This is a genomic window from Agrobacterium pusense (genome assembly GCF_900102105.1).
GTDB lineage: Bacteria > Pseudomonadota > Alphaproteobacteria > Rhizobiales > Rhizobiaceae > Agrobacterium > Agrobacterium pusense.
Window position 1 is genome coordinate 1 of sequence record NZ_FNBB01000017.1, and the last position, 56,940, is coordinate 56,940.

Consider the following 56,940-nt stretch of genomic DNA (forward strand, 5'->3'; position numbering starts at 1 on the left):
CTCCGCACCACACCCCGCCGCTACCGCCCCGAATACAGCAACCCAAAACCGCTGGAGCGAACTCAAAACTGGATAAAACTTGGGGGCAAGGTCACGGCCGACAAAAGCAAAAACCGCTAGCTAACGCTGGCGGTTCAGTTCACCCCATATGGTTTCGGTCGAAGTAGGTCTCATTGGGATCAAGATGCGGTCACCGCCTATCGTCAGTTCGTTGGTAAAGAGGCTTGCCATCGACCAAGCTTAGGTCGATTTCTGCCACAATCAGATCTTCGAGTCGCAGCCCGTAAACCATGACGCGTCCTTCCCCCACGTCGGAAGATTGATAAGACACAAGGTAACGTCTAAGGCAGCCCTCTTCGACTTTGAATACATATCCCAGCGGATCTTGCCCGACAGCCGAGCCCGGCAGATCGATAGGGTCTGCCTCTCCAGAAACCCGGATCACTGAGATCGGCTTGATTTCGTCACCGCTCTTGATCCAGAAATCGGGTTTGCCGGGTAGTCGCTCGTCACGAGGCCAGTTGTCCATATCGTTCCACGGCGCTGTTGCCTCACTCGTAGGAGCGATCGCAGGACATATGCAGACAAATCCGTCGCGGGTCGGCATCAAAAGATCAGCGCTCTATTCGTATCAATCTGAACATGGAAGACCCGATGTTAGCACAGGCAAAACGAGTTGAGCAAAATCTCGACGTCATGACGGCGTCGGCTGTAGAGTGGTAGAATTGGGTAACGGGGAAGCGCGGATGAAGGTTGGCAAACCCGAGGGTCGAGAGAAATTTGATCTGCGGCGGCAAAGCGATGATCTGGTTTACACCTTTAAGCGTGAACGTTTTATGGTGGGAAACCTGCATACAAGCGGCGCGACCAGAACTTGTGGATTGTCCATCGCCCGAAATGGGACTGGGTTGTCTGGGATCACGCAAGCGACACATGCGTGGGAAGACCATGGATGCGCTTCCACGTCAGCAAGCTGAATATGCCCCGGAAGGCGATTGGGTAAGCCGGAAAAGAGTTAAAATCCTACGCGTAGATATTGGTCTCCGTCAAATAGATCGCCCGGGCTTCTGTTTTTCGGCCTTAGGGCACTTGATCCATAATGCCGCGGTTTCCCCTTGGCGTAGTGCCAAGCTGCGTCTTCTGACTGGCAGGTAATGTACACGTAATGCCCCACATTGATTCTCATCTGCGTTTTTGAAAACCGCCAAAAGTGCAAGGATATGACCGTGGTTACTGAGATTAGCGCTGCTTTGAGAGATGCTGACCAAGATACAGAGCGCAGCCGCATAATTGCTAATGTGGACTACCAGTTCCGCTACAATATCAGTTTTTCTGATATTGTAATTCGCGTTGTCCTATGGGTCGCATTAAGCATTTTGACGTTAGGACTTTACGGGCTTGTCGTACCATACGCTTTTGCCAATTTCATCATCGACAGAACAGAAATCGTTGATTGTAACCAAGTGGTAATTGGCAAGTTAAATCATGGGCTCAAAACATCAGAAATGATGCTAAATATAATTGTGTGGCTTTTAATAAGTCTGTTTACCCTCGGTTTGGGTTCGCTTGTTGCGCCATTTTACATTATGCGACTTATTCTGAATACCACACGCGTGGAATTTTCTTGAGTGCTTGAGGTATACATCATGAAAATTTCAGTATCGCAGATGATTTTGTTGATCTGCATGTTAGTTCCTTTCACTGTTTCTAAGGTCCACGTTGAGGCCGCCGAAGCGGCCTACTCAACTGCATGGGAGTTAGGTGAGACAACGTCCAATCGGCACGTTGTAGATATCCATGACTACGGTATAGACAGGGTTCTTTTCGTCGGCCGACCCTCCGCTAAGGCGGTGGTCCTAATGTTGCCTGGTGGAGCAGGAACCTTGGGCATCCGTCGAAATGGCACTCTCAAGCACCGCAACAACTTCGTTGTCCGCGATATACCGCTTTGGAACAGGCTCGGTTACACTGTCGTGGTGCCCGATCCAGGTAAGGATGTGAACCTCCGTGGGTTACGCAGTAGTGCGGAATATGTGGCAGCTCTTCGTCGATTGATAAGTTTCACGCATCAGAAATTCGGCAAAAAGGTAGGAGTTATCGGTACAAGCCAAGGGGCAATTGCTGCAGTAGGTGCCGGCGCAAGTGATACGAACAATTATCTTGCTGCTGTCGTCCTAGCTGAACCCGTATCCATTTTGGGTCACAGCGGCGAAACAGTTTTCACCGCCGAGCTTCGGAGTGTCAAAGCACCTGTTCTTGTGATCGCCAATGCGGACGATCGCTGTTGGGTGGCACCCCCGACAATGGCGCCGAGGATTAAAGCATTGCTTACCGGCAGCAGAAGAGTGGAGATTTTGGAAACTTCCGGAGGGCGAAAGGTTTCTAAACATGACTGTGGATCCCTCACACCGCATGGTTACTACGGCGTCGAAGCGTCGATAGTCTTGGAAATTGATCGCTGGTTGAAATCATTGCAGTAGAAATCGGACCGAAACCGACTTTTCGTCCAGCGGCCTTATTTCGCGATTTGCTACGCAAGTCGTGGGTGCGACTGACGCAAACCCCCAAGGGGAGATTTTTGCAGACCGTTTGCGCGGGTTAAGCGAGGCAATGTCGTCTGACTGGTCACGTTTGCGGCCGCCAGCGGATGACTGGAACGAGGTCTTGCAGGAAAGAGTGAAGGAGAATGCAGCCAGGCAAATAGGAGGAAGGCGTGCCGCACCTCGGTCGACCGCGTCAAGGGAGGCTGCGCCCGGCTAAGAGCCGGTCCTTGACCCTGCCGCGCGGGATGCCGGCGGCCTGCAAGATATCGTGACGGATTGAAGATGAAGATGATCGCGACGGTCATCGCTTTGCTCCCGATATCTGAAAGGAAAAATGAAGATCGAAAATACCACCCGAAAGATTTTCGAAGGTGTTGCCACGCGTCCGCAAAGGTTCAGGTTGTTTGACCGGCACGGTCAGCGCCCCGACAAGGAAGGGTTCGACGCCTCACCTCTCTACATGGGCGAATGGCTCGAGATCGATGAGGCCCTTTATGATTACATGCTGGAGCTTCTGCCGCGCTGTGGATGCGCGGTCCGATCTTTGCGATGCGCGAGTTCATGACCGGATGTGTTTCGGCATAGGATATTGGCTCTGACTCACATTGGCTGCTGTTCAGGATCATGGTCTTGCTGATTCACCGGAGGATCAGCCATGCAACGACGATTTCAACGGGCAAGCCTAGCTCCATCCGGATTTGCTGTCGATGATGTAGCGGTTGTCGCGGATTGCTTCGGCTGCGGTCACGCGCTACTTCAGGAACTTGCCCAGCCTGTAGGCGACAGGGCCGACGAGTTCAAAGCCGATATCTACGGTGGCCCGCTGACCTGCCGTTCATCGGACGGCGAGTTGAACTGGCAATCGTGGCGCGACGGTTTTGGTGTGACGCCGTTCTGTGTTGTCGGCGCATCTTCTGCGAACACATCGATAGTGGGGTGTTGGCACGTTACGGTCGGCGTACCCAGCGCCTGGAGACCATCTTACATTATCTTGGCTTGGCCCTTGGCGGCAGACCTGCGGCCGCCTTTGCCAATCGTCTGATGGTACCGGTGAGCAATGACACCCTGTTACGAGTAGTTCGCCGCCGTATCGCCGACCCCAACGATGAACTCACAGTCATCGGCATTGATGATTTTGCATTCAGGCGAGGCCAAACCTACGGTACGATCGTCTGCGATTTGGAGCGGTGAAGGCCCGTCACCCTGTTGCCGGATCGAGCATTGGATACCTCTCGAGCTTGGCTTGCCGGGCATCAGTCGATTCCCATGGTCGCCCGCGATCGGGGCGGCGGCTATCGTGAGGTCATTGCAAAGGCCCTACTTGATGCTGAGCAGGTCGTTGACTGTTGGCATCTTATGGAGAATTCCAGCCGAGCATTCCTCGATGCTGGCGGTAAATCGATGCGCCAGATCAAGCAGGCGGTCGGAAACAATGTCGTTGATCCCAAGTTCCTGACTTACGCTGAGAAGCTGCAGTGCGAGGGGTATCTGCGCCGGCAGGAAACGAACGAAGCGATCCGGGAACTGTCGAAAAAAGGAGCATCAATTCGCCAGATCGTACGGCTAAAGGGCCACAGCCGAAAGCTCGCTCGCAACGTTTTGAGAGCGCAGCGTCTCGACGTCTTCCGAACACGACCCAGCTCATTGCACAGCTGGCTGCCTTGGCTCAATGACCGTTGGGAGGAAGCTACGCGAAACGCGCTGGCACTTTGGCGTGAAATGAAGACCAATGGCTTCGTGGGGCAGAGTGGCGTTGTCTATCAATGGGCTCAACGTCGACGTCTTGCAGAGAAGGCCAACCAGAGCGAGCTTGCCAGAACGACCTCGGCACGAGTCATCGCCCGGCTACTGAGCACTGCCCGCGATGACCTTGCAAAATCCGAAGCGATCCTCGTGGCAGCGATTGAGGTGAATGTCCCTGACTTTGTGATAGCCGGCACCGTAATCGGCAACTTCCAGTCCATGATCCGCTCTGAGACCGCGCGAAAGCTTGATGAGTGGCTAGAAGCTGCCAGGAGCAGGTTGGTTGAATCGTTCGCCGTTGGCGGTGAACAGGACCTCGATGCCGTCAGAAACGCAATTATCTCACCTTGGTCGAACGGACAAACAGAAGTCGACGTTAACGCACGACTGGAAGCCAGCACGATGCCGGGCGCCGGCGTTCCGGCGGAGCAATTAAGCTTTGCCTATTCCGTCTCGGGTAGTGCCGGCTGGCGACCGACGCGTGTCTATTCCGATGGGCAGAAGACATATATCCAGTTTCCGCGGTCAATCTCCGGTCAGGATGCACCGGTTCTCTTCGTCGTCTCCGGCGGCCAGAACCGTATCGTCAATTATCGCATGAAGAGCAACATGATGGTGGTCGATTACAATATCGATCGTGCCGTCCTCGTCTCAGGCGTCGGCTGGAAACAGCAGAAGGTGACCATCAGCAAGGGAGGGCGATGATGCTGAAGCTCCTTCGCCGCAACGCGAACAGCCTCGGCCCCATCCGCTGCCTGGCCATAGCCAGTGGCCTCGCCATCCTCCTTTCCGGCTGCCAGTCAATGGATACTGGCGGTCTCACCACGAGCGCGGCACCTCCAGAGATCTCCGGACCGGCGGCGGGCGCCATCGCGGGCGACATGGTCAGCCGCCTTGCCGAACAGATCGGACAGGGGAAGGCAACCGTTGTGCTCAAACAGGATGGTTCTCCGTTCGGACAGGCGCTTGAAGCAGCATTGAAGGGGTGGGGTTATGCGGTTGTCACCGACCAGAAGACGGATAGCGGCGCTGCCGTCATTCCGCTCGCCTATGTCATCATGCCCCATGACGGCCAGGTGCTCGCAAGGCTCTCGACCAGCAGTGTCGAACTTGGCCGCGCCTATACCGTGACGACAGCGGGCGCGACACCGGCGAGCGCAGTGTCGCTCATGCGGCGCGGGTGAGGGAGTACATCATGGTGCAATCCCTCAAACTCGGTGGTGCGCAAAACAGTCAGGCTTCATCCGGCATCAAGCGGGTGAACCGTCTGCCGGTCATCGTCGTGATTGTGCTGTTGGTCGCCTTTCTCGGCATCATCTTCTACGGGCTTTCGTCACGCGGGCTTTACTTCGGTAAGGATAGCGGTCCGGACACCAGTTCGGGCAATCCGGCTTCGACCTATGCCGACCAGATCAAGCGGGGTGTCACAGACGGAATCATTGGCGAGCCACAGGACCAGCAGACGTTCCAGCCGAGGCCGGTCGAGACCGAAAAGGCCGACGAGAAGGCGGCCAATCCCTTTACGCCGCAGCCCCAGCAGGGACAGCAGCGGCGGGAACCGGAACTGGAGCCGGAAGAGGTGTGGCGGGCACGTCTTGCCCTTGAGCAACAGCGAAAGGTTCTCCGCGAGCAGCAACGCCAGCGGATGGCCCGGTTGCAGGCGCGAGACTCCGCCTATGACGCGCCGCTGGCGATCGACCGCGGGAAGCTGGAAGCGCGGTCGGAAAAAGATGACAGCGCCGGAACTCGGACGGCGACAGCCGCAAGCGCAAACCGTTCCGATCTTTATGCCGCAGCCTTGCGCGCCGGTTTGGGCGGGCAGAACGTCGACCCAAACGGGCAGAGCTCCAAGGAAGACTTCTTCAATGCCGATCTTAAGGATCTCGGCTATCTGCCGAACCGCGTCTTGTCGCAGCAGTCCCTATACGCACTGTAACGAGGCTCGGTTATTCCGGCGACATTGATTACAGGCATCGATCCCGACCTGCCAGGGCGCATCACCGCGCAGGTCAGTCAAAATGTCTACGACAGCGCAACGGGCCACCGCCTTCTAATCCCGCAGGGCACGAAACTGTTCGGTCTTTATGACAGCAAGGTTTCGTTCGGCCAAAGCCGCGTCCTTATCGTTTGGTCCGATATCATCTTTCCAAACGGCACGACTTTGCAGATCGGTGGCATGGCCGGCACCGATGCGGAAGGCTATGGCGGCTTCAATGACAAAAAGAACAACCACTACCTCAAAACCTTCGGCTCGGCGGTCATGATCGCCCTGATCGGGACCGGCATTGACATTACGGTGCCTCAGAGCTCGACGCTAGCCACGCAGGATACGGCATCCGACGCAGCAAGGCGCAATTTCGCCGAGACGTTTGGGCGGGTGGGGGACCGTACGATACAGCGGAATATGGATGTGCTGCCGACGTTGCAGATCCGGCCTGGATACAAATTCAACGTGCTTGTTGATCAGGATATTATTTCACCGGGCCAATATAATCGATGAAGGAAGCCATACCTTCTGTCAATTTGAGAGAGGGGAGGAACTGGCTCTGGACCAGCCGAGGCTTGGCATTGGCCAAACGCGTCGAAATTAGACAACTGGGATGGCACTCGAGAACTGGAAAGGCCTGTCCACGTGGCGGGTATTAGGGTTCTTCTGTTGCGTGGCCTTGAACCGCCTCATCGAAAGCAACCCTGGAGGCCTCTATTTCCTGCCAGGTATCACGGATCCACGCGGTAAACGCGCCTAAGGGCTCCAGCATTGATTTTCCACGGGCGGTAAGTTCGTATTCCACCCGGGGAGGCACTTCCGGATAGTATTTGCGAGCGACGAGACCGTCACGTTCCAGGTTGCGAAGGGTGAGTGTCAGCATGCGCTGAGAGATGTCTGGAATGCCGCGCTTTAGCGACCCAAAGCGCAACGGAGCATGCGGTGAGAGTGCCAGCATCGAAATCACCAGGATCGTCCACTTATCCCCGAGCCGCGCAAGTACGCTTCCCGGCGCACAGGGCGTAAGAACCGGTCCGCGCGCGGTTTCTATGATTGGTCGCCCGTGGATTTCGCGCATGCCTTTGTCTTTCATTCGTTACAGTCCTGTGCCTGACGATCAAGAGTGTGCCGTCTTGTGCTGGTTTCCAATAGGTTCCAGATAGTAACCAACGAAGCTATCAAAAGGTAACTGTCATGGAAATCAATCCTGAATATCTAATCTTCGGCGCGACTGGACAGCAGGGCGGCGCAGTCGCGCGCGGGTTGAACGCGAGAGGCAAGAAAGTTCGCGCTTTTGTGCGCGATCCAGAAAGCGAAAAGGCCAAACGATTAGCTGCGGAAGGGATCTCCCTGATCAAGGGCGATCTATTTGATCCTGTGTCGATCGACCAAGCGATGGCAGGCGTCTCGGGTGTTTTCAGTGTTCAAGCCAGTTCGCCTAGTGGCGAGGTGACAGATGCGCAGGAGATCGAGCAAGGTAAGGCGATTGCGGACAGCGCTGCGCGAGCAGGGGTCCGGCATCTTGTCTACTCATCGAGCGGCGCGTCCGGAAAAGGTCGAACAGGAATGGGTCATTTCGACAGCAAATCTAAGATCGAAACTCACATCAAATCGCTCTCGATCCCCTACACGATAACCCGACCCGCCACGTTCATGGAAATGATGATGCTGCCCGGGCTTGGCCTTTCCCACGATACCTTCACCTTCTTCATGCATCCCGAGCAGAGCATGCAGATCATCGCTTTACAGGATCTCGGCCGAATTAATGCAACGATACTGTTGGCTCCGAACAGTTATATCAATCAAGCCATTGAGCTATCGGGCGCGTCGGTGACGGGTAGTGACATACAACGGGTCTTCTCGAGGGCGGCCGGGCGAACCATCAGATATCAACGCTTCTCGGACGCTTTGCTTGCAGAAAACGGGTTCCTCAGGGATCTGACTCGCCTCGTCGACGATGGGACCGTGGCGGGACGTGCCGACATTCCGGCACTTGAAAAAGAGTTCGGCCCAATGACCTCTATGGAGGAATGGCTGGACGGTCCGGGAAAAACCCTGTTTCGGGCCGCTCTTAGCCAGGTCGCCGAAGAGGTGGCCCTTCGCTGAATGAGATTTCGGTCTTCCGGAACGAGCGGCCGTTTACAGAGGCGTAGCAGAGGGCCGCTCGGCCGATAAATGTCTCCGGTTTGCATTCCGCAAGCGCGACACAACTGATTGCTGTGTTCCGGCGTGCATATTTTGGACGCCGAGGTTTTAGCAACGCAAATGGCTCCCCACGAGCAATAGCTCGCACAGTCGAAGCCTTAGAAGTTCATCTCAAGACATCGGGCGGATCGTTCCGACCTTCGATGGCAGCTTCTTCAGCTAACCAGCCTTCTCGCCGAACGGTGCCCCGCATCTTAGTCGCGATTTTGAGCTTTCTGACGTCGTCCAATTTGGTCGTGATACGACAGCTCGACCTTCAGGCCATCCATTTACATAACGTCTCTTTCCTTCGTCACCAATCGTTGACGGAGGTCGTCCAAAAGCCACTTGCCTGCGCGACCAAGCGGCTGATTACGAACATGAGCAGCGTAGATCGGTAGCGTGTACGCAGCGGGTAAGGCGTCCGATAGGAATAGCTCCTTTAGTCGGCCGGCCTCAAGGTGAGGCTGAACGAGATTTCTTGGCATCTTGCACCAGCCAAAACCGGCAAGCAGAAAATCAAGGCGTCGAGCGAGATCGACAAATCTCCAGACCTTGCTGCTGAGGACTCCATAACTCTGCCCAGCGCTGTCCAAACCGTCTGCGAGAACCAATTGGACGTGAGCATCGAGGTCATCGTCGGTCAACGTCTTTCGCGCGCGGGCGAGTGGATGATCAAGGGAGGCGACCGGCACCAGCTTCTCCTCCATAAGCGGATAGACCATCAGATCTTCAGGCGCTGAGGGTAACAGAAGACAAATTGCAAGCGACGCCGCCCCTGCTCGCAGGCGGCGTTCCGCACCGCCCAGTCCTTCGGTGAAAAACGATACGGGGAGATTGGGGAAGGTGGCTTGGAGCGCCCGCATACTTTCTATCAGGGGCTCGGTTGGGACGAGAGGATCTATTGCCAATGTCAGTGAAGGCTCCAGGCCCTGCCTTGTTCCGGCCGCCACGGCTTCAAAACGTGCGGCGCTAGTCAGCACCGAACGCGCCTGCTCGACAAGTACCTGCCCGACCGGAGTAAGAGAGGGTCGTTGCCGCCCGCGCGAAAACAGCTCGATGCCTTGCGTCTCCTCGAGAGCCCGAACAGTCTGGCTCACCGCTGACTGGACCCGACCGAGCCTCCTCGCCGCGGCAGAAAAACCTCCCTCATCGACGACGGTTACGAGCACTCTAAGCTGGTCGAGTGTCAGTCTCCCGATCACATCCATCTCCCTAACTGATCGTTTCCATCATAATTACATCAGTTTCATAGATCGCTGTCATCCCATAGATTTCCGTCACACACACTTTATGCGGTACCTTTCTGTCTAAACATGGAGATTTCCCTTTGCCAAAACTGCTCGTCATCGAATCCAGCCCCCGTGGTACGCATTCCATTTCGCGAGGCTTGACCGCAGCCTTCGTGGAACAGTGGCTGGAAAACAACCCAGAAGGAACGGTGGTGAACCGCGACCTGATGGAGACAAATCTTCCATTCGTTACGATGCCCTGGCTTGGCGCATATTTTACACCACCCGAGCGGCACACGGTCGAGATGAAGGACATTCTGCGCCTGTCAGACGAACTTGTTGACGAGATTCTCAGCGCAGATCACATCGCCATCGGGACGCCCGTTTACAACTACAATATTCCGGCAGTTTTGAAGGCGTATGTCGATCACATCGTGAGAAAAGGCAAAACGCTAGGCTTTGGTGGTGAGGGATTGGTCAAGGGCAAGGCGTGCACAATCCTTATGGCATCAGGCGGCGTCTACACAGAGGGCTCTCCCATCCGGGATCGCGACCTGGCAACCACCTACCTGAAGCTGATCCTGAAGGTGATCGGCATCGAGGACGTGACGGTAGTGGCCGGCGGCAATGCCAAAGCGATCGACATGGGCGAGGTATCGAGGGGCGATTTCTTAGGTGAATTCACATCTCAAATTGCACAGGCCGCGGCCCGCGCCTGAGGAGCGAAAGGGGCGCTTTAATGGTTCGATAGCAATCATCGAAGATGGGCTTCAGGATCCTTTCGGCAGTGCCAAGCATGGTCCTCAGGACCGCAGGGTCCTCGCGATAACATTGCCGGCAATGTGCACAAATCTCCTATACGTGCACGTACCCCTTGGTCATCCTTGGGGCCGAGATCCCGAGGCGGACGCATGTCCGCAGTGACGACTATGACTCCATCTGAGGAAGCTATACGTGAGCAGCCATTTTTTCATCACCCAGGACGGCACGCAGATTTTCTACAAGGATTGGGGTTCGAAAGAGGCCCAGCCGATCGTTTTCCATCACGGCTGGCCGCTTTCGGCCGACGACTGGGACGCCCAGATGATATTCTTCCTCGGTCAGGGTTACCGCGTCATCGCCCATGATCGGCGTGGCCATGGCCGTTCAAGCCAGACCGATACCGGCAACGACATGGATACCTATGTCGCTGACGTCGCAGAGCTGGTCGCGCATCTCGACCTCAAGAATGCCTTCCATGTCGGCCACTCGACCGGCGGCGGCGAAGTCGCCCGTTACGTTGCAAAGCATGGCGGCAATGGCCGCGTGGCCAAGGCTGCACTGATGGGCGCCGTGCCGCCGATCATGCTGAAGACGGACAACAATCCAGGTGGCTTGCCACTCGAAGTGTTCGACGGTTTCCGCACGGCTCTTGCCGCCAACCGCGCGCAGTTCTTCCGGGATGTTCCGGCCGGACCCTTCTATGGCTTCAACCGCCCAGGCGCGCAGGTTTCTGAAGGCACCATCCAGAACTGGTGGCGCCAGGGTATGATGGGCGGCGCGAAGGCCCATTACGACTGCGTCAAGGCATTCTCCGAAACCGACTTCACCGAAGACCTGAAGGCGATCGATGTGCCAGTTCTCGTGATGCACGGCGACGACGACCAGATTGTACCGATCGCCGACTCGGCGCATCTGTCGGTCAAGATTCTGAAGCATGCAACTCTCAAGGTTTACGAAGGGCTTCCGCACGGCATGGCAACGACCCATTGCGACGTGATCAACGCGGATCTTCTCGCATTCTTCAAGCAATGAAAACTTCATGACGAACTGCTCGGGCAAAGGGTCACGCTGACGTGAGCCGGCCACAACAGAGGCCTTCCTACAATCCCCTTTGGAGACGTCTGCCTGCCCTAAGCGTCAGAGCGTTCCACAATGACCCGGCGCGGCGACACCAGCAAAAATGCTGTTGGCGCTTATGGATCTGGCTCGACACCATTCCCCCGGGGATCAGAGATTGAGGAGTCTACGAGTTGGCCCCCAGACTGAACAAACAATCAACCGCTGAAGACGTTCTCGACGGGGTGTCGCTTGCCGGTCGTCGATTTCTTGTCACTGGAGTATCTTCCGGGGCAGGGGCTGGAGATTGCGCGCACTCTGGTAAGGCACGGCGCTTCTGTAACCGGGACGGCGAGGGATGTTCATAAGGAAGCCGTGCAGCTTGGACAGGTAGGGTCGAGCGCCACATTTCCGGGTGGCCGCCTTGAACTCGTCGAGCTCGATCTTGCATCACTGGAGAGCGTTCGCACCGCTGCGGACGCGCTCGTTGCCGAACAAGCTGCATTTGACGGCATCATTGCCAATGCCGGAGTCATGGCGACGCCCTTCCAACGCACCGAAGACGGCTTTGAAATGCAGTTCGGCACGAACCATCTCGGGCACTTTGTCCTGATCAACCGGATCGCGCCGCTTATAGAAGACGGCGGCCGTGTGGTAGTTGTATCCTCCAACGGCCATCGCGGAGCAGACGTCGATCTCGAGGACCCCAACTTTGACCATAACGACTATGACCGATGGCAAGCCTACAACCGGTCCAAGACTGCCAATTCCCTTTTCGCGATCGCCTTCGACAAAAGGCACCGCGGACGACGGACCAGGGCGTGCGCCGTTATGCCGGGGACCGGCATGACGCCTATCATGCGTCACCTGTCACCGCAGGAGATTAATGATGTCTTCGGCCTGATTGCGGCTGATCGCTCGAAGGCAGGCATTGAAGCTCTGGAATTGAAGTCACCCGAACAACTTGCCGCAACGTCAGTCTGGGCGGTAGCGGTTGCAGATCCCGCCGAGATTGGCGGCAAGTATTTGGAAGACTGTCACGTCGCTGAGGTCGATGATGTTCCAGGCATTCGTGACGGCGTGATGTCCTATGCCATCGATCCGGCGCGCGCCGAAATGCTCTGGAAAAAGAGCGAAGACCTTGTTGGAGAGTATTTTGATCGGACAAGGCCTTCCGTTTCAAGCTGAGACGTACTTTGTCGCAACAGCCGCAACACGCCGTTTCTCGGCCCACTCAACGGAGATCTCATGAACACCCTCCATCTTGTTGCGCCAGCATATCGCGCCGCGGCAACGGTCATTCCGATCTTCGATTACGACACTCAGCCCATAGAGGACATCCGTCAGAACCTCGAAAAGGCGTATGCAGGCGCCTACGGAGCGCCCGATATCCATCAGTTCAAAGAGATCTTTATCGAGCGAGACGAAGCGGAAAAGGTGCGCACGCTGCTGTTTCGTCCGAACGATGGACCAGCTCGAGGCGCAATCCTGCATCTGCATGGCGGTGGCTGGATAGCTGGTTCTGCTGACATGTTCGCTCCCTATTGCTCAGAGCTTGCAAACCGACACAGTGCCATCGTTCTGTCGGTCGACTACCATCGCGTGCCGGAGGTCGCTGGCCATGTTGCTCTTGAGGAGAGTTTAGTCGCGCTGCGCTGGCTTCGGGAGCAAGCCAGTGTTCTGGGGTTCAAACCTGAGACTATTGTGGTGATGGGAGACAGTGCAGGCGGGAGCCTTGCCGCCGGCGTGGCCGTCCTGGCCCGCGACGGGGCGATCCCGCTCAAGGGTCAGGTCCTGATCTACCCCGCTCTCGATGACCGTCGCGTCCGTCGTAATGCGCCCGTAAGAAATCCGTTCGGTGGAGAGTTCGTTCTTCCACTATCCTATCTACGGCAATTATGGGGCGCTCGATTAAAGAACGTGGCGATTGATAGCTTACCCTATCTCGCTCCCGCACGCACAGATGACCTCTCGAGCCTGGCGCCGGCATTCATTGCGGTCGGAAGCCTGGATTTCCTCGTTGATGACTCGATCGAATACGCTGGCCGTTTGATCCGCGCGGGGGTCAAAACAGAATTGCATGTATATGACGGTGTATTTCACGGATTCGACCTGGTGCCGGGACCGGAAACCGACGCTTTCAAAGCGGATCTCTTCCGAGCAATCGAGAAGTACTTCCAAGAGGTGTGACCGAATTCTCGTTGAGATGACGGGGTCTCTCCGTCTGACAGGGTCACTCGGCAGGGCAGGCGATACAGGCTCAACGCCTGCCAAATAAGCCCGCCGCTTTGAGACAGGATATCAGCGGAAGAATGAAACTGCACAAATCTCCTATACCACGTCAGGTGCTGCGGCCATTCTCAAAGGGGATCATCGGGCGAGACAAGGAATAGCAATTGGATGCACCGAGACTAGGTTGTTTCCCAGAAATTCAAGTTCTGGCCGCGAGCCTGGCCCCTCGCCGGGGCGCTAACGTGACAGGTCCATCACGAGTTCGCGTTGTAAGAACAGAGCAGTCAGAGTCTGATATTTTATTATTCACGACGCCGGGAATGGTTATCCTGCTCCAGATGAGTGGCGATCCACAGCCAAACTACCATATGGCGCCGGACGATCGCTGCGATATCTTCGTGACTTCCGTTCCACTCCCTCTTCGAATATCAAAACGATGCAACCCGGATAAAACACGTCTAGCGGTCGTGGTGGAATTCGATCCAGCCATACTTGATCGCTTGTGGCCGATGATTGAGGCCCGTCACGAAAAGCGCCACATCTGCCCTCCGAGAAGCTCAGTATCAATGGAATTCGACACGGTAACCGAGGACGGGCTTGTTCGACTTTTAAGGGCGCTTTGCGATCCGGTCGAAACAGCTGCACTCGGCGCAGGCATATTAGGAGAGCTAACATATCGAACGCTGACCGCCCCTGCGAATGCGGGTATCGTCGAGGCACTGCGACCGGGCGATGGCCCGAGCTGGATCGTCAGGAGCGTGAACCGATTATACGGATGTATCCTGGCCCCCGTTTCAATCCCGGCGCTTGCCGGGAAGGCCGGGGTGAGCGTTTCGTCATTTCATACGCACTTCCGACACTTCACCGGCATGAGTCCATTACAATACGTAAAAGCGGCGCGGCTCCACGAGGCCCGGCGGCTGATCTCGGAGGAAAGGTCCAGGATCGGAGAGATTGCGCGTGCCGTTGGTTATAACAGTCCCGCGCAGTTCAGCCGCGAATTCAGACGCTATTTTGGTCACACTCCGGTCGACGAATTCAAACAGGTGTGGCGGTCATAGTCGTGGCAAAATAGAAGCGACCGAGCCATTCGTCGTGGCGTCACCTAATCAGCAATAAAATAAATGACTGACACCGCCTCATATGCTGCTGCAACCACTAAAACCGCGGTGATCAAAAGGTAGATTTTCAACGTCGCGAAACTGCCCGCCTTGAAACCTTCCTGCTTGCTGTTGAAGCCATAGCTTTGGGGCTTCAGGAACATTTGGCTGTAGATCCAGGCTGCAAGCGCTGCGAGGGTGTAGCCCGCGCCTTCGAGACACAGGGTGACGTAGTGAATGAAGATCGACGAATCTGCAGTTCCGACCGGCGTGAAGAGAACACCCCAGAAAAAGAAGCGGAGGCCTGTCGCGAAGATTCCGAAATAGGGGATAATGAAAGTCGGCAGCGTCGTCTGGATCAGCGAGGCCCACAGAAGATTTACGCCGAGGGTGACCGACATCGCGTAGACCACGTTACCGCTTGAATATGCCGATGTCACAAATGACCCCAGACCCCCAGCCTCGTCTTCTGGCCGAAGCACCGCGAGGCTACCGGGCCGAAGCTCCGGCACGAAAAGCGTCAAGGCAATCCCTGCCAGAAAGAGACCGCCAAAGCTTGCGACGAGAACCGCGAGTGCCGCCCTGTGGCGCTTGATCTGCATAAATGGTCCCGCAAGATCTCGCAAAACACACGACCCCCTCACCACTGCGCTGGAACGGAGGGAGCGATCGCCGGTCCTCCGTACGGCAGCCTCTTACTTCTGTTGCCACCCTTTGCCGCCGGACAAAGCATGCACAGCCGCCGGCAAGTGATCAATGCCCGTCCATCATTCATGCCCAATTGTTGTCGTAAGCCTTGCTCTCATGGCCGACACTGCACGTTCAACGGACTGGGACCGGCTGCAAAACTGCATCTTGAAGAGCGGATATTCGCAGTTGGTCGGCACTTGCGTAGTCGGGATCTGTGAGCATCTGAAGAAAGGCGTGCCGGTTTGGATACCGCACGAGGGCAACAACATCCCAAGCCTGTCCCTGTTCCGCCGCGAGAGCTGGTAGGGTTTCTCCCGCGAAAACAATTTCTGCCCCAAAACGCGCGGCGATTGGGCCTGCAATGCCAAGGTATTCGAAATAGCGTTCCCTCCCGCCATCGACTTTAAAACGCGCGAGGTTCAACATGACCAGCGGCTGACCATTATCCTCGTCAGCGAATTTTTCGAGGTTTGCCATCGGGATCGTAATCATTGTTCACCTGTTCCTTAATGATTGAAGCCTTTGACTGCGGACTCAGGATAACCGGTCGAGATTGCATGGTCGATAATTGAAACGCCGAGAAACTTTATGTATCGTATGAAACATGGATCCTTTTCTCGATATCGTCGGACTGCTACGGCCACGCGCCATGCTGCTTGGTCGCGGACTGGACGCCTGCGGCCGGTGGGGGATTTCCTTTCCCAAAAGAGACGATTTCCTCTTCTTCTGGGTCGAACACGGAGAGTGTCTGCTTTTACGTCCGAAGCAAAAACCGAGCCTTATGCGGTCTGGTGATTTTGCGCTGATCCGTACCTCGTCTCCGTTCAGCCTCGCGTCAGACCTTTCCGCCGCTTCTGTCGAAAGCGAAGTTCTTGTCGCTCAGAAAAAGCAAAGAAGGCCGACTCTTGGATCGGGGTCCGACCGTCCGATCAGGCTGCACATGGGGAAGTTTATATTCGAGAGCGCCAACGAGGACCTGTTGACGAGCATGCTGCCGTCGCTTGTTCATGTGGAAGCAGGCAAGCCTTCCCTAGACCGCGTACACTCCCTTCTTGCTTTAATAGACAGTGAGGCTCAGGACCCTGGCCCAGCAAGCGAGTTCATCCTCCTACAATTGATCAAGCTAGTCCTGGTCGAGATATTGCGCACTGGTCCCCTCATGTCAGGCGCTGCCGGTGGACTGCTTGCTGGCCTGCGCGACCCACTTGCGGGCCGCGCCATTCGAGCCATGCACATGGATGTGGCTCGGACCTGGACCGTAGATACTCTCGCGGGCCTCTGCTCCGTATCTCGCTCCACCTTCGCCACGAGGTTCCGCGCCGTAGTGGGTGTCGGGCCGATCGAGTACCTGCTGCAATGGAGAATGGCGCTGGCAAAAGACGCTCTTCGGGCGGGAAGCCGCGCCGTGGAAGAGATCGGACTGTCCGTGGGCTTCCAATCCGCAAGTGCCTTCAGCACGGCGTTCAGAAGATCCGTCGGATGCTCCCCAACACGCTTTGCGAAAGGCACTACATCAGGGCTGGCGGATCGAGTAGCTTGAGGCTAAGAAGCCTTAACTTGAAGATACAGTGTCAAGTGTTTAACTCACCCTGTTGATCGACGACGACGTTTAGAACGGTTTGTCGTCTATTTCTTCGGCAATGCATAAGAGTCGAGATAACCGCAGACAATGCAACGATAAGTGACGACGTCATAGAGTCTTTTTCCCTTGAGCTTTAGTCCGGAGATGAGGCTCTTGTCGGGCTTTCCAGCAACCCAAGTCTCCGGCGACAAGATGCCAACGTCCCCCATTTCAAGCAAGAACCCCTCTTCCATATCTGAGCTGCATTTACTGCATTGATGGGACATGTTCTTGACCTTCTAAACACGAGTATTGGCCGCCTGCTATGACTGTCTCACCGTCGTCAGGCCGGGAAGCTATGACGCAATTCATTGGGACCAACCCCGTAATGTCGCAGCATGGCGCGGCGCAAACGAAGCTCACTTCCGAATCCAACGCGGCGGGCTATTTCCTTTATCGGGTGCTCGCTCGTATGCAGCAGTGCGCGAGCAAGGTCACATCGTATTTTCTCGATTGCCTTCGCGGGAGATACGCCGGTCGATTGTTCGTATCGTCGGTGAAACGTTCTCAGCGACTGCCCGCAATATTCGGCCATGGCTTCGACAGTCCACGGAAAAGCGGGTTCTGTGGCAATCTTCTGGAGCAGAGCGTCGTAAGGGCTGGCACTACTCTGCTGTAGGGTAAGCGGCTCACTGTATTGCTTCTGTCCGCCCGCGCGCCTCATATAGACGACGAGACGGCGCGCGACACGGGATGCCAGCGCTGCCCCGTGATCATTCTCGATGAGGTTCAGCATGAGATCGATCCCGGCCGTCACCCCCGCGGTCGTCCAGAATTGGCCGTCGCGCAAGAACAGGGGGTCGGGATCGACACTGACGTTGGGATAATCCGCGGCAAGGCGTTCGCACGAACGCCAATGCGTGACCGCCTTGCGGCCGTCAAGCAATCCCGTTTGAGCCAAAAGGAACGCCCCCGTACAAACCGAGCAAACGCGGACGGTGTTGGAGCTCAAACCCCTGACGAAGTCGATTAGGCCCGGGCTTTGACGGCCAGGGTAAACTCCCGGACCTCCGGGTATGACCACCATGTCCGATTTCAACCCAACAGGGACCTCTTCCGCTGCGATCGGAAAGCCTGATGCAGTCTGCACGAGTTGAAACGTCGGCGAGACGATCCGCACGTCGTAACCAGGCGCGGCACCTTCTTCGTTGGCGGTTGTGAGAGCCTGCGCCGGCCCCGCAATATCAAGTATCTGAACGCCCGGAAACGCGAGTATCAGAACGAGTCTCGCTGGCATTTTTTGATCGTTCATTGTCATAGACCGTTGCCCCGCATCGAAGGATATTAGCCACAAGACAAGTCGATCAACAAGCTGGAGACGATAGAGATGTTGCTTACCAGAAGAGGCGCCATGACAGGCGCTGCGGCTTTGACGACCTTGAAGATCAGCGGAGTGAAAGCGATGGCAACCGAAGAAGGAAGCTCGAAGAATAGAAGTAGCGCGGTTCACTGTAACATCGTCTGCGTGCCTGACATGGTTCAACTTGACGCCACTGGCCCGTTCGAAGTCCTGGCTCGCGTGCCGGGCTGGAGTGTGGAGCTGGTGGCGGAATCCATGCAGCCAGTCATGACCGATCGCGGCTTACGGCTTGTTCCCGACGCGACGCGATCGGAGAGCAAGAAGTCCGACATTCTTGTCATCCCTGGCGGCACGGGAATTGACGTTGCGATGCTTGACCCGGTCTGGATCGAATACGTCAGGCGTGAGGCAGCGGGGGCGCGCTACGTCTTTGGTGTATGCACCGGTTCACTATTGCTCGGCGCGGCTGGTTTGTTGAAAGGCCGGCGCTCCGGTGGTCACTGGCAGGCGCGAGATCTCCTTGCCAGCTTTGGCGCGATCGTCTCCGATGACCGGCTCACGGTTGATGGCAATCTCTACACATCCGGGGGCGTGACATCGGGGATCGACATGGCGCTTCGGGTCGTAGCCGATGCCGCCGGAGAGATCGTTGCCCGCAAGATCCAGCTGGCGATTGAATACGATCCAGCACCTCCGTTCCCCGGCGGAACACCGCGTTCCTCGCCCAAGGAAATTGTCGACCTGGTTCTGGATGACTCCAAGGGGCGGCGTGCCCTGCGCGAGCGGCGGGTCGAGCAGGCCGCGGCGCGCTTGCTCGAATGAACAGCCGCCGAGACGCCAAGCAGCAGTAATAACGTCTCCTCATGCAAGAATCTACAAGACATGCCCGTCCGCGGGCTTGTTTGTAAGCCGTCGCGCATAGCGCTATCGGTCGATAGCCCAATCCTTTAACGCAACATAATGGAAAGGAAGACAATCATGTCCAAAATCGCAATCGCTGCTGCACTCGCAGGCTCCCTTCTTGCCGGATCCGCCAGTGCCGGCGAAAACGCAAAACCGACCGTGGTTCTCGTTCACGGCGCCTTCGCTGACGCATCAAGCTGGTCGGGTGTCACCAAAATCCTTCTGAAGGATGGTTATCAGGTTGTGGCCGTCGCCAACCCATTGCGCGGCGTGAAATCCGATGCAGACTATGTCGCCGACATTGTGAAAAGCATTGAAACCCCGGTCGTTCTCGTTGGCCATTCCTATGGCGGATCGGTCATTTCCGCTGCGGCCAACGGCCAGAAGAGCGTTAAGGCTCTGGTTTACGTTGCCGCGTTTGCTCCAGAGGCGGGCGAGTCCGCCGCTGACCTTTCCGGAAAATTCCCGGGCGGCACCTTGGCTTCTGCACTCGCCAAACCTGTTCCGCTTCCCGGCGGTGGATCGGACCTCTACATCGAACAGAAAGCGTTTCATAAGCAGTTCGCCCACGACGTTCCTGAAAATGAGGCGGCAATCATGGCGGCAACCCAGCGCCCGATCGCCGAAGCTGCGCTCGGCGAAAAGTCACCTGAACCGGCATGGAAGAAGATACCGTCCTGGTTCGTCTATGGAGACGGTGACAAGAATATCCCTGCGGCCGCGCAGAAGTTCATGGCTGAACGCGCCAAATCGAAAGACACGGTCGTCATTAAGGGTGCATCTCATGTCGTGATGACGTCACATCCTGAGCCCGTCGCCAAGCTCATCGAAGAGGCCGCGAAATAGACCTCCTCCGTTCCAGACTGGCAGCTGGCATGACTTGCCAGCTGTCGGTCCGATAACGCGGCTGCGATGGGACGTCTTAATTGGGAAGCCGATACCGCGGCGCGGGGTTCTGGTCGAACATTGCGCTCATGAGGTCATTCGACAAAGCTTCGTGGTTCTTGAGCATGGTTTCGTCCTGAAGCGATGGTGCGGTCACGGTTTCTCCCAGATCAAGCCCCGCAAGCGCCGCGTCAACGCAGTCTTCTGTGGTCATCACGATTGATTGAGGCAAAGGATCAAGGTCCGCGCCACCAGCGACGTCCCAGCCTTCGGACACGACAGCACCTGGCAAAACCAATTGGATGCGAACAGATGAACTGTCCACCTCACTCTGCAGGCTCCTGGTGAACAGTGCTACATAGGCCTTTGTGGCGCCATAGACGGGAATGCCGGGATAAGCGGCAATACCGGCTCCGGAACCAATATTGATGAGGGTGCCTCTGCCTCGCTTCTTGAAGTTTACGAGCGCGGCCTTCGAGAGGACGGTCAAGGCTGTTACGTTGACCGCGATCATCTCATCGATGACGCGAGCTGGCGTTTCAGTCAGTGGCTTCAAGATTGAGAAGCCCGCATTGTTGACGAGGAACGTGACGGTTGCATCGTCCTCGATGCGGGCGCTGACGAGCTCCAAGCCGGAAGGGGTTGAGAGATCTGCAGTCAGTATGTCGACCTTGACCCCAAAGCGCGTTCCGAGGTCGGCGGCGATTTTGAGAAGACGATCCTGGCGGCGAGCAACGAGAACGATGTCATGTCCCCGGGATGCGAGCCGCTCGGCGTAGATTTTGCCAATACCGGAGGAGGCGCCGGTGACGATGGCAGTGCCAGGCTGTGTATGAGAGGGCGTGTTCATAGGAGTTCCTTGACGATTGATGAAAAGATCGCCGCAAGGTATGAATTTGAAACCAGGTGTCAATTACGCACCTTGAGGAACCCAGGTGCAGTCGAGGTAATCTAGTGCCTTATACAGAGCAGCAAGTGCTGGAGACCATTCCCGGTGTCCGCCCAATACTCGAGCAGATCGCCAACAAGTGGTCGATCCTCATCCTCACATTTCTGTGCGAGGAACCAAAACGTTTCAACGCGCTGAAGCGACGGCTGGGTGACATCTCGCAGAAGTCATTGACCGAGGCGCTTCGTCGACTCGAACGGAATGGTCTGGTCGAACGCCATGTCACGACGACCTCGCCGATCGCGGTCGAATACTCGATCACGCCCTTCGGCCGCACGTTGCAGGATCCGTTCCTAGCGCTCTACGATTGGGCCGTGGACAATCAAGCCAGGCTTACGGCGGCGCAATCGAAGTTCGATAACATCAATATGCGATGACCTTGGCGTCATTGGCCATCGACGAAAACAATCCGGCGCAGTGCTTAAACCCGAGGGACCATCATGTCAGATCTTTCGACTTACCTGGACTATATCTGGCCAGCCTATATCGCCTACCTGATCGCGCTGGTGACTCCTGGACCCGCGAACTTCGCGATCATGGGGGCCGCAATTTCTCAAGGACGGCGTGCGGGTCTCATGATGGCGCTCGGCGTCTTTTGCGGGTCGTTGACGTGGGCGTGTGGCGCAGCATTGGGGTTAGCGACGCTTCTTCGTACGTACGCATTCGCACTCGAAGTCGTAAAGGTCATTGGCGGGCTCTATCTTCTTTTCCTCGCATGGAAGGCCCTTAAAGCGGCGCGTAAAAGCGCCCCCGACCTGACAATAACCGAAGCCGGCGCGCAACACAGCGGCATGCAACTCTGGCTTCGCGGCTACGCGATCCACGTTACCAATCCTAAAGCCGTGTTCGCATGGCTTGCGATCATCTCACTCGGGCTTCCCCCAAACGCGCCTGGCCCGGCGGTTGCGTTGATCGTCGGCATTTGTTGTTCTTCGAGCCTGGTGATCTTCAGCAGCTACGCCTTGATCTTTTCGACGCGTCACGCGCTGAACGCCTACCTGTCTGCCCGCCGTTGGATCGAAATCACGATGGCGGCCTTCTACGGACTGGCTGGCGTGAAATTACTCACGAGCCGGATCTGATGGCGTCATGCTGCGAAGCAGTCCGGTGGCGAGTTCACGAAAAGTTTCGACCGCCTTGGGAAGGGTCTGTTCCGGCTCGCTGCTCGCTGCGACCCAGAGTGCCGCATTGAGTGCCGCGCCGCTTAGCAATCGCGCAGCCGCTTCCGGATCCAGAGCCTTGAGCCTGCGCTGCTTCAGCAACTGTTCGATGGTTAGTCTCGTCACTTGCAGACAGCTGTCTTGGCTCGGCCATTGCGAGGGATCGCCCAACACGGCCGGCCCGTCAAGAAGGACGATGCGTTGCACCTCAGGCTCCAGCGCCATCTTGATATATGCCGAAGCCTCGGTGAGCAGTCGTTGCCAGCCATCCTCAATGTCAGCTGCCTTCTCTCTCGCACGTACCGCCATTTCAGTGTCGATCTGGTCTACGACCGCTGCGAGCAGGCCACGCTTATCGCCAAAACTGGAATAGAGCGCCCCTCTGGTGAGACCAGCATCAGCCGTTATTTCGTCCATCGACGCGGCTGAGTAGCCATCTCGGGCAAAATGCTTTCGCGCGGTCGAGACCAAGCGGGTGCGGTTTGCCTGCATCGTTTCGCTGCGTTTTGCCATCAAGGCCGTCCTTTCATATACGGGGCGTATCCCAATATTGACATACGCCCCGTATATAATTACATACGCTCCGTATATCAACCCGGCAGGCTCTTGGAAGGAATATCCTGGTGCCTCGCGATTTAAGGAAGTGAAGATGACCAAGCCCCAGGCAGTATTTCCAGAAAACAGACATTCCCTTTATGATGTTCACCGCTACTCGGCCGCTATCCGGTCAGGTGACTTGCTGTTCGTTTCCGGACAAGTGGGGAGCCGCGACGACGGGTCGCCGGAGCCCGATTTTGAAAAGCAGGTGAGGCTGGCGTTTCGCAATCTCGAAGCGACGCTCTCCGCAGCGGGCTGCACGCTGGATGACCTTATCGATGTGACAACCTTCCACACCGATCCTGAAAATCAATTTGAGGCGGTCATGGCGGTGCGGCAGGAATTCTTCACGAGCTCACCTTATCCGAACTGGACTGCTGTCGGCGTCAACTGGCTCGCCGGGTTCTCTTTTGAGATCAAGGTGGTCGCACGTATTCCGACCGGCGCATCATCCTGAAGCGAGTGTTTGTGGGGCGGCGCTTTGCAAGCCCCAGGACCATTGGCGGGCTTCGTGGAGACGAAGCCTCGCCGAACCGGGCCAAAGTCAGTCGAAGGTCCTGATTAGCATCTCGCTCGGAGGTACGTTCATGCCGTTTTTTGTTCAAGGCAGGGATTTAAAAGAACAGACTTCGTTGACGCAGATCGTAGCGTGCGAGGGCCCGCCTCATGTTTCGCTAACAGGTGTCGGCGCGATCCAAAGAGTGTCAATCGTAGCAGGCGAGACTGGCGAGATCGTCAGGGTGGATCATCACGTCACCTTCCACCGGCAAGGGGTGACCGAGTTGCGGTCGGTCCACGAAGGGGGGATCCCCAGGGTTGATCGTATCACACCGGGCTCAATACACATTCGGCCCGCAGGCTCATCCCACGCCTCAAGTTGGAACGAGGCCGCTGAATTGACCCTTGTCAGCCTCGAGCCGCGCTTCATCCGTGAACATGCTGCCGACCTCTTCCAGCGGGACGTGAACTCTTTTTCGTTCCGACCCGTGATTGGAATGAAGGACGAATTTCTTTGGCAGCTCGGGATGAAGCTGCACGGGCTATCGTCTGATGTTGATCCGCCGCGCGCCTTCATGGAATCTGTCATGGCAACAATGGCAATGCACCTTGCCTCGACCGCAGGGTTTTCGCCACAGCCGGTTCGGGCGAGGGCACTGTCGCGCTCTGCGCTGCGACGGACGGCCGAGTTTGTGGACGCAAACCTTTCTGTAAACATTTCCCTTTCGTCGCTTGCGGCGCTGACGGGCTTGAGCGTTTATCACTTCTCGCGGCAGTTCAGTCGCGAAATGGGCATGGGTGTGGCGCGCTATATCCAGCAGCGCAAGATGCAGCGGGCCGCTCAGCTTCTTGCCGACCCGGAACTAAGTATCGCTGAAGTGGGCGAGGCAGTCGGTTATCGTGACTCAAGTTCCTTCTCGCGAGCGTTTCGCAGCGTATACGGAGTGCCGCCACATGCGTTCCGGCTTGGCGGGCGATGAACAAAAACGCAAGATCTGCAAAGAGTAGCAAGTCCCGTTATTGATCGCCTGCACAAGCGCCGTCTAGCTTCGCTGAACGCGGAGCCGCTTCTCGGCGGGTCCAGTTCCCCCACGTCTTCCGGAGGTTCGGAGCAGATGGCTGAAGAGAAACGAGCTGGCATCGCTCTGGAACGCGGGACGGCGCCGGTGGCACTTAAAGTCAACGGAACGAGTTACAGTCTCCAGCTCGCGCCATGGGTGACGCTGGTGGACGCGCTGCGAGAGCGGCTTGGCCTCACCGGCACTAAGGTCGGCTGCAATCACGGCCAATGCGGAGCCTGTACTGTCCTGATCGATGGGCGGCGTGTGCTGTCATGCCTGACGCTTGCGTCGCGCTGCCAAGGGCAGGAAGTGACCACAATAGAAGGTCTCGCTTCGCCCGACGGGACCCTGCATCCCATGCAAGCCGCGTTCGTCGAACACGACGCCTTCCAGTGTGGCTATTGCACGCCCGGACAGATTGTCTCGGCTGTGGCGCTTGTCCGTGAAGGACGGCTCGGGTCCGACGATGAAGTACGCGAATTCATGAGCGGCAACCTCTGTCGTTGCGCCGCTTACCCGAAAATCCTCGCGGCCATCCGCGACGGCGCCAGAACCATGGCTGGTTGAAATGTATCCATTCACGCTACAGACTCCGGCGTATGCGGAAGCCGCAATCCTCAATGCTCAGCAAGATCAAGGCGCGCGGTATATTGCCGGTGGAACGAACCTGATCGACCTGATGAAGCTGACGATCGAGCGCCCTTCGTCACTATTGGACATCACTGGACTTCCTGGCCTTGAAGGGGTTGGACGAGACACCGACGGCAATTTACGTGTTGGCGCACTGGCCAAGATGAGCGATGTGGCCGATCACCCCCTGGTGAAAGACTCCTGGCCGGTCATTGCACAAGCCCTCAACAAGGGCGCCTCCGCGCAGCTTCGCAATATGGCGACGATTGGCGGAAATTTGCTTCAGCGGACACGTTGCCCCTATTTCCGGGACATCGCAACGCGCTGTAATAAACGAAATCCGGGCGAGGGTTGTGATGCGATCGGCGGAATCAATCGCGAACATGCCCTGCTGGGCGTTTCCGACCATTGTATTGCTTTGAACCCATCAGACCTCTGCGTCGCGCTTGCGGCCTGTGACACCGTGGTCGAGATTTTGGGACCTGCCGGGCGCCGGATCGTTCCGTTCGAGCAACTTCACCGGAAGCCGGAGGGCACACCCCAGATCGAGCATAATCTGTCGAGGGGAGAGCTCATAACCGCTGTTATTGTCAAAGCCAACGCCGCTTCACGTCATTCAACCTATCTGAAAATTCGCGACCGGGAGTCCTACCAGTTTGCCGTCGTTTCTGTAGCGGCAGGAATAGAGACCACCAGTGACGGCACGATCGTCGAAGCACGGGTCGGTCTGGGCGGCGTCGCGACGGTCCCCTGGCGTGCCAGAAACGTCGAGAGTTTTTTGCGCGGCCGTAGGATAGACGACGAAACCGTGACCGAGGCCGGCCGGCTCTCCATGGCTGGAGCCACACCACGGGCACATAACGAATTCAAGTTGGCTCTCATGGAGGGCGTGCTCGCGGATGCGCTCTTCTCGTTGAAGAACTCCAATGGTTAGGTTCGAAAACGGCCTCAATCGTCCTAACCCGAGGATATCGAAATGAGCAACGGCAGAATAACCCGCAGAGGCTTTCTTGGAGTTTCGACTGCTGCAGCATTCGTGCCTGTTGCAGCACGTGCGGCCACGGCCGATCCAGGGACAACGGCCGAGGTCGCAAGCGATGAGGCGAAAGGATCCCCAGGCCTGGAATTTGGCTCTCCAGCGAGAGTGGATGGACCAGCTAAAGTCACGGGCTCCGCCCGGTATGCGGCTGACGAAGTCTCAGGCGCCGATGTTAGCTATGCGGTGCTCATAACGTCCGCCGTGGCGAAGGGCACCATTCATTCGATCAAAAAGGAAGCGGCTCAGTCGGTGCCCGGCGTGCGGCTCATCCTCGATCATACCAACATGGACATGTTGCCGCCGATCAACGCGGTTTATCCCAAAGGACAGTCGCACACGGTCTTCCAACCCTTTACAACTAGTGAGATCCGTTATTCCGGGCAGCCGATTGCCATTCTCGTCGCGGATGACTTGGAGACCGCCCGCTATGCAGCAGGCCTGATTAACGTCGAGTACGATCTCGCCGATGATGGACCTAAGTCCACCATCAAACTGGCCATGGATCGGCCGAGTCCGATAGCCGTTCCGGTCGAAGAAGCCCATGATCAGACTTTCGGTAATGTCGATGAGGCCTTCGACAAGGCCGACGTCGTGGTCGATGCGGAATACGAGACGGCTATCGAACATCATAACTCCATCGAGCTCTACTCCTGCGCGGTGCGCTGGAGCCCGGATGAGAGGACCCTCACTGTCTATGAGCCATCCCAGTGGCTTTACGGCCTGCGCGCGCACCTGGCGCAGCAGTTGGGCCTTGAACAAAACGCCGTTCAGGTCGTCTCCCGTGTTGTTGGTGGCGCGTTTGGAGGCAAGGCTCTGGCGATGCCTCATACCGTCGCGGCTGCAATCGCAGCGCGCCGTATCAAGCGAACAGTCAAGCTTCACGTCACCCGGGAACAGATGTTCACGATTGGCAGTTACCGGCCAGGCTCTGTGAGCAGGGTCAAACTGGCCGCGCAGAGAAACGGCAAGTTGCTCGCTGTTGCGCATGACTACTGGGCTCAGACGTCGCGCTCGGATCCTGCTGGTATTCCAGGGGCAGAAGCAACCGTCGCCATGTACGACGCTCCCCATGTACGCGGCCGGGATCATTCAGTGCCGACGGACGCGAACGCACCGGGACCGATGCGAGCGCCGGTGGAAATGTCAAGTTTCTTTGCGCTGGAAAGCGCCATGGACGAGCTGGCGGTCGCGCTAGATATTGATCCGATCGAGTTGCGTATCCTTAACGAACCCACCGTTCATCCAACCAAACGTGTGCCGTTTTCAAGCCGATCACTTACAGAATGCTATCGTCGGGGGGCAGAACTGTTCGGCTGGGCAGCCCGCGACCACCAACCCGGGTCAATGCGTAATGGTGACTGGCTGGTGGGCTGGGGATGTGCTTCGGCGCTTTATCCAACCTACGTTGGCCCGGCTAGCGTGCGCATGAAACTTCGTCTCACCGACGGCAAGCCACATCTGGAAGTCCGCCTGGCCGGTCAGGACATCGGCACGGGACTTGCCACAATTGTCTCGCAGGTTGCCGCTGCTAGCGTCGGCCTTGCAATCGAACACGTGCAGGCGATTATCGGTGACAGTAATCTGCCCTTCGGGTCGATGGCCGCAGGGTCTCGGGGAACGGCCAGCGTGTCGCCGGCGACGTTGATGACTGCCAATAAAATTCGACAGCGCCTGCTCGAAGCTTCGGTCTCTGACGCGCAAGGTCCGTTTGCCGGCCGCAATCTGAATGATCTCGACGTAAAGGCTGGGACGATCAGCGATGGCAGAATTGAGACAACAATCGCCGACGTGCTTTCCCGCGTGCACGGGAACACGATCGAGGAGCAGCTTGATTGGGCACCACCTGGAATGCCGCCAGAAACACGCCGTTCCGTCCAGGCCGGCACGGAGGGTGCGGTCGGTCCGATCACCGACACCCATGCCATGTATGCTTTCGGCGCTCAGTTCGTAGAAGTCCAAATCCACCGCAGGACGAAAGTGATACGTGCTCCTAGAATGGTCGGAGCGTTCGCCGCTGGGCGTATCATGAACCGGCGGACTGCGCATAGCCAGTTGATGGGCGGGATGATCTGGGGTCTTGCCTCGGGTCTTCATGAAGAAACGTTGGTCGATCCCCGCAGCGGCCGGTACGTGAATGGCAACCTCGCCGAATATCTTCTCCCCGTTTGCGCCGACGTGAAGGATGTGACTGTGGAGATGCTGGATGAGAAGGACGAGGTTGTGAACCCTTTGGGAATAAAGGGCGTCGGCGAGCTCGGTGTCGTGGGCGTCGCGGCGGCAGTTGCCAATGCTGTCTACCACGCCACGGGCAGGCGGGTTCGCCAACTCCCGATCAGGCTCGACCATCTTTTCGAAGCGAGCTAGCGGGGACAGCGCATATCCGGGGGCGATCCCGCGATGTTGCTGCCTAAAACTCACTCACAACCACAACATTTTGGAGGTGCCGCACCATGAAAGCCATGTCCCTTGCCGCGCCCGGCGGTCTCGACCGGATCCACATGGTCGACCTCGATCCGCCATCCGCACCTGGAAATGGTGAGATTACAATTCGCATCCATGCAAACTCTCTTAACTACCATGACCTTGAAGTGGCAGCGGCGATCAAGTCGTCCGAGTTGGCGGAGACCGAGGATGCCCGGATACTGCTTGGTGATGCGAGCGGCATCGTGACGGCAGTCGGTCCGGGTGTCCGAGAATTCTCGCCGGGAGATGTTGTTGTCTCGTGCATATTCCCTCAGTGGCAGGATGGGCCGCCACAAGTCAGTGACTTCTCCCAGACACCCGGCGATGGGGTGGATGGTTACGCGCGCGAATACGTGACCGCTCCAGCGACTGCTTTTACGCACGCGCCCAAAGGCTTCACTCCGGCAGAGGCGGCCACGTTGACTTCTGCCGCCGTCACCGTATGGCGCGCCTTGATGGTTAATGGCAGGCTGAAGGCCGGCGATCGTGTTCTGGTTCAAGGTAGCGGTGGCGTTTCCATTTTCGCACTTCAGATTGCCAGAGCTGCCGGCGCAACAGTTATCGCGACGTCTTCTTCGGACGACAAGCTCGAGCGGATGAGGGCGCTTGGGGCGGCCCACACGATCAATTACCGGGCCAACCCCGACTGGGGAAAACAAACCTTCGAATGGTCGGATAATCGAGGGGTGGACCACGTTGTTGACGTCGGGGGTGGCGAGACGCTTACAAATTCGATTGAAGCTGTACGCATCGGCGGACACATCGCCATGGTCGGCATCCTTGGCGGGAAAAGCGCGACCGTCCCTGTCATCCCGATCCTGGCGAAACAAATCCTTCTGCAGGGTTGCCTTGCAGGAAGCCGGGCGGACCAGATGGCTCTTGTAGAATTCGTCGAGAGGGTGAACCTCCGCCCGATCATCGAACGGAGGTTTCCGCTTGCATCTTTGGCTGACGCGTTCGCCTATCAGAAGGCTGGTAGTCATTTCGGCAAGATCGTCATTGAGATCTGAGATCGAGGCGCGCAGTCAGCAACGGTATGATGGACTAGGCGCTCACGGCCCCGAACTCTGCGATAAACCGAAGGGACCGGCACCTATCAGGCATCTGCTGTTGATCCCAACCGCTCATTGGCTCGGCTTTCAGGTCTGCCAAACCATTGCGACGCAGCCTCGAGAAACTCCTGCTGGTCTATAGGCGCCTTGCCGACCCAGGCGACAAAGCCGTCAGGTCTTATGAGTATCGCCTCCAAGCCCAAGGGGTTTTCGAGGTCGCTCGCAATATAGGTGATCCGCGAGGAGAACTGCCGCGAGATTTCTTCCAGAGGCGATCCCGCTCCAAAACTCAGCAACAATCCTTGGCCCTTTTTGAGATGTTCGCCGAGCCTTGACCCGTCGGCAAGCCTGAAATCTGGTGTACTGCGGCCGACCAGCGGATGGGTTCCCCCCAGATCGTAGCGAAGGGAGATCCCCCATACGCGTTCGGCAAAATAGGTTGCGCCATCAGGCAGGTCGATGAGATCACGGAAGATTGCCTCGAGAGCGCGTGAGCTTCGGCTGGGGCGCATGATCGCCACCTGAGCCCGCGACCAATCTAGAACCTGGGCTCCAACCGGATGCCTCTCGATGGTGTAGCTATCCAGTAGACCGCGCGGCGCGTCGCCGCGAATTTCGGCGGCCAGTTTCCAACCCAGATTCATTGCGTCTCCAAGCCCGAGGTTAAGGCCCTGACCGCCCAAAGGAGAATGGATGTGTGCCGCGTCACCGGCAAGCAGCACTCTTCCCTTGCGATACGTGGTCGACTGGAATGCGCGGTCCGTCCATGTTGTCGCGAGCCGGAGCGTCGTCAAGGTGACATCGGTGCCTGAGATATAACGTAGCACCTTTTGCACATGATCAAGTGTAAGAGGCTGCTTGCGATGGCACGCGCCTCCGTCGAAATCGACCATAGCCACAGTACCGGGCTTTTGGTAGGTAAACATGCCGGTGTGGGTGTAATGGCGGCCCGTCGGAAGCCGGTCCGGATCATCCATCTCGACCTGGACGGAATAGCCGGTGAATTCGGGATCGGTCCCAACGAATTCAAAGCCTGCGACCTTGCGCACGGTACTGCGCCCACCATCGCAACCGACAAGCCAGAGCGCTCTGAAGATTTCACCACCGGCGCGAACAGTCACTTCCGTGCTCGACTGCTCGAAATCATGGATACAGACGCCGCGCCTTATCTTAACGCCCATTGCGACTGCGCGAGCGGCAAGCACGGATTCGATATGCTCCATTGTGCTTGCCATGTTGGTGGCAGCTGGCGTTGGCAAGCGGTACTCCCACCGCTCCGTATCGATCTTGTCATCAAAGAACTGGATGCCCGAAAAGTGACCGCCGGGGCGACGTGCCTGATGCATCCAGTGTGCAATAGTAGAAGCGTCGCCATCACGCGATGGCATTTCTGCACGGAGCGGCGCGCTGATTTCGCCGAGCATCCCGCGACGATAGAAGGCCTCAATGGTCGGAGAGGAAAGCCCACGCATTCCGAACGGGAGTTGCTTCAATGGAGAGCGCTGGTCTTCCGCCCTTTCCAGCACAAGGACCGACACGCCTGCCAGCCGAAGCTCGCATGCGAGAAACAGCCCGACAGGTCCTGCACCGGCGATCACCACGTCATAAGTGGAATGAAGATTAACCATAAACGGCTCCCTGATGGTCGTTCGACCGGAGCGGTTCATCATTTTGATAACCACACGGACGAACAATGGGACGCCATACAGCGTCCAATGCTCGTCGTGGGACTCATGCTTTACGCAAGGACAGAGCTTCCGTTGACGGAAGGATTTGGGCTAGACCACACCAAATCTGCCTTTTTCGACACTCGCAATATAGCTCTCAAGGAAATGTCCCGCAATGGCACTCAATGTTGATCATGGCACATTCCCGCAACCAATGTGGTCACTGCAAAGTCTCGAGATCGCAATCGAGCTAGGTTATTGCGTAGAAAAATACCGTCCAGACTAAAGGAGGTAATGGCATCCCAATCTTTCGCTCCTTTTGCGGCGACGTCACATCGTTGTCTTATCCGGCTGCCACTGAACGACCACGACGCAGCCACCGTGTCGAGCATTGTATTGGACACCACTTGCATTCGGTTGGAATGTCAAAGCGGGGATCGGTATTCTTCGAGGCACCCGGAAAGCTCGGAAGGACTGGATTCGTCTAAGCGATTGTACTGAGGAGAAATGCCTCAACAATCTGTCATCGATACTTGGGGAACACTTGCACCATGATACGTTCTTCCTGCCGAATTCGAACGAGCAGCGGTAAAAGATAAGCAGGCAGTCCAAATAAAAGTGTCCAATAGGCGTTCAGTGCAAGAGCGAATCCGACAAGTTCCGGAACGACGCTCAATACGTAATTCGGATGGCGAACAAAAGAAAACAAGCCTGTCGTGACGAGCCGATGCTGTGGGGCAATAATGAGTTTTATTGTCCATAGTCCACCAAGAGAACGAATGACCGCGACAAGAACCAATGCCGCCGCGACATATACGGAGATCGCAAGAAGCGACACAGAGTGGCTGAGCTGATGAATGCCACAGGCAGACTCGGCAACTGCTGCGGCGCCGAACGAGACATGAGATGCGGCGAGCACGATACTGTTGGCGGTCCCGTACTCCACCGCGCCGTCACGTTTGAGGCCTTTTCGTTGCGTGCTGATAGGATCACCGTCGCAATACGCCATGCTGATGCGAGGAGGACGAAAAGGACCAGATAGCTTGGCATGGAGTAATCCTGGAATCTTGGGATTCGACATTGATAGTCACGCGAGACCCGCGACGCGGCATCCTCACCTCAGCCGCTGGAAGTCTTCTTCACCTGCAGCACCTCCTGTTTTCGAGCAAGGATCAGAAAGGCCCGGGTTGGGAGTTTAATCGTTCCACCTTCGTCGGCATAAAGCCCGAATGCGCTTTCGAGCTTTTCGTGCAAAAGGCCCAGATCGTGCCCGTCCAAAGAACGATAGCCGGGAAACCCTCTAAACATAAGATCACATTCGCTTACTACGTGTGGCGACGAAAAAGGCGTCCAAATTTCTTGGGCAACCTGAACGTCAACGTCAGTACATCCGGCGCTCCGCAGCAGTTCCACAAACGACTGTTTTGAAAAGACGGGGAAAAAGTTGGTCGGCCAGAGCTCGCGGTCCGGAAACAATTCATGGAAGACACGGCGCAGAAGATGGGCCGGTGAACAGTCATCTTCGTGCGTCCAAATTGACAACGCGATCCGGCCTGCGGGTCGGGTGACCCGAACCATCTCGGAAAGGCCCTTTTGCCAGGTTGGATAAGCCAACAGACCAAAATTAGAAATGCCGATATCAAAGCTTCCATCGTCGAGCGCCAGACTTTGAAGATCCATCACTGCGGCCGAAGATGAGGCGAACGGCTTCAGACGATCAGTAGCACGTTGAACCATCAGCGGATTGATGTCCGTTGCTAATACGCTCGCGCCCTGTTGTGCGGTGGCGAAGGCGAGGCCGCCAGTGCCAGCACCGACATCGACTATCGAGTGACCTTCCACTGGGCACAAATGATCCAGTAACCGCAGCGCGAAAGGTTGCGTGGTGCGCTCTCCCATACGCTCGTACAGATCAATTGCATCCTGAGGATTGCTATTCATTTCCGTTGCCGTCTTGAGGTTTCTAACGCCGCGGAAGAGAGCGCCTGTAGTCGGAGCCTTGAAGTTCCAGAGCGAAAGTTTATTGAAGGATGGAATATAGAATGTTTGAGCTTGCCCCGTGCCATGACACGTCGAAGCCGTCGCCGTTGAAAGGCCGCTTCGCCTTCTGCCGCTATTCGAGCACCCTTAACGCATTGGTCGGACGTTGTTCAGGAATTTCACGAGCACATCGTTGAAACGAGCCGGCGCCTCGAGTTGCGGCCAGTGACCGAGATTTTTCAGCAGCTCAAAGCCCAGCAATCCGGGGAGCCCTTCTCTCAGGGTGTTCGCATCGGGCCGGGTTAGCATATTCAATCCATCGAGCTCCCCCGTCAGGAAAAAGCTTGGTTGCCGAATCCTCGCGCCAGCATAAAGCCGGCTTGCTCGCGTCCAGAAGGGGTCGAGCGCCCGGTAGTAGTTCAGCGCACCGTGGAAGCCCGTTTTGTTGAAGATCGAAATTTGGTCCTCGATGTACTCCGGATCGATGGTGGTCGGCTGCTTTGGATCCGGCCTCAGCAATCCTTTCTGAGGATCGAAGGGATCCCATCGTTCGCTTTCAGGGGGCTCCCCGGAACTCCAATAGTAATTCGACGGGATGCTGGCGCTGGCATCAGCCCAAGCGATATCGGCCTCGGGCTTCATTTGGCCGAACATGTAGAAGTCGGATTTTCCCTGGTCCCGAAGCCGGTCGAGAAAGCTCGGGCCTCCCGGCTGAAGATAGGGGACGCTGACACAGAAGACGGCGCTTATTCTGTCCGGTCGCATCATGGCAGCATTCCAGGCGACGGTTGCCCCGAAATCATGCCCAACTAAAACCGCTTGATCTGCTTCGAAGTGGTCGAGGATACCGATGACGTCACCTACGGTGTCAAACGGGGTGTAGAGGAGGTGGTCATCAGGCGCGTCGCTTTCCCCGTAACCACGCATGTCAAAGGCAACAGCGCGGTAGCCATCATCAGCAGCTGCCTGCATGGCCGAACGCCAGCAGAGCCAGGTCGCCGGAAAACCGTGGCAAAAGAGGATCAGAGGGCCATTTCCTTGCTCCACGACGTGCAACTTAATCCCTCTCGCATCGATAAGATGGTGTACCGGTTTCATTCAGAGTTCCTTTTCAAAGTTGATCCAGCCCATGGTGTGTAGATCACGACCGCTCGCGTATCGTCCTGAAGCTGGCGCGAAGCTCGCCTGCGAACAACTCGGGTCGCTCCCACGCAGGAAAGTGGCCGCCTTCGTGAAGCTCGTTATAATATGACAGGGTCGGATAACGTTCCGCGACCCAGCGGCGACTGGCCTCATGGATATCGAGCGGGAACTGGCTATAGCCGACCGGCACCTTGATCTGATGCTCCTTGAAACTTCTCATGCTGTTCCAGTAGATGCGCGCAGACGACGCTGCGGTTCCGGTCAGCCAGTACAGTGTGATATTATCCAGCAGCGCATCGCGGCCGATCAATTCTTCCGCATCTCCATCGACGTATTTCTGGACCAATTCGTAAATCCAGGCGGCTTGACCTACGGGAGAATCTGTAAGGGCATAACCGATCGTCTGCGGGCTCTGGATCTGTTCGGTCATATAGCCGTTTTCGTTATTCGTGAAAGCGCCAAGGCGGTCGAGCGCCTTGCGCTCTTTGGCGTCCCGCGCTTCCATTCCCTCAACGATCGGAAACATGTTGAAGTGCACGGCTCGTACCGCCGGCAAACCAATGCCGCCCAGAGCGTTCGTTATCGCATATCCCCAGTCGCCACCCTGAGCGACGAAACTGTCGTAACCAAGCCGGTGCATCAATTCGACCCAGATCGAGGCTACCCGTTCCGGCGACCAATCAGGCCGGATGAGCTTTTGGGATAAGCCGAAATTCGGAAGCGACGGCAGCACGACATGGAAAGCGTCTTTCGGGTCAGCCGCGTGCGCCCGCGGGTTTGAGAGGAGGGCGGCCACATCTAGGAATTCGATAACGGACCCTGGCCAGCCATGCGTCAACACCAACGGTAACGCTCCCGGCTCGGGCGACTGAACGTGGAGGAAATGGATATCAAGATCGTCAATGCGCGTAACCGAAGGGTTGAAGCCGTTCAGCCGAGCTTCGCAGCGTCGCCAGTCGTAGTCGCTAGACCAGTAATCAACCAGCGCCTGCATTCGCGCGAGCGGCACGCCCTGCGACCAATCGGAAACGGTTTCCTTGTCCGGCCATCGCGTCCTCAAAAGCCTCTCACGAAGATCGGTAAGAGCGGCCTCTGTAAAATTGTAAGGCTGTGGTTTGATAACCTCGATCATGATACCTCCTCTTCAGTAGAACCAAAAACGATGCCCTCGTCCTTGCTCTCCAGCGAAGCCCGATCAAGAAGCTCGACGATTTCAGGATAGCCGTAGAGCACCGCCAGATCCCGTGGCGTCATCCCCGAATGGGATCGGAGATCTGTACGCGCACCGGCCTCGATAAGCGCACGGGCGACCTCTATGTAGCCGTGCCAAACGGCGTCATGTAATGCATTAAACCCATTATAGGCGCCCTGCACGTTGAGCCCAGGCGCACAGGCTCTGTCCTTGGTTGCGCTCGCCAGGAGCCGCACGATGTCGGCGTGACCAAAGTAGGTCGCGTCATGAAGTGCCATCCCGCCCATCAGACCGATCAGCCGCTCTGGTCGAGCACCGGCACGAAGCAGCAGGCGAACAATCTCGGTATGACCTTCACGCGCAGCGATACCAAGCGGCGTATACTTGTCATCGACGCTGCCCGAAACCGGTACTGTTTGATTGATATCCGCGTTTGCGGAAATCTGGGCGGCGACCGCGTCGCCGTGACCTGCTCGAACGGCCTTGATCAGCGTCAGAGATTCGACATGTTCTGCCTTTCGACGATTGTGAGCTTCGAGGAGCCGAGCTATTTCGTCCAACCCGTCTTGTCGGGCGATGTCGAGGGCTGTCTGGCCCCAATAATTGACAGTGTGGGTCCGTGCCCCCCGAGAAAGCAGCCCTTCAACGACCTCGACATGTTTGTAGAGGACTGCGTCGATAAGGGGGCTGTTGCCGAGGCTTGCGCTTTGTTGGTCTATGAAGGCGCCGTGGCTCAAAAGTAAGTCAACCAGATCGGGATTCCCGGACTGGACTGCCTTGTGAAGCGCGCTCGCACCCATGCGGGGCTCCAGCGCATGTACGTCAGCGCCCGCAGTGAGTAAGATCTCTGCGATATGGAAATGCCCATGACCGGACGCGACCATCAGGGGCGTAAAACCCTCCGGACCGCGTTTGTCGACATCTACACCATTGCGCAGGACGTCGGTCACCATCGCAAGATCGCCCGACCGGACTGCGAGATCAAGCGTCATGGCGTCCTCCAGGGTCACGCTTCGCAAGGTCCAGAATCACGCCTCCAACTCGCTTAAATCGGGCCAGATATGCATCTGGCTCAAGCAGCTGATAGGGCAGATAGAGTCCCGGCGCTGTCGGGGCTTGACCGTCGAGTCCGAGCAGGCGCTGCAGCACCAGAGCGACGCCCAGACCGGTGAGCGGCATCTGCCCGAGCGCATGGGTGATAGCGCGATGGGCAAATAGCGGTGCACCCGAATGGTCCTGCCCTTCCATCTCGATGATGATCTCCGTCGAGAATGCTTCCCCCCTCCGGCGCGATGATGTCGTTCCAATCGCGAGTTTGAATTCAATATCCGGCACGTCCAGTGCGGCAGCGAGGCCGATGACGTCGTTGACCGAAAACGCTGTGGCTTCTGTCTGGCTCCCGTCCGCGGCGTTGAAACTTGTCTTCACCTTGTCGCCGGTCAGCCAGTGAAACTCCCCGCTTCGCCGGATGAGCGCAGAAGGCATTACCGCGTTCTGCCGATCGAAGTCGGCAAAACCAGCGGGCCCTGTCGCGTCTTCTTCATCCAGCAGCGCTCCGATTGAGATCCGCTCAATTTTCCCGAAGGCCTTGGCAAAACTCAGGATCGGCATCGTCGTGGCACCAACAAGCCATTCCGTCCCAAGCACGACCGGTGAAGTGCTTGGGCGCTGAGTAAAGTACGCAATCTCAGGCCCTATCTCAAACAGAGCTCGCGAGATGCTGATGTGGGGCACGGAGCGCGACTGGGCAAACCGGACAGTCGCCAGCCGGTCTTCCGTGAAGAACACAGCAACGGCACCTACTTGTCGGTCTCCTAGACCAAGGTCGCTCGCGGTCAAATCTATTGGGACTGCTTCGGCCGATCCAAGTTCTCGCGCGAACTCTTCCGCCTTTTCGAGGTTTCGTCCACCGATCAGAAACCGGATCTGGGGGTGTTCCTCCCGCAGCAGCCTTGCTGTCCAACGGCCGACCTTTCCTGTTCCTCCGACCAGAAGAATGGGACGTGGTGACATATCTGCAACCTCCTCGTGGCAGTTCAGTTTGCTACGGTGAGAACGAAGTTACTAGTAGTAAGTTCCAATATCGGCGTGCCCGAGGCACTGGCGCGTGACCTCCTAGAAATAGTTGGACGAAGAGCGATGGTCTGGACGCCTGCTTGTGCGCTGATCGCTCATTCACGCGTGATGACAAGTTCCACGAGGTTGGGCGAGCCGGAATGAATCCCTGCTCTGACGGCTTCTTCAATCTCTTCAACGCGTGTGACCTTGCAAGCCGAGAGGCCAAACGCCGTGGCGAGCGCACCAAAATCAATCGTCGGATCGACGAGCTCCATGCCGGGAATGGTTGAGTTTCCTTCGTGCTCGTAGCCTTGAGCGACGGAGTAGCGCTTGAGAATATTATACTCGCTGTTGTTCATGATCACGAAAGTGACAGGGAGTTTCAGCTTTGCAGCGGTCCAAAGGCCCTGCGGCGTGTAGAGCGCGGACCCATCCCCCAGAAGAGCGACCACCGGATCTGACCCGAGCCCGAGTGAGACACCGACTGCTGCAGGTAACCCCCAGCCGAGGATAGCGCTCCGCATGAAGAAATATTTCCGCACGGCGAAGCGGGTCATGAAGCTCCGTATGTGGTGCATGGTAGCCGGCGCTTCATCGACGACCGCGATAGCGGGCCCAACGGCCTTCAAAGTCGAACCTGCCGCAACAAATGGTGTAATCGACGTCTGACGGCTCTCTGACATCAGTCGGCTGTCGAGGTCTCGCAGGGCATTCACGCGGGCAGCAGCGGCGAGCTGATACAACGATCGAGCCGCATCACGGAGGGGCGCCGCTGCTTCGATCAGCAGAGCACTAAGCGCTGCCAGCGATGGCTTGAGATATCCGACGCATCCCAAGGCCGCCGCATAGGTACGACCGATCTGTGTAGCGTCCTCGGAGAGCTGAAACAGCTTGCACCCGTGCGGAACCGCGCCGCCGGGGGTATAGAGGTACGAGAGGAACGGATCCTCGCCCACCACGAAGACGGCATCATATTCCCCAAGAGCCGCTCGCATTCCGTCCGCGCTGGAGGGGAGGTTTCCGGACCATAGAGGATGATCTGTGGGGAAAGACATGCTGCCCGGCCACGATGGGCCAAGCACGCGGCAACCAAGCATCTCAGCGATCTCGACGACTTGGGAAGCAGCATCGCTGACTGCAACTTCATCTCCAGACACGATCGCTAATCTTCCAACCTCGACGGCCGCTAATGCTCGAGCGAGTTCTTCTAGGCCTCCCGCGGATGATCCCCTGCTGATGGCCGATCCGAGGCCCGCCTCTACTCGCGTCTCAGCCGTCAATATGTCGATGGGGAGGGAAAGGAATATCGGGCCGCGCGGCGGGGTACGGCAATCTTGCAGTCCGCGCCTGATCAGGGCGGGGATCTGGTCAGGGTGTTGAACCTCGCGCGACCATTTCACTGCAGGTTCCGCCATCTTCAGCACATCGCCGTAAAGAAGCGGATTCATGAAGCCATGACGAGTGTCCTGCTGACCCGCTGTCACCAGCATGGGAGTCTTTGCGATCGCAGAGTGTTGTAGCGCGCCCATTGCGTGCCCAAGGCCGCCCACGGTGTGAAGATTGACGAAAGCGGTCTCCCCGCTTGCCTTTGCAAATCCATCTGCCATAGCAACGACGGCAGCTTCTTGCAGTCCGAGAACATAGCGCAGATCAGGATGCCGGCGCAGGGAATGCATGATCGGCATCTCTGTCGTGCCAGGATTGCCGAAGATGTATCGGACGCCTTCGCTTTCCAAAACCTCCAGCAGCAGATCTGATCCAAATTTCATAGCAATTCCAAACATTGTGGGTCATCAGTCTGGCACCCCAAAACCTGCCAATTTGCGCCACACAATGAGGACGCTGTAGGTGGAGGTCTTGTAGATTCTTGCACATTCATCCGACGCCTCTCTGTCTCACTGCGCGCTTGTTGATCATTGCGGCTGCAGCAACACCGAAGCAATTGAACTAATTTGAGAGAGTCTGAGCGTTTTTGGACGAGCGGCGATTGATTGTGGCTATGTATTTTTGGTGGACTGGTTCGTCACACCTTTCCCGCCGAGCGTCACACGAGGTTGTAGAAATTGCCGAAGAAAATGCCAAAGAGCGATCGCCGCACTCAGTTGCTAGAGATCGCACATCTGATCGTACGAGAGGATGGCACCGACGCTCTTACGCTAGCAACGCTGGCTGAGCGGGCAGGGGTGACCAAGCCCGTTGCCTATAATCACTTCGGCACGCGAGCCGGACTGATGATCGCGCTATACAAGGAAATCATGGATCAGCAGGTCCGGGCGCTGGCCCAGGCGCTAGAAGATTCGCCGGCCAGTCTTCGCGATGTCGCCGAGGTTCTGGCGGAAGCATACATGTTATGCCACGAAACCATCGGGCCTGAGTGGCACGCCATCGGCGGAGCGTTGAGGGGCGATGCTCAGATGGACGCAGTCCAGCGGGAGATGATCGATGGGCATATCGCATTCTTTGCGGCAGCGCTTGCACCTTACTCGAAATTGCCTCCTGAGGCAGTTCGTCGGCGCTGCCTAGGTATTATCGGCGCCGGGGAAGCCTTATCGGACGCTCTCGTTCGCAAGCGGGTCCGGAAGGATGAGGCCATCCAGGACTTCCTCACGTTGATTTTATGTTGGATCGGGGCATAGCCTCGCTCACAATAAGGTCGGGCCGAGTCCCCGGGTCAAGACGGTCAATGTGCCAACGCTTCCGCTGGCGCATCGCAGGACTGACGCATTCATTCTGATTTTCAGAAAAGGGTTGCGATTTAGGCCGCCTCGGTCAAATTGCGAGCAGTAGGGTTGCCCGCCCTGGATCAGGCGGTGCGCTGTACCACGCTATTCTGAAACCAGGCGGTTTGGGGGACGTGGCGCCGCAGCGACCGGTTTTTGAAAGCATATGACGATGGGGTTCTGAAGAAAAAACACACGTTCGCGCGCTGCACGGCTCGGAATTTTCCTCGCACGCGCTCGCGACGGTCAGGAATTCGTCGTGCTGTCATACCTTGTGATGGCGATTAGCGGGCTGTCAAATGAGGATGCGGCACGCCGCCTATCGATGATCGTCATCCGGCCCATCAATTTCGCTGGATTTGAGCAGCTCGATCTATCCATAATGCCCGGCGGGCATCACCTGCTTCGTCCATCCAAGGCGCAGGGGCGTGGTGCCTGAACTTGGGGACATCGCAAACGCGGAGCTCGATCTTTCACCGAGACTGCTCCATGTCGGGGTGGCAGACGTGCCGGAAACTAAAGAACGGGCCGGCAGGGAGGCGCATCCAAATCTCGTGCTCACTGACATCTGGATATCGCGATAGAGGCAGCCCATAACCAAAGAGTACAAGGAAGCGGTTGCGCGTCCAAGCCTCGCAACTGCTTCCGATGCTAATTCGTCCATGAGGCAAACGCTTACGCGCTTTGGCCGGCGGCCTCAAGGACAAGATCAGCTACCTCGCGAGGGTGCGAGATCAAAGACAAGTGGCTTGCTGCGAGTTCGATCGTTTTAGCGCCCATACGCTTGGCCAAGTAACGTTGCAGATCGGGATTTATCGTTCGGTCCTCACTCGATACGGCATAGAAACTCGGTTTCGAACGCCATGCGGCTTCCGTGACCTTTCCTGCCAGTAAGGGCTTTTGAAATGGATACTGCGTGGCGAACAGCACTTTAGCTCTTGCTTCCGGAACATCGCCAGCGAAATCACGCAAAAACGCCTCTTCGCTGAGCCTGCCTTCCTCCCCGTCATAAACAATACCGGCACTCGCGGGAGGCGTGGGATAAGACTTTGCGAGGGCCGCGAAGTCTTCATTGGCATCAGGCGCACGAGCCGCGATATAGACCAGTGCCGAGACATTTTGATGCATACCTGCTTGCGTGACAAGCATCCCACCGAAGGAGTGGCCTACCAAGACGGTAGGTCCATCCTGGCGAGCAAGCACGCGTTCCGCCGCGTCCACTGATTCAGGAAGCGTTGTCAGGGGGTTCTGCACAGATGTGACTGCCAGCCCCTTTGGCTGCAACAGGGATATGACATCGTTCCAGCAAGAGCCGTCCGCAAAGAGACCGTGGACGAACACTATGTTGCGTGCTTTCGGTGGACGACCTAGAGCCGGGGCAGCCATTGCGTTTGCCGAAAAGATCGATGCCGCTGCTCCAGCGGCTAACGTTGAAAAAGTGCGTCGATTGATCAACATTTGCGGTCTCCTCTCTATAAACACTGATAAGACTCGTAATTTGTTTCGCTTTGACGTCCGGCGCCCTTGGCTGCTTGGTGTCCGGCCTTCACCGGGCTCAGCGATGATTTCGATCTTCGGGTTCCCAACCAGGAGGTGCAAGTTGAAATTCCGTGAAATCGAAACCAGGAGCGACCGTACACCCTGCCAAGGTGAATTTTCCGAGCGGAGTGGCCGACTGCCAAACATCTCTAGGGACGATAACCTGAGGCCGTTGGAGGCGCTGTATCTCAGGTCCCAGTATAACGCTTGACACCGCCCCTCCCTCCTGCCACGTGCTGATTTCGAGTGGAGAACCCAAATAGAAGTGCCAGACTTCAGAAGCGTTTCTCAATCGGTGCCAATGGGACTTTTGACCTTCTTCCAAGAGGAAATAGATTGCGGTCGAGTGGACGCTCCGCGCAGCGTCGTCGTCGCGGAAGGTCTCGGTATACCAGCCTCCCTCCGGATGAGGCTGCATCGAGAGCGACTCGATAATCATTTGTACGCAGGCATCCGGCCCATCTCGTTTGGAAAAGGTCACTACGGTTCTCGACGTTGGCACTTTCAGGGTAATCCTTGGAGGGCACTGCCCCCAAGGATTCGCGCAAGGTTCCGATAATTAGCGTGCGATGCGCCCTGTTCCCGATCGAAAGAGATCGTCAGGATCGACCCTGCTCTTGATCGTCTTCAGACGCTCGGTCGAGCTTCCGAAAAATTGCCGCGCGCGTTCCCCTTCATCGGGGGAAAGGAGGTTGGGATAGCCGCCGGGAAGCGCAAGCGTCGCCAAAGACGCAGATACGTCTTCAGACCAAGCGCGATGACCGGACGCTTCACCGTTCGCCGCTCCATCCCAGGCGGAAATAATTTCGATAACAAAATGCGGTTTGCGAAGGGCAAAAGCCGTCGCCGCTGGATCGATATTTGTTGCCGCTCCGTGAAAATCATGAATTACGAGTGCCGAAAACGGTGACGTGAAATTGAGAGCAGCCTGGATGAGTATCTCGACCACGTCTCGATCAAGCCGCTCGACCGTTCGCGTGGGCAGGCTGTAATTGCGCCCCTTTGGCCAAGCTTTCTCGGCCTCCTTGTCGAAGGTCATCTTGTATGGCATCCAACCGCTTTGGATCGTGTAAGCAGATTTATCTGCCTGCAGATCGCTCACGAGAGCCTCTCCGATATTGCGATCGCCGGTCCATGTCGGGGAAACGAAAAGAACAGGGTTACCGTTCGGGCCGGTCATGAAGGCCATGAACAGGTTCAGGTCCGCAGGATGTGCATCAATGAGGTCCTGGCACAACAGTAATATGCGTTGCGCATCTTCCATCGGGTAGATGTGCATCGAGACCAGAACCTCGGGCACGTGATATAATTTGAGACGGCACGCTGTCACCACACCGAAGCCGCTGCCACCACCTCTCAAAGCCCATAAGAGATCACGATCGTCCTCTTCGCTGGCGACTGTGGTGGTACCGTCTGCGAGAACAAGTTCAGCACTCTCCAACGTGTCAGATGTCAAACCCAGAGTACTTGTCAGCCGGCCATAACCACCGCCGAGGGCCAACCCAATCACGCCCACGGTTGAGACCGTTCCTAAAGGGCTTACAAGATGCGTTGGGAGTTTCTCGACGAGGTCGCCCGAAAGGGTTCCGCCGCCAATCATCACGGTCTTGCGGTCGCTGTCCACTGCTACAGAGGTCAGCGATCGCAAGTCGAGGATCAAATTCTCTTTTACGAAGCCGCGTCCCGAAAGATCGTGACCACCTCCAAGGACCGACATTGGCGTGCCGTGTTCTGCAGCGACCCGGACGACGGAGGACAGATGGCCCTTGTCTCGAATTTTGACGATCGCCATCGCCTGTGCGTCGACTGCGGCGTTGAAGAGCAGCCCGTCTGTGTCGAAACTTAATTCTTCGCCGCGAGCTGCTAACTCCCGCAGTAGCGGATTCTGGTTGGTAAGCATCCTATCCTCGTTGTTCATGACGACCCGATGGCCTCTTGCCCAGCGGGCGAATCCATACGCGGCTAATCGAGAACAGGATTGTAGATTTGTGCATGTTGTTCGGCAGCCAGCCGCTCGAGGGGAGTGTGTATCCAGGAAACACGATCTCGCTCCGTTAGATCAACCTTCCGCGCCGGTGCGAGCGCCATTAGTCAAAGACACCCTTGAGCAAATGAACTTGTTTACAGGTGCCGACTTAGGCTCAAGCTGAAGGGTCATCGGCGGAATGCTGAGTGATCGCAGCCTCTTTGAAATATTCTATGAGCGCGCGGAAGGCTGGCGACGTTCCGCGCCGGCTTGGGTAGTAGAGACTGAAGCCGGGCAGATCCGTTAGCCAATCCTCGAGAACCTCCCTGAGATTGCCGGTTTCGAGATCGGCGGCGACCTGCGAGCGAATTAGAAAGCCGAGCCCCAACCCGTCGACGACGGCTGACCGGATCGCTGCTCCATCATCCAGGATCAACGCTGGATTACCTTTGTACTCAAACTTTTGGCGCCCCTTTATCAACGAGAGGCGGAAGAGCCGTGAAGAGCTCACGTAGCGATATAAGATGAGTCGATGAACAGCGAGGTCTTCTGGCACAGCCGGGATCGGGTACTTCTCAAAATACGATGCCGAGCCTGCGATGACCACAGGCGTGGACGCAGTCAATGGAAGCCTCACCATGTCCTTATCGATGAGCGTACCGAAACGGATCCCCCCGTCAAAGCCTTCAGCGACAATGTCGTCCAGACCCTCACTGGTTGAAATTTCGATAGCAATATCGGGGTAGCGCTGACAAAAGCCTCGCAGCGCCGGCCGGACGATGCTTTCAAACGCAACCGGGATCATTGTCAGCCGGACGACGCCCGAAACCGTCTCCCTTGCCTCCTGCAACCTCAGCAGCTCTTCCCCGATATCGCGCATCGCCGGGCTAAGGATCTCCAGCAAGCGTCTCCCTGCGCCGGTTGGGGCGACGCTACGAGTAGTCCTTGCGAGCAGTGCCACCCCGATCTTTTGCTCGAGTTGGCTAATTGTGTAGCTGAGAGTGGATTGTTTGACTCCAAGTTCGGATGCCGCCTCGGTGAAACTTTTGTGTCGTGCGACGGCTTCAAAGACTGCCAGATCTCGAAGGACGTGTCTGTCCACTTATTAACCTCATCTATAAGGCTTCTTGAAGCTCGGTAGCTTATCAATATCTGGATGAGGGTCTATCTTTTTTCAGCTTCCAAGTCGAAGCGCTCGCGCCAGTCCAAATCAGGTGTCCCTCTTTTGCTCAGGCATCGCGGAACTCGCAGGCTTGCGCGACGCAATAACAGATCGGAAAGGAGAAACGCGATGAAGGCTGCCGTTTATGATCAAGCTGGACCTCCGGATGTTTTGAAGTACAGGGAGATCCCCGACCCGACTGTAGCTCCGGACGCGGTTCTCATCGCAGTGGAAGCGATTTCGATCGAGGGTGGAGACTTGATCAATCGTCGATCCTCGCCACCTCCTCGTCCATCCGGCGTTGTGGGATATGCTGCGGCAGGGCGGATCGTGAAGACCGGGGCGCACGTGAGTGACCGTGAAGTCGGTGACAGGGTGGCGGCCTTCGACATGCAGGGATCACATGCTGAACTCTGGGCCGTGCCCGCGATCCGAACGTGGTTGCTGCCACCCGGTATGGACGCGGCGTCAGCGTCGGCATTGCCAATATCATTTGGTACAGCTCATCATTGCCTTTTCGCGCGAGGCGGTCTCCTACGCAATGAGACGGTTCTTGTACATGCAGCGGCCGGAGGAGTTGGCCTCGCGGCCGTGCAGCTTGCTGCCCGAGCCGGAGCAACCGTGATCGCAGTTTCAAGTGGAGAGACTCGGCTCGCGCAGATCGCAACGCTCGGTGCGGATCACGTCGTCGATAGATTCTCTGTGGACGTTATCGACGTCGTCAGGCAGGTCACAAGGGGTAAAGGGGTTGATCTGGTAATTGACCCTGTCGGCGCCACCTTGAGCCAGTCGCTTGCCATGCTGGCGCCGGAGGGACGTCTCGTTTTTGTTGGAAATGCTGGCGGCGGGAGCCTAAACTTGGACCTGTGGCCAGCCATGCAATCAAATCAAACTCTACTCGGAGTTTTCATGGGCCCGCTTTTCGAAAGAGCGCATGTACACTCGACGGTCACCGAGATGCTACGCATGCTCGAAAACGACGAATTCCGCATCGCGATCGAAAAGGTGTTTCCCCTCTCGCAAGCACGCGACGCTCATGATTTTGCGGAAAAAGCGAAACCACTTGGAAGGGTCATCATGGTGCCGTGATACCCGGAAGCGGGAGGGTCCGGTGCTTGGGGGAAAGATATTTCGCCGTAGGCACAGAGTCATGACCCGATCTTCCAATGGTAGCGGCGAGCCCGTACCAACGAGGCAGGATCGGGTTTGACTTTGCCGATCACTTTACTAATCGAACTTCACGGAGGTTGTTTCAACGTCCTCTCCCAAACTATCCCCACAATGTCTGATTATGGTGCGCTTCCTTTTCAACTACGCGCGCCTCGTATCCTTTTCCCCGAGAGAGAATCACCCATGATGATTTCTCCCGAGCTTCGATAAATTGCCGGGGGTCAGTCCGTAGCTCCTACGCATCCAGCTCGACATGTGACTTTGATCGACAAATCCCGCAGCGAGAGCTGCCTCAGCGAGTGAGTACCCCGACAGGATAAGCTCCCGCGCATGTCGTAGCCTTACTCGTAGAACATACTGATGCGGGCTGACTCCAACGGTGCGCCGGAACAGACGCGGGAAGTTGAACCTGTTTTGCTTCGCTAATTCGGCGAGATCCTTAATCGTAAAGCTACAGCCGACGTTTTCATGTACGTACCTGTTGATGTCCGCTATCACTTGGTTAGATAGCTGCCCCCGCGGAGGAAACCCATTGATTGGACCGCAGTATCTACTCGCGACAAGCTCGACGAGGTCGTCTGCAATCAGTTCGCAGTCACCCTCTGTAGAACCAATGCTGAGCCAATGCGAAAATTCTTCAACAGCAGTGCCAATCGTGGCATCAAAGTCGCTTAGTCGCGGGTCGAAAGACCGAACAGAAAGACCGCTCGAAGCTGCCGAAATTGCCAGGCGCTGCTTTGGGATCGAGACGATAATCAGTTCGGCGGGAGCCCCGAATCTCCCTTGGAATTCCACCCCTTCGGGGATGACAGTAATATTTCCATAATGTGCGACATGATTAAGGGTCTCCCGGCCGACGAGGCAGTCGACGGGCACTGCGTTGCGTCTGTTTAGCATTATCAGGTTCTGCTCACTATACCCTTTTACGTCGGCTCCGCTTCTGACCTGCATTCTGAACGCGGTGACGTTGTCTTTACCCGTCGCGACAGCTGCCCTGTTAACGTCAATCAGCGCACGATCTGCGTCTCGGAGCCCAAGAGATAAAGCTGGCAATAGCGCCTCCAGTACTCGCACAGCGAGCTTTGTTAATAAAGTACAGTGCCCGAAAACTTTGATCACCAGTAAGCCAACAACGTACTCCAGATAACGTCACCCTATTTGACCAGGCAGGGGCGACCGAAATCGGTCCTTCAAATGGCTGTGGCGCGTCCGGTTACCGATGCAATTAACGCGAGGGGCACCTTCATCGCCAACGACACTACCCGTGAAGACGACGGTGCAAAATTTCTAAAGATGTTCTTCGAGAAAGCCCCGGATGATGTGGGCAATCTCAGGCGCATGGGTTTCCAGGGCGAAGTGGCCGGTATCGAGGAGGTGCACATGCGCGTCAGGGAGATCACGCTTATAGGCTTCAGCGCCTGCCGGGATGAACGCTGGATCATGACGACCCCAGACGGCCAAGAGGGGAGGCTGGTATGTGCGGAAGTAATTTTGAAAGTCGGGATAGCGCTCAAGGTTCGTTCTATAATCTAGAATGAGATCTAGCTGGATTTCCTCTGCGTCCGGGCGACGCATTAGGGCTATGTCGAGCATGTATCCGTCGGGTCCAAGACGTTTAGGATCAGCCCCTGTCCGATACTGCCAGTTTTCGATCACTTCTGGAGAAAGAGAGGCCCGGCAGGCTTCTCTAGTTTCCGGATTTGGGTCGCGCCAGTAGGCTTCCCAAGGCCCCCACTCGTCGCTGAAACCGTCGAGATAGGCGTTACCGTTTTGGCTGATGATCGCCGAGACGCGCTCTGGATGCGCAAGCGCAAGGCGGAACCCGGTCGGTGCTCCGTAGTCGAAGACATAAAGCGCGTAATTTTCCAGTCCCAGCGCCTCCGTGAAGCCCTCAATGACCGTCGCTAGATTATCGAAGGTATAGTCGAATTTTCCTCGTCCAGGTGCTGTCGTGTACCCGAAACCTGGAAGGTCCGGCGCAATAACGCGGTATCGGTCGGCGAGAAGCGGTATAAGTTCACGGAACATGTGGCTTGATGAAGGAAAGCCGTGCAGGAGCAGCAGGACAGGAGCCGTCCGTGACCCGGCCTCGCGATAGAAAACCTCCACTTCACCCACCTGCTGGCGGTTGTAGCTTACCGTCATTGAGAACTCCCTCGCTCTTTAGCCCGCACGGGCACCCTTCTCACCCATATAGCTTACTACCGATCGGTCGTTTGTAAAGAGGTCTCCTCGTTCTGAGGAAATCAGATCCAGCAGGCCGAAGACACGAAGTTCATCTACACATTAGATTGTCGCGCCAACACGACGAGCATCCCGCGAAAAACGGAGGCATTTCTCCCGCACGCTCTTACAGAGCACAAGCCGGCGTAGACGGGCCCCGTTTTGGGGCGCCCACACTCTTCTTGACGGAGATGACGGAGTACATCGCGCGGACTCCAAATGCGCCTACCTTGCGCAGCCCAAGCTGCTTCGTCCCTTCGCGCGGCGTCGTCGTTTCCGCGACGCCTTTAGTATTCCGAGACTTGAGGGAGGTTGTGTCGCGATTGCGCGAGGGACCCGTGGTGGAAAAGTAGGAACGAACGCTCACTGCCGAACCCGGTCAGAAAGCCAGTGGGAACATCGAATTCCGGCTGGTCCGGTCTTCTATTGTCGTGCTGTGACGGCCTGCACCGCCATTGGCGAGATGGACGGGAGGCAGCTCGCTCACCTACACTTAGGGCTCCCACTGGATGTTCTGTTTCACAACAACTGCAGGGTTTCCTGCTACGATGGTGCCGGCAGGGACGTCTTTGGTCACCACGGCGCCTGCTCCAACGACCGCGCCGTCGCCGATTGTCACTCCCTTGAGGATGATGGCTCGCATGCCGATCCAAACATGATTGCCAATTATAATGGGTGCTGCGGCGGGTCGACCCACCAAACGATGGCCATCCCAGTCCCTGATGATGACCTGGTCAGCAATGAAAACTTCCTCACCGATCTTGATGTTTGAACCACATGAAATCCAGGTATGGCGGTTAGCGAACCCGCTCCCAATAATCAGTCTAGCGCCGCTTTGAACACCTATAGTACTTCCAGAGTATGCAGTGAACTCACCGTTGATGACCAGTTCGCCGCCGGCCTTGACGACTAGGTTGGTCGGCTCGCTAGGGACGCCTGGCCATGTTGCGCCAACAGACAGCTTTCCCGACCCCGAGATAGCGCCCTCGATCATAGCACTTCCCTTACCCGTCAGACGAATAGTTGAAGGGACCTCCCGTCTCGTGAGGCGTTGCAGCAGGTGATTAATCATGATGCTTTATGCTCCGAACCCGAAATGGACCAGCCGCAGTTGCTCCGCAGCAATCCTAAAACAGCAGAAGCACGTGGTGGATTAGCCGTATAGTATAAAAATGCAGGTGAGCTTGTTATCCGGTGTTCGTCGGATTCTGCAAACGACGTCACCGAGAAGATGGAGGTTGTGGAGCGGGAGAACCGGGAGCCTCGGCTGGCAAATAAATTGCTGAGCGAAGCGTCCGCATATCCCGCGGTAGCAGCTCCACCGCTCGTCGAAGCGATGATATCGCTTTTAACAGGCGTTACTCTATCTCGTTGGGTTCCGTCACCGACGCTTTCGCGCACGGGATTATCTGGTGGCGGATGAACCGGCGGGATGTCGGTGCGTCCCCGATGCGACCCGTGTAACAACCGGCGACTTCGAGGCTCCATCGCAACACGCCGCGCCAAACGATGTCCGCCCGAAATTTTTCCACCCTACCGATCGGTCGTTTGTGGAGACGGCTCGAATGGATTATACTCGGCGGCGCACGTCGAGAAGGTTTAGGGCATGAAGGTCACAAGAGATGAAATTTTAGCGGCAGCTCGGGAACTGTTCCGCGAAAAGGGATATGCTGGTGCTTCGATGCAGGATCTCGCCGATCGAATAGGCCTGAAAAAGGCATCTTTGTATATGCGGTTTTCAAACAAGGAGGCCTTAGTCCCGGAGGTGCTCAATGCTCTCCTCCGGGAAACGCTTGACTACACCCGCGCCGACTCTGTTGGCGCTCCTTGGCAGCAGTCCTATGAGACGGCCCTTCGGGCCATCGCGGGTAATCTGGCGGAGCGAAAGCGCTGCGTCGGGCTTCACCTCGCATATGGCGTCAGCGACGAAACCCCAGCGGCAAAGGATGCCGTTCGACGGTTCTTTGATACGCTCCGCGAGCACCTGATTTCTATTCTGTCATCGGTCATGTCACCGGACAGGGCTGAGCTTGTGGCGAGCGATGCACTGGCCAGAATCGAGGGGGCGACGCTTCTCGTTGCCGTCTTTGGCGACAAGGAGGCGATAGAGCGGGCAGTGCAGGATTGTCGCCTGGATGCAGATGCCGCGGTGCAGAAACATTAGTTGGACAATCTCGGCGCCGCCAAAATTGCGCGCCGGGGCTCGACGGACCGAGGACCGCGGATGCGCTCGGCCGGGGCCATGTTGGACACCTTCAGGAACTCGTCTGCCGCATCGGGTTTCTCGTCCTGACTGAGGGGAGGTTTTCTTCGGTCTTTCGTTCCTAGATCGCCTGGGCGGCATCTTGGTTCGGCACGCGAGCGCTTCGCTGTAGAACCAGCACAGAGTTTCTAGAGCTACCTGCGACAAGCATGATTGTACCTCTTCTAATTGTGTCTCTCGGTGGACATTGCACATCGGGCTTGCTTGGGACTGACTCACGGTCGCGCACCCGTGCGTCGCGCGTCACAGATACAACCGCGGGGCCCGCAAATCGGCCTGCGGGACCGGGCGGCAGCACCTTTCCTGAAAGATGGAGAGGCACAATATCGGCGGCGCGAAAAGAACCATCGTTGGCTGTTCCAGGACGCCGAGTTTGATCCGGGTAATTCTCAACTTGCCTTGGCTTGGTCAGAATTGAGTGCGCCCCAGTGTCGTCTCATCCACTGGGCGATGCCCTCAAGCGAACCAATTAATTCCTTGGCGGTGGGCGTAGCCTCATACTCTACATGAAGAGGTGTGACGGGATAAACTGTTCGTATGACCAAGCCACGGGCCTCAAGCAACCTCAATTGCTTTGTGAGCTCTTTCTGGGTGATTGGCGTGGCTCTTCTTTGAAGATCCCGAAACCTGACCGGCCCGTCAGATATGATGAGACGGTAGAGAATTGGGATCGCCCACTTCCCTGAGATCGTCGTGACGAAGGCCGACAACGGGCAGCCTAGAGCATCTTCTGTCTGCATTTCCAAAAGCTTGTCCATTTTTCTCATGGTATGAAAAAGGTGCCTACTTTCCTTTTGATACCATTTTTATAACGTCGAGTCATCACGTTTTAGGAGATCAGAAAATGGGTAGACCGCTTTCGGACCAGTCCCTGGACCAGCTGTTCAGGAGCGCGCGAAGTTTTAATCGCTACACGGAGCAACCGGTCGCACTGGAGACGCTGCAAGCGTTGTACGACCTCTACAAATGGGGACCGACATCCACAAATCAACAGCCACAGCGAATCGTGTGGTGTACTACCGACGATGCTAAAGTACGTCTTGCCAAGCTTTGCTACGGAGGCAACGGCGACAAAATCAGATTAGCGCCGGTCACCGCAATCCTCGGAATGGAAATGAACTTCATAGAAACATTGCCGAAGCTCTTTCCTCACACCGACGCCCGTGGCTGGTACGGGACAGATGAACGCTTCATCGCGGATTCCGCGTTAAGAAACGCTTCGCTACAAGCTGGTTATCTAATGATTGCGGCCCGCGCGCTGGGCCTCGATGTTGGGCCGATCGGAGGCTTTGACGAAAAAGCCGTGACGGCAGAGTTTTTCCCGGCAAGTACGATAAAGGCGAATTTTCTTGTGACCCTTGGGTACGGTGATTTGGAAAGCGTTTATTCTCGCGCTCCTCGTTGGGAATTCAATGAAGCTACTAGGTTGGCCTAAGAGGTCTCGAAGGCCTCATGCCCGGGCGCCAGATTCACGTCGGCGCTTTGCAGCGTGATATCCCCTGAGGCTGAAGTGGTCTAGCGTCAGCCTCAGAATGAGGCTTCTTATGCAGTCTCTGGTTATTTTGCTGGTGGTTAGCTTTATCGACATTGATCATGGTCCGCACGGCCAGCCGGCTGGCATGTTCGTCAGGAGGGCAGCTGAATCAGCTCATTGCCACTTATTTTTCAGAGATATACTGCGCCAAGTACAACATTCGTTTCTCCGAGAAGCGTTATCTGCATCTTAAGCTGAAAATTCTACTCTTCCATTCGAGCGCAAAAAAGCAGCATGTCAGCAAAATTAGGTTAAGGCTCGTTGGTTCGTATCCTTTCAAGAGCTTTGCAGTTCAGAATGTCTGCGTTTGGACCAAAGCGGTCGTCTCCCATGCCTAACTTTCCGGTTTCGGGCGGCGGGAAGATACCTCCCCGCCGACTAAGCATTGCCGCCTTGGAGGCGCGCCTCATCAAGTAAGCTCGTCAGCTATCGTCAGCGGCTGGAGGACGATATCGGCAAGTGACGATGCGCCGACCTGGAACGCGCGTTGATACTCTTCATCGTCAACCATCGCCTTAAACGCTGCTCTCCCCGGATACTGAACGAGTAATACCGCATCCCACATGCGCGTGTCACCGTCCGTGAGGACTGGTAGACCATTGCCACGAAACAAAATCTTTGCTCCGAAGCGCGCCAGTATCGGTTCAGCCATTTTAAGATATTCGAGATGCCTCTCGCGGCCACCATCGGGATCGAACCTTAGAAGGTTCAACATGATGACGGCTTTGTCATCTTTGTCGTTCAAGAACTCAGCGAACGCAGTGGGTGAAAACGCAACCATTCGATCTTCCTCTAGTCTTGTGTCCGATAGGCCAAATCATTTGAGACGTTGTGACCCACGGTACTGAATCATCACCGTGCAGTGATGACGATGTTATCGGTGCTTGCTGCTCAGGCGACGTTTTGCAACGATCCCACCTCTTCAACGTCGGTGGAGAGGGCTATTGCCTTTTGAGCGTCGAGCGCGGCGAGGCGACTGACAAGTACACCGCGAATGGCGAAGTAAGCATCGCTTCCCAGAGCCAGACGGAGAGGCGCGGGGTTCGCGTAAACGGAGTCAATCATGGCGTTCGCCATTTTGACCGGATCGCCATTGTTCGGGACCAGACCTTCTGCAACGGCGCGACGGAAGTCTCCGACCGGCGTACCGTCGTAAATTTCCATCGGCCGTCCAGACACCATGCTGCCCCCCATGAAGTTCGTCCGTGCCAGACCCGGTTCGACGATGGTGACTTCGATGCCGAAAGGGGCGACTTCCTGCGCAACGGATTCCATGAAGCCTTCGACTGCCCACTTTGTCGCATGGTAGACGCTGAGGTTGGGTATGGCGATTTGGCCACCCATGGATGCGAGCTGGAGAATGCGACCGCCACCCTGATGACGCAAATGAGGGATGACAGCACGAATGACCTGGATGGAACCGATCAGGTTGGTGTCGATCTGGAGGCGAATCTGGTCGTCCGTCAATTCCTCAGCAGCGCCCGACAAGCCGTATCCCGCATTGTTTACGACCACGTCGATGTGTTCGACCTCCTCGAATGCGGAACGAACAACGTTGCGGATCCCATTGATATCGGTGACGTCCAGACTTGCCACCGAAAGCTGGTCACCGTAGCGCGCCTTCAGGTCATCCATCGCTGCGATCTTGCGTACAGTCCCGACGACCCGGTCGCCCCGGGCGAGGAGCTGCTCAACCAGAGCGCGACCGAAGCCGGAAGAGGTGCCAGTAATAAACCATGTCTTAGCCATTTCGATTTCTCCGGTAAGGTGGCCTGGCAGCTCTCCGCTGACGCAGGGGCGAAGGATGATCGGTGTACATCGATGCCGTCCGATTGCCTTCGATGGTCACTTATCGCCGCGATCGGGATCGGGTTGAACCCAGAATGCCGCCATGGTAGTGTTGACTGCATGTCAATACCGCCATTGTCTTCCGATCTTCTCCAACTCCTCTGGTTTACTCGCATCGTCGAAGCCGGGTCGTTTTCGGAGGCAGCGCGGCGGTCGAACAGCTCTACCTCCGCGATGTCCAAATCGGTCAGTCGGCTGGAACAGGCGCACGGGGTAAGACTTCTCAACAGGACGACGCACTCTCTATCGACGACGCCCGAAGGGGACCGTCTACTGGCTATTGGCATCAAGCTCCTGAGCGATCTGGAAGAAGCCCGTGACGCCATCGGTGAAGTTGGCCATCAAGGAGCTGTGGGGCGTGTCCGTATCAGCGCACCTCCTTCATTTGCCAAGAGATGCATTCTGCCTCGCCTGCCGGAGTTTCTCCGTGCGAACCCAAGTATTTCGGTAGAGATCGAATTCAGCGCCGATTTCCTCAACATGGCAGTGCGCGGGATCGATATTGCTATCGGAGGTGGAGACGTGTCAGGACTGCCCGGTCACTTCGTTCGCCAACTTTGTACGTTTCCGTGGATCGTGTGCGCGACGCCCGACTACATCAGCGCTCATGGACGGCCGGTCACTCCGTCTGATCTAGCCAGCCACGATCTTATTGGTTTGCGCAATCGGGTAAATGGGCAGGTCGAAAGCTGGCGTTTCCGTAGCCCGTTGGACGGAAAAACGATCCGTCACCAGCCTAAGGCGCGACATGTGTTCGATGATCCAGAAGCTGCGTGGGACATGATCCGCTCTGGAGTTGGTATAGGCTATGCGCCAGCGTGGGTCGGTATAGAGGACTGGAAGCGAAGTGTTGTGACCGAGGTTTTAGGTAATTGGCGTAGCGGTGAAGTCCCGCTTTACGCCGTGAGGATCGACAAACGTCACACGCCTTCACGTGTACACGTCGTGCAGGATTTCATCGTCGAACTGACGCGAGCCTCGCACGAAGCTTTCTCTGAATTGGGTGTCAATCGCTAGTCGGGCAAGATTCAAGTCATGGACGAGAGTATCATTCGATTTCCTTATGAGAGCTTGTGGCGCAAAGCCGCCGAGATTGCCAAACCAAGCTGGCCTTTTAAGGGGAGCATGTAGTTGCATAAATGCGAAACTTTCTAGAAAGACACGACCACTGAACTGACGGTCGGCGGTTCGATTCCATTCAAGAGCTTAGATCGATCGATTGGCCTTCAGAAAGTCCAGAAAGGCCCGCATCCCCGCTCCGATATGGCGGTGTCTGGGATAGTAGAGGCAGAGGCCAGGATAGGGCGGCGTCCACTCGGCTAACGCCTGCCGGAGTCTCCCGTCCGCAAGTGCTTCCTCGGCCATCCATCGCGTGACATAGGCGAGGCCGCAGTCGTCCAGAGCCGCGGCCAGAAGAAGTCGGGACTGATCGACCACGAGGTTGCCGGTCGTCGCCACGACGACATCCTCGCCGCGGCGCTGAAACTCCCAGCGATAAATCGATCCGCCCGCCATGCGGAGCTGGATGCACTGGTGAAGCGATAGATCCGACGGACTTTCGAGAAGCGGCGCATTGTCGAGATAGGTGGGCGATGCCACCACGATGTGCTGCTGGTCTGGACCGATCGGGATTGCGACCATCTCGCCGGGGACGAGTTCCGCCGCGCGGATGCCGCAGTCGAAACCTCCTTCGGCGATATCGACCAGTCGCCCTTCGGACCGGATTTCGAAGCGCATTGCCGGCTGCAGCTTCATGAAGCGCGTCAACAGCGGCATCAGCACTTGCTCGGCTGCGTTGGCATCACAGTTGATCCGTACAAGCCCGGACGGCGAGGCGGCCTGCTCGTGCAGTTCCTCAACCGCCAATCCGATTTCGCTGAGCGCCGGCATGAGCCGCTCCGCAAGTCTCCGCCCAGGCTCTGTCAGCGAGACGTTCCTAGTCGAACGGTGGAAGAGCTTTACCTTGAGACGTCTCTCCAGTCCGGCGACTGCGTGGCTCAACGCCGACGCCGTCTGGCCGAGAACTCGGGACGCGGCGCGAAAACCTCCGTGCTCGGCCACGGCAAGGAAGGCCGCTAGCTCGCCAGCAGGGAGCAGGCCCACTGTTCGAATTATCTCATCATTGTGTGTAACGGTGGTCATCTAGTTCATGAATGCCATGCGCTTATCTTCGGGACAAGTCGATTACTGAAGGAGTACAACCATGACTTTACCGATACCGTTCGGCTTTTCATCTACGGCCGCCGACGTTCTGGAAGGCGTCGACCTCGCCAGCCGGAACGTCATCGTAACCGGTGGCGCCGCTGGCATCGGGCTGGAGACGAGCCGCGCTCTCGCGGCCGCGGGAGCTGCTGTGACGATTGCAGCCCGCCGCCCGGATGAGGCGGAGAAGGCAGTCGCTGAGCTGAAAAAGAGTATGCCCGCGGCTCAACTGCGCGTTCGGCGCCTCGACCTCGCGGATCTGTCTTCCGTGCAGGAATTCTCGGAGAACTGGAACGAGCCTTTGCACTTTCCCGTCAACAATGCGGGCGTCATGGCCATTCCGGAATTGCAGCGGACTGCGCAAGGGCGGGAGATGCAGTTCGCCACGAACTATCTGGGGCATTTCGCGCTCACGCTAGCGCTGCGACGGCATCTAGCCAAGGCAAATGGTGCCCGTGTCGTTTCCGTCGCCTCGACTGGCAACCTGTTCGCGCCCGTGTTCTGGGACGATCCGGACTTCCGCTTCATTCCATACGATCCGCTGCTTGCTTATGGGCAATCGAAGACAGCCTGTATCCTGCTGTCC

The 56,940-nt window shown here is 56.9% G+C and carries 54 protein-coding genes and 4 pseudogenes (1 of these 58 only partly in view); 31 read left to right on the forward strand and 27 right to left on the reverse strand.

The genetic code is table 11. From position 1 onward, the window contains the following. Positions 1–190: 190 nt before the first annotated feature. A complete protein-coding gene (locus BLU28_RS24320) occupies positions 191–607 on the reverse strand; it encodes a hypothetical protein (protein ID WP_139190423.1) in 417 nt (138 codons plus the stop codon). A gap of 619 nt (positions 608–1,226) precedes the next feature. Between BLU28_RS24320 and BLU28_RS24330 the strand changes: the two genes are divergently transcribed. The 8 genes and pseudogenes from BLU28_RS24330 to trbI all read left to right on the forward strand — a co-directional run bounded on the left by BLU28_RS24330 (position 1,227) and on the right by trbI (position 6,786). Further along, entirely contained in the window at positions 1,227–1,628 is a 402-nt protein-coding gene (locus BLU28_RS24330) for a DUF6693 family protein (RefSeq protein WP_139190424.1), read from the forward strand. Positions 1,629–1,646: 18 nt separating this feature from the next. Beyond that, positions 1,647–2,480, forward strand: coding sequence for an alpha/beta fold hydrolase (locus BLU28_RS24335; protein WP_139190425.1), 834 nt, complete (start codon positions 1,647–1,649; stop codon positions 2,478–2,480). A gap of 61 nt (positions 2,481–2,541) precedes the next feature. Beyond that, entirely contained in the window at positions 2,542–2,760 is a 219-nt protein-coding gene (locus tag BLU28_RS26140; RefSeq protein WP_234794444.1) for a toprim domain-containing protein, read from the forward strand. Between the two features lie 117 nt (positions 2,761–2,877). Further along, a pseudogene (locus BLU28_RS24340) lies at positions 2,878–3,125 on the forward strand (DUF1419 domain-containing protein); the annotation flags it as partial. A 73-nt stretch (positions 3,126–3,198) separates the two neighbouring features. After that, a pseudogene (locus BLU28_RS26910) lies at positions 3,199–4,703 on the forward strand (ISL3 family transposase); the annotation flags it as partial. Further along, positions 4,689–4,991, forward strand: a complete 303-nt coding sequence (locus BLU28_RS24345; protein ID WP_411463053.1) for a TrbG/VirB9 family P-type conjugative transfer protein — start codon at positions 4,689–4,691, stop codon at positions 4,989–4,991. The pseudogene BLU28_RS26910 and the gene BLU28_RS24345, both read left to right, overlap by 15 nt. Next, positions 4,991–5,470, forward strand: a complete 480-nt coding sequence (trbH, locus tag BLU28_RS24350) for a conjugal transfer protein TrbH (protein WP_077986148.1) — start codon at positions 4,991–4,993, stop codon at positions 5,468–5,470. Before BLU28_RS24345 ends, trbH begins: the two co-directional genes overlap by 1 nt. Positions 5,471–5,481: 11 nt before the next feature. Continuing rightward, positions 5,482–6,786: pseudogene (trbI, locus tag BLU28_RS24355) on the forward strand (IncP-type conjugal transfer protein TrbI). 142 nt (positions 6,787–6,928) lie between these two features. On the opposite strand, the gene BLU28_RS24360 reads toward trbI, so the two are convergent. Further along, positions 6,929–7,366 (reverse strand): winged helix-turn-helix transcriptional regulator, encoded by a 438-nt coding sequence (locus BLU28_RS24360; RefSeq protein ID WP_077986139.1) that lies wholly within the window; start codon positions 7,364–7,366, stop codon positions 6,929–6,931. Positions 7,367–7,467: 101 nt separating this feature from the next. Between BLU28_RS24360 and BLU28_RS24365 the strand changes: the two genes are divergently transcribed. Beyond that, positions 7,468–8,379: an NmrA/HSCARG family protein gene (locus BLU28_RS24365; RefSeq protein ID WP_077986138.1), complete on the forward strand. Its 912-nt coding sequence runs from the start codon at positions 7,468–7,470 to the stop codon at positions 8,377–8,379. Positions 8,380–8,747: 368 nt separating this feature from the next. On the opposite strand, the gene BLU28_RS24370 is transcribed toward BLU28_RS24365, so the two are convergent. Beyond that, complete coding sequence (locus tag BLU28_RS24370) at positions 8,748–9,668, reverse strand: LysR family transcriptional regulator (RefSeq protein WP_077986137.1); 921 nt, start codon at positions 9,666–9,668, stop codon at positions 8,748–8,750. 119 nt (positions 9,669–9,787) lie between these two features. Here BLU28_RS24370 and BLU28_RS24375 point away from each other — a divergent pair, with 119 nt between their 5' ends. The 5 genes and pseudogenes from BLU28_RS24375 to BLU28_RS24395 all read left to right on the forward strand — a co-directional run bounded on the left by BLU28_RS24375 (position 9,788) and on the right by BLU28_RS24395 (position 14,800). Further along, positions 9,788–10,408 (forward strand): FMN-dependent NADH-azoreductase, encoded by a 621-nt coding sequence (locus tag BLU28_RS24375; RefSeq protein WP_077986136.1) that lies wholly within the window; start codon positions 9,788–9,790, stop codon positions 10,406–10,408. 235 nt (positions 10,409–10,643) lie between these two features. Next, a complete protein-coding gene (locus BLU28_RS24380) occupies positions 10,644–11,483 on the forward strand; it encodes an alpha/beta fold hydrolase (RefSeq protein WP_077986135.1) in 840 nt (279 codons plus the stop codon). Between the two features lie 218 nt (positions 11,484–11,701). Then, positions 11,702–12,695: pseudogene (locus BLU28_RS24385) on the forward strand (SDR family NAD(P)-dependent oxidoreductase). A gap of 60 nt (positions 12,696–12,755) precedes the next feature. Continuing rightward, the gene (locus BLU28_RS24390; protein ID WP_077986134.1) at positions 12,756–13,697 is read left to right on the forward strand and encodes an alpha/beta hydrolase; all 942 of its coding nucleotides are present in this window, start codon (positions 12,756–12,758) and stop codon (positions 13,695–13,697) included. A 284-nt stretch (positions 13,698–13,981) separates the two neighbouring features. Then, positions 13,982–14,800 (forward strand): helix-turn-helix domain-containing protein, encoded by an 819-nt coding sequence (locus tag BLU28_RS24395; protein WP_175477736.1) that lies wholly within the window; start codon positions 13,982–13,984, stop codon positions 14,798–14,800. A 44-nt stretch (positions 14,801–14,844) separates the two neighbouring features. Here BLU28_RS24395 and BLU28_RS24400 read toward each other — a convergent pair whose 3' ends face one another. Both BLU28_RS24400 and BLU28_RS24405 read right to left on the reverse strand, forming a co-directional pair. Further along, entirely contained in the window at positions 14,845–15,441 is a 597-nt protein-coding gene (locus BLU28_RS24400) for a hypothetical protein (protein ID WP_077986132.1), read from the reverse strand. A 220-nt stretch (positions 15,442–15,661) separates the two neighbouring features. Beyond that, a complete protein-coding gene (locus tag BLU28_RS24405) occupies positions 15,662–16,021 on the reverse strand; it encodes a DUF1330 domain-containing protein (RefSeq protein WP_077986131.1) in 360 nt (119 codons plus the stop codon). Between the two features lie 112 nt (positions 16,022–16,133). On the opposite strand from BLU28_RS24405, the gene BLU28_RS24410 reads away from it, so the two are divergent. Further along, on the forward strand, positions 16,134–17,069 hold the full coding sequence (locus tag BLU28_RS24410; RefSeq protein WP_077986130.1) for an AraC family transcriptional regulator: 936 nt from the start codon (positions 16,134–16,136) through the stop codon (positions 17,067–17,069). A gap of 364 nt (positions 17,070–17,433) precedes the next feature. Here BLU28_RS24410 and BLU28_RS24420 read toward each other — a convergent pair whose 3' ends face one another. Next, positions 17,434–18,402, reverse strand: coding sequence for a GlxA family transcriptional regulator (locus BLU28_RS24420; protein WP_175477737.1), 969 nt, complete (start codon positions 18,400–18,402; stop codon positions 17,434–17,436). A gap of 99 nt (positions 18,403–18,501) precedes the next feature. Here BLU28_RS24420 and BLU28_RS24425 point away from each other — a divergent pair, with 99 nt between their 5' ends. Further along, positions 18,502–19,272, forward strand: a complete 771-nt coding sequence (locus tag BLU28_RS24425) for a DJ-1/PfpI family protein (protein WP_210184482.1) — start codon at positions 18,502–18,504, stop codon at positions 19,270–19,272. Positions 19,273–19,428: 156 nt separating this feature from the next. After that, complete coding sequence (locus BLU28_RS24430; RefSeq protein WP_077986127.1) at positions 19,429–20,199, forward strand: alpha/beta fold hydrolase; 771 nt, start codon at positions 19,429–19,431, stop codon at positions 20,197–20,199. A 76-nt stretch (positions 20,200–20,275) separates the two neighbouring features. On the opposite strand, the gene BLU28_RS24435 is transcribed toward BLU28_RS24430, so the two are convergent. Further along, on the reverse strand, positions 20,276–21,151 hold the full coding sequence (locus BLU28_RS24435) for an SDR family NAD(P)-dependent oxidoreductase (RefSeq protein WP_139190426.1): 876 nt from the start codon (positions 21,149–21,151) through the stop codon (positions 20,276–20,278). A gap of 62 nt (positions 21,152–21,213) precedes the next feature. On the opposite strand from BLU28_RS24435, the gene BLU28_RS24440 reads away from it, so the two are divergent. Beyond that, the gene (locus BLU28_RS24440; protein ID WP_234794446.1) at positions 21,214–21,564 is read left to right on the forward strand and encodes a winged helix-turn-helix transcriptional regulator; all 351 of its coding nucleotides are present in this window, start codon (positions 21,214–21,216) and stop codon (positions 21,562–21,564) included. A 63-nt stretch (positions 21,565–21,627) separates the two neighbouring features. After that, positions 21,628–22,269 (forward strand): LysE family translocator, encoded by a 642-nt coding sequence (locus BLU28_RS24445; RefSeq protein ID WP_077986124.1) that lies wholly within the window; start codon positions 21,628–21,630, stop codon positions 22,267–22,269. Here the strand turns inward: BLU28_RS24445 and BLU28_RS24450 are convergent. Next, positions 22,249–22,860: a TetR/AcrR family transcriptional regulator gene (locus BLU28_RS24450; protein ID WP_077986123.1), complete on the reverse strand. Its 612-nt coding sequence runs from the start codon at positions 22,858–22,860 to the stop codon at positions 22,249–22,251. The genes BLU28_RS24445 and BLU28_RS24450 overlap by 21 nt on opposite strands. A gap of 136 nt (positions 22,861–22,996) precedes the next feature. Here BLU28_RS24450 and BLU28_RS24455 point away from each other — a divergent pair, with 136 nt between their 5' ends. From BLU28_RS24455 to BLU28_RS24480, 6 genes are all read left to right on the forward strand, one after another. Further along, on the forward strand, positions 22,997–23,401 hold the full coding sequence (locus BLU28_RS24455) for a RidA family protein (protein ID WP_077986122.1): 405 nt from the start codon (positions 22,997–22,999) through the stop codon (positions 23,399–23,401). Between the two features lie 130 nt (positions 23,402–23,531). Beyond that, positions 23,532–24,422, forward strand: coding sequence for a helix-turn-helix transcriptional regulator (locus tag BLU28_RS24460; RefSeq protein ID WP_077986121.1), 891 nt, complete (start codon positions 23,532–23,534; stop codon positions 24,420–24,422). 135 nt (positions 24,423–24,557) lie between these two features. Continuing rightward, positions 24,558–25,070 (forward strand): (2Fe-2S)-binding protein, encoded by a 513-nt coding sequence (locus tag BLU28_RS24465; protein ID WP_077986120.1) that lies wholly within the window; start codon positions 24,558–24,560, stop codon positions 25,068–25,070. 1 nt (position 25,071) lies between these two features. Then, positions 25,072–26,067 carry an FAD binding domain-containing protein gene (locus BLU28_RS24470; protein ID WP_077986119.1) on the forward strand — a complete coding sequence of 332 codons (996 nt, stop codon included), beginning with the start codon at positions 25,072–25,074 and terminating at the stop codon, positions 26,065–26,067. Between the two features lie 42 nt (positions 26,068–26,109). Further along, positions 26,110–28,536: a xanthine dehydrogenase family protein molybdopterin-binding subunit gene (locus tag BLU28_RS24475; protein WP_077986118.1), complete on the forward strand. Its 2,427-nt coding sequence runs from the start codon at positions 26,110–26,112 to the stop codon at positions 28,534–28,536. A gap of 86 nt (positions 28,537–28,622) precedes the next feature. Then, positions 28,623–29,645 carry a zinc-dependent alcohol dehydrogenase family protein gene (locus BLU28_RS24480; protein ID WP_077986117.1) on the forward strand — a complete coding sequence of 341 codons (1,023 nt, stop codon included), beginning with the start codon at positions 28,623–28,625 and terminating at the stop codon, positions 29,643–29,645. Positions 29,646–29,731: 86 nt separating this feature from the next. On the opposite strand, the gene BLU28_RS24485 is transcribed toward BLU28_RS24480, so the two are convergent. From BLU28_RS24485 to BLU28_RS24520, 8 genes are all read right to left on the reverse strand, one after another. Next, positions 29,732–31,315, reverse strand: coding sequence for an FAD-dependent monooxygenase (locus BLU28_RS24485; RefSeq protein ID WP_077986146.1), 1,584 nt, complete (start codon positions 31,313–31,315; stop codon positions 29,732–29,734). Positions 31,316–31,877: 562 nt separating this feature from the next. After that, complete coding sequence (locus BLU28_RS24490) at positions 31,878–32,435, reverse strand: isoprenylcysteine carboxylmethyltransferase family protein (RefSeq protein ID WP_077986116.1); 558 nt, start codon at positions 32,433–32,435, stop codon at positions 31,878–31,880. Between the two features lie 38 nt (positions 32,436–32,473). Next, a complete protein-coding gene (locus BLU28_RS24495) occupies positions 32,474–33,295 on the reverse strand; it encodes a class I SAM-dependent methyltransferase (RefSeq protein ID WP_077986115.1) in 822 nt (273 codons plus the stop codon). A 186-nt stretch (positions 33,296–33,481) separates the two neighbouring features. Continuing rightward, the gene (locus BLU28_RS24500; RefSeq protein ID WP_077986114.1) at positions 33,482–34,432 is read right to left on the reverse strand and encodes an alpha/beta fold hydrolase; all 951 of its coding nucleotides are present in this window, start codon (positions 34,430–34,432) and stop codon (positions 33,482–33,484) included. Between the two features lie 43 nt (positions 34,433–34,475). Further along, positions 34,476–35,609, reverse strand: coding sequence for an epoxide hydrolase family protein (locus tag BLU28_RS24505; protein WP_077986113.1), 1,134 nt, complete (start codon positions 35,607–35,609; stop codon positions 34,476–34,478). After that, positions 35,606–36,661, reverse strand: coding sequence for an ankyrin repeat domain-containing protein (locus tag BLU28_RS24510; protein ID WP_077986112.1), 1,056 nt, complete (start codon positions 36,659–36,661; stop codon positions 35,606–35,608). Before BLU28_RS24510 ends, BLU28_RS24505 begins: the two co-directional genes overlap by 4 nt. Further along, on the reverse strand, positions 36,651–37,682 hold the full coding sequence (locus tag BLU28_RS24515) for a saccharopine dehydrogenase (RefSeq protein ID WP_077986111.1): 1,032 nt from the start codon (positions 37,680–37,682) through the stop codon (positions 36,651–36,653). The genes BLU28_RS24510 and BLU28_RS24515 overlap by 11 nt, the downstream gene beginning before the upstream one ends. Positions 37,683–37,840: 158 nt before the next feature. Continuing rightward, positions 37,841–39,496: a thiamine pyrophosphate-dependent enzyme gene (locus BLU28_RS24520; RefSeq protein WP_234794447.1), complete on the reverse strand. Its 1,656-nt coding sequence runs from the start codon at positions 39,494–39,496 to the stop codon at positions 37,841–37,843. Between the two features lie 294 nt (positions 39,497–39,790). Between BLU28_RS24520 and BLU28_RS24525 the strand changes: the two genes are divergently transcribed. Then, on the forward strand, positions 39,791–40,363 hold the full coding sequence (locus BLU28_RS24525; RefSeq protein ID WP_234794448.1) for a TetR/AcrR family transcriptional regulator: 573 nt from the start codon (positions 39,791–39,793) through the stop codon (positions 40,361–40,363). A 759-nt stretch (positions 40,364–41,122) separates the two neighbouring features. Here the strand turns inward: BLU28_RS24525 and BLU28_RS24530 are convergent. The 4 genes from BLU28_RS24530 to BLU28_RS24545 form a co-directional block, all read right to left on the reverse strand. After that, positions 41,123–41,905 carry an alpha/beta fold hydrolase gene (locus tag BLU28_RS24530; RefSeq protein ID WP_077986108.1) on the reverse strand — a complete coding sequence of 261 codons (783 nt, stop codon included), beginning with the start codon at positions 41,903–41,905 and terminating at the stop codon, positions 41,123–41,125. A 97-nt stretch (positions 41,906–42,002) separates the two neighbouring features. Next, positions 42,003–42,425: a cupin domain-containing protein gene (locus BLU28_RS24535; protein WP_077986107.1), complete on the reverse strand. Its 423-nt coding sequence runs from the start codon at positions 42,423–42,425 to the stop codon at positions 42,003–42,005. 120 nt (positions 42,426–42,545) lie between these two features. Continuing rightward, on the reverse strand, positions 42,546–43,886 hold the full coding sequence (locus BLU28_RS24540) for an FAD-binding oxidoreductase (RefSeq protein WP_175477738.1): 1,341 nt from the start codon (positions 43,884–43,886) through the stop codon (positions 42,546–42,548). Positions 43,887–44,127: 241 nt separating this feature from the next. Further along, the gene (locus tag BLU28_RS24545; RefSeq protein WP_077986105.1) at positions 44,128–45,054 is read right to left on the reverse strand and encodes a LysR family transcriptional regulator; all 927 of its coding nucleotides are present in this window, start codon (positions 45,052–45,054) and stop codon (positions 44,128–44,130) included. 189 nt (positions 45,055–45,243) lie between these two features. Here BLU28_RS24545 and BLU28_RS24550 point away from each other — a divergent pair, with 189 nt between their 5' ends. Continuing rightward, a complete protein-coding gene (locus BLU28_RS24550; RefSeq protein WP_077986104.1) occupies positions 45,244–46,203 on the forward strand; it encodes a quinone oxidoreductase family protein in 960 nt (319 codons plus the stop codon). A gap of 258 nt (positions 46,204–46,461) precedes the next feature. Here BLU28_RS24550 and BLU28_RS24555 read toward each other — a convergent pair whose 3' ends face one another. From BLU28_RS24555 to BLU28_RS26845, 3 genes are all read right to left on the reverse strand, one after another. Next, on the reverse strand, positions 46,462–47,403 hold the full coding sequence (locus tag BLU28_RS24555; RefSeq protein WP_139190427.1) for a helix-turn-helix transcriptional regulator: 942 nt from the start codon (positions 47,401–47,403) through the stop codon (positions 46,462–46,464). Positions 47,404–47,571: 168 nt separating this feature from the next. Beyond that, positions 47,572–48,429, reverse strand: a complete 858-nt coding sequence (locus BLU28_RS24560) for an alpha/beta fold hydrolase (RefSeq protein ID WP_077986102.1) — start codon at positions 48,427–48,429, stop codon at positions 47,572–47,574. A gap of 571 nt (positions 48,430–49,000) precedes the next feature. Beyond that, entirely contained in the window at positions 49,001–49,579 is a 579-nt protein-coding gene (locus tag BLU28_RS26845; protein ID WP_301342283.1) for an acyltransferase, read from the reverse strand. A gap of 534 nt (positions 49,580–50,113) precedes the next feature. On the opposite strand from BLU28_RS26845, the gene BLU28_RS24570 reads away from it, so the two are divergent. Beyond that, entirely contained in the window at positions 50,114–50,671 is a 558-nt protein-coding gene (locus BLU28_RS24570; RefSeq protein WP_077986100.1) for a TetR/AcrR family transcriptional regulator, read from the forward strand. Positions 50,672–51,159: 488 nt separating this feature from the next. On the opposite strand, the gene BLU28_RS24575 is transcribed toward BLU28_RS24570, so the two are convergent. Then, positions 51,160–51,537, reverse strand: coding sequence for a winged helix-turn-helix transcriptional regulator (locus tag BLU28_RS24575; protein WP_234794449.1), 378 nt, complete (start codon positions 51,535–51,537; stop codon positions 51,160–51,162). 77 nt (positions 51,538–51,614) lie between these two features. Here BLU28_RS24575 and BLU28_RS24580 point away from each other — a divergent pair, with 77 nt between their 5' ends. Next, positions 51,615–52,205 carry a malonic semialdehyde reductase gene (locus BLU28_RS24580; RefSeq protein ID WP_077986099.1) on the forward strand — a complete coding sequence of 197 codons (591 nt, stop codon included), beginning with the start codon at positions 51,615–51,617 and terminating at the stop codon, positions 52,203–52,205. Between the two features lie 508 nt (positions 52,206–52,713). Here the strand turns inward: BLU28_RS24580 and BLU28_RS24585 are convergent. Next, positions 52,714–53,085, reverse strand: coding sequence for a DUF1330 domain-containing protein (locus BLU28_RS24585; protein WP_077986098.1), 372 nt, complete (start codon positions 53,083–53,085; stop codon positions 52,714–52,716). Positions 53,086–53,195: 110 nt separating this feature from the next. Beyond that, positions 53,196–54,053, reverse strand: a complete 858-nt coding sequence (locus BLU28_RS24590) for an SDR family oxidoreductase (RefSeq protein WP_077986097.1) — start codon at positions 54,051–54,053, stop codon at positions 53,196–53,198. Positions 54,054–54,212: 159 nt separating this feature from the next. Here BLU28_RS24590 and BLU28_RS24595 point away from each other — a divergent pair, with 159 nt between their 5' ends. Beyond that, a complete protein-coding gene (locus tag BLU28_RS24595; protein ID WP_175477739.1) occupies positions 54,213–55,169 on the forward strand; it encodes a LysR family transcriptional regulator in 957 nt (318 codons plus the stop codon). Between the two features lie 189 nt (positions 55,170–55,358). Here the strand turns inward: BLU28_RS24595 and BLU28_RS24600 are convergent, their stop codons facing one another. Beyond that, positions 55,359–56,294 (reverse strand): LysR family transcriptional regulator, encoded by a 936-nt coding sequence (locus tag BLU28_RS24600; protein ID WP_077986095.1) that lies wholly within the window; start codon positions 56,292–56,294, stop codon positions 55,359–55,361. 61 nt (positions 56,295–56,355) lie between these two features. Between BLU28_RS24600 and BLU28_RS24605 the strand changes: the two genes are divergently transcribed. Further along, positions 56,356–56,940, forward strand: the 5' portion of a protein-coding gene (locus tag BLU28_RS24605; RefSeq protein WP_077986094.1) for an SDR family NAD(P)-dependent oxidoreductase. The gene runs 339 nt beyond the window's last position; only the first 585 of its 924 coding nucleotides appear in the window; it begins with the start codon at positions 56,356–56,358; its stop codon lies beyond the right edge, outside the window.

Bases quoted from the DNA above. Each gene is read 5' to 3' on its own strand.
- BLU28_RS24465 (WP_077986120.1), top strand. From the start codon at position 24,558: ATGGCTGAAGAGAAACGAGCTGGCATCGCTCTGGAACGCGGGACGGCG.
- BLU28_RS24410 (WP_077986130.1), top strand. From the start codon at position 16,134: ATGGATCCTTTTCTCGATATCGTCGGACTGCTACGGCCACGCGCCATG.
- BLU28_RS24575 (WP_234794449.1), bottom strand. From the start codon at position 51,537: ATGAGAAAAATGGACAAGCTTTTGGAAATGCAGACAGAAGATGCTCTA.
- BLU28_RS24495 (WP_077986115.1), bottom strand. From the start codon at position 33,295: ATGAATAGCAATCCTCAGGATGCAATTGATCTGTACGAGCGTATGGGA.
- BLU28_RS24550 (WP_077986104.1), top strand. From the start codon at position 45,244: ATGAAGGCTGCCGTTTATGATCAAGCTGGACCTCCGGATGTTTTGAAG.
- BLU28_RS24460 (WP_077986121.1), top strand. From the start codon at position 23,532: ATGCCGTTTTTTGTTCAAGGCAGGGATTTAAAAGAACAGACTTCGTTG.
- BLU28_RS24535 (WP_077986107.1), bottom strand. From the start codon at position 42,425: ATGATTATCGAGTCGCTCTCGATGCAGCCTCATCCGGAGGGAGGCTGG.
- BLU28_RS24365 (WP_077986138.1), top strand. From the start codon at position 7,468: ATGGAAATCAATCCTGAATATCTAATCTTCGGCGCGACTGGACAGCAG.
- BLU28_RS24485 (WP_077986146.1), bottom strand. From the start codon at position 31,315: ATGGTTAATCTTCATTCCACTTATGACGTGGTGATCGCCGGTGCAGGA.
- BLU28_RS24560 (WP_077986102.1), bottom strand. From the start codon at position 48,429: ATGACGGTAAGCTACAACCGCCAGCAGGTGGGTGAAGTGGAGGTTTTC.
- BLU28_RS24540 (WP_175477738.1), bottom strand. From the start codon at position 43,886: ATGCTTACCAACCAGAATCCGCTACTGCGGGAGTTAGCAGCTCGCGGC.
- BLU28_RS24585 (WP_077986098.1), bottom strand. From the start codon at position 53,085: ATGGTTGCGTTTTCACCCACTGCGTTCGCTGAGTTCTTGAACGACAAA.
- BLU28_RS24590 (WP_077986097.1), bottom strand. From the start codon at position 54,053: ATGGCTAAGACATGGTTTATTACTGGCACCTCTTCCGGCTTCGGTCGC.
- BLU28_RS24500 (WP_077986114.1), bottom strand. From the start codon at position 34,432: ATGAAACCGGTACACCATCTTATCGATGCGAGAGGGATTAAGTTGCAC.
- trbH (WP_077986148.1), top strand. From the start codon at position 4,991: ATGCTGAAGCTCCTTCGCCGCAACGCGAACAGCCTCGGCCCCATCCGC.
- BLU28_RS24505 (WP_077986113.1), bottom strand. From the start codon at position 35,609: ATGATCGAGGTTATCAAACCACAGCCTTACAATTTTACAGAGGCCGCT.
- BLU28_RS24400 (WP_077986132.1), bottom strand. From the start codon at position 15,441: ATGCAGATCAAGCGCCACAGGGCGGCACTCGCGGTTCTCGTCGCAAGC.
- BLU28_RS24390 (WP_077986134.1), top strand. From the start codon at position 12,756: ATGAACACCCTCCATCTTGTTGCGCCAGCATATCGCGCCGCGGCAACG.
- BLU28_RS24570 (WP_077986100.1), top strand. From the start codon at position 50,114: ATGAAGGTCACAAGAGATGAAATTTTAGCGGCAGCTCGGGAACTGTTC.
- BLU28_RS24530 (WP_077986108.1), bottom strand. From the start codon at position 41,905: ATGTTGATCAATCGACGCACTTTTTCAACGTTAGCCGCTGGAGCAGCG.
- BLU28_RS24370 (WP_077986137.1), bottom strand. From the start codon at position 9,668: ATGGATGTGATCGGGAGACTGACACTCGACCAGCTTAGAGTGCTCGTA.
- BLU28_RS24490 (WP_077986116.1), bottom strand. From the start codon at position 32,435: ATGTCGAATCCCAAGATTCCAGGATTACTCCATGCCAAGCTATCTGGT.
- BLU28_RS24425 (WP_210184482.1), top strand. From the start codon at position 18,502: ATGACAGGCGCTGCGGCTTTGACGACCTTGAAGATCAGCGGAGTGAAA.
- BLU28_RS24360 (WP_077986139.1), bottom strand. From the start codon at position 7,366: ATGAAAGACAAAGGCATGCGCGAAATCCACGGGCGACCAATCATAGAA.
- BLU28_RS24455 (WP_077986122.1), top strand. From the start codon at position 22,997: ATGACCAAGCCCCAGGCAGTATTTCCAGAAAACAGACATTCCCTTTAT.
- BLU28_RS26845 (WP_301342283.1), bottom strand. From the start codon at position 49,579: ATGATTAATCACCTGCTGCAACGCCTCACGAGACGGGAGGTCCCTTCA.
- BLU28_RS24520 (WP_234794447.1), bottom strand. From the start codon at position 39,496: ATGAAATTTGGATCAGATCTGCTGCTGGAGGTTTTGGAAAGCGAAGGC.
- BLU28_RS24450 (WP_077986123.1), bottom strand. From the start codon at position 22,860: ATGGCAAAACGCAGCGAAACGATGCAGGCAAACCGCACCCGCTTGGTC.
- BLU28_RS24420 (WP_175477737.1), bottom strand. From the start codon at position 18,402: ATGAACGATCAAAAAATGCCAGCGAGACTCGTTCTGATACTCGCGTTT.
- BLU28_RS24475 (WP_077986118.1), top strand. From the start codon at position 26,110: ATGAGCAACGGCAGAATAACCCGCAGAGGCTTTCTTGGAGTTTCGACT.
- BLU28_RS24335 (WP_139190425.1), top strand. From the start codon at position 1,647: ATGAAAATTTCAGTATCGCAGATGATTTTGTTGATCTGCATGTTAGTT.
- BLU28_RS24320 (WP_139190423.1), bottom strand. From the start codon at position 607: ATGCCGACCCGCGACGGATTTGTCTGCATATGTCCTGCGATCGCTCCT.
- BLU28_RS24405 (WP_077986131.1), bottom strand. From the start codon at position 16,021: ATGATTACGATCCCGATGGCAAACCTCGAAAAATTCGCTGACGAGGAT.
- BLU28_RS24510 (WP_077986112.1), bottom strand. From the start codon at position 36,661: ATGACGCTTGATCTCGCAGTCCGGTCGGGCGATCTTGCGATGGTGACC.
- BLU28_RS24430 (WP_077986127.1), top strand. From the start codon at position 19,429: ATGTCCAAAATCGCAATCGCTGCTGCACTCGCAGGCTCCCTTCTTGCC.
- BLU28_RS24480 (WP_077986117.1), top strand. From the start codon at position 28,623: ATGAAAGCCATGTCCCTTGCCGCGCCCGGCGGTCTCGACCGGATCCAC.
- BLU28_RS24595 (WP_175477739.1), top strand. From the start codon at position 54,213: ATGTCAATACCGCCATTGTCTTCCGATCTTCTCCAACTCCTCTGGTTT.
- BLU28_RS24470 (WP_077986119.1), top strand. From the start codon at position 25,072: ATGTATCCATTCACGCTACAGACTCCGGCGTATGCGGAAGCCGCAATC.
- BLU28_RS24580 (WP_077986099.1), top strand. From the start codon at position 51,615: ATGGGTAGACCGCTTTCGGACCAGTCCCTGGACCAGCTGTTCAGGAGC.
- BLU28_RS24515 (WP_077986111.1), bottom strand. From the start codon at position 37,682: ATGTCACCACGTCCCATTCTTCTGGTCGGAGGAACAGGAAAGGTCGGC.
- BLU28_RS24600 (WP_077986095.1), bottom strand. From the start codon at position 56,294: ATGACCACCGTTACACACAATGATGAGATAATTCGAACAGTGGGCCTG.
- BLU28_RS24345 (WP_411463053.1), top strand. From the start codon at position 4,689: ATGCCGGGCGCCGGCGTTCCGGCGGAGCAATTAAGCTTTGCCTATTCC.
- BLU28_RS24445 (WP_077986124.1), top strand. From the start codon at position 21,628: ATGTCAGATCTTTCGACTTACCTGGACTATATCTGGCCAGCCTATATC.